Here is a 57,671-nt window from a genome sequence, read left to right on the forward strand (position 1 = left end):
TGAAGGACCACCGGAATCACCACCACCAATGTTTGCTTCAAACAAGCCGGTAGTTGTATCGCTGCCGAAGGCGTCGCCGCATACACCAAATACGATACAGAAATAATCCCAGTTAGTGCCGTCGGCTACACCGTCAAAGTCGGCATACCATACTTCAGCTTCGGAGCCGAATGCTACAGGGCAGGCAGCTGAAGATGAATAACCGCCTGAACGATCTGGAGCAGCCACACTGGCATCGTCACAGTCGAAAAACTCCGGGATATTGAAACCATAACGTTTGTTCGTCCAGTCAGGGCCAGCTGTGTAACCATCTAATCCGTTACCCGTGGTGCCATAACCAACCATAGTGAAAAGGTCACCATTGTCAATGTCGCCAGTGTAGAAATCATAAATTTCAACGCCCGCAGGAATATCCTCTTCCAGCGTTAAAATCGCGATGTCATCGTTAAGGCAGCCGCCAGAAAAACCAGCCCCTTCAGTAGCTGAGCAAACGCCAAAACCCAGGTAATCAGGGTGAGCGACTACGCTGGAGCTAGGGATGTAGTCAACAAAACTGCCGCCGTCAGAGAAAACTGCACTCACCGTGCCTGTAGACAGGTCCATAATTGAACCGTCATCACGTTCAATACAGTGTGCTGCAGTAATAATGTGTCGTGGCGAAATCGCACTACCGGTACAAATGTAGAAGCCACCGTCACGGAAGATTTCAATGCTCACTACGCCGGTAAATTCACCTGCTGCCGTGAAAGGAGCACCGCCATTGCCGTACAGGTTAGAGTCACCTGCTGCAATAGCAGGACTAACTGAATGGCCCTCTAACGTTACTGGTGATGCAGTAACCAGACCTGCCGTCAGGAGACTACAAAGTAGAGTCCCTGTTTGTAACATTTTGTTTTTTATTTTCATTTTGCTTTTCCACATGGTTTTTTTCGAAATTTTCTTATGCAAGTATCGAGCCTCTGTTGTGTTTTTCTTTAACTTGTTGAAAGTTAATGACTATATGTATATTTAACGGTGCACTTTCAGTGCGAGCAAACAATTCTGTTAAAAAAACTGACATTAAGGTGGTATGCTGAAAACTGGATATAATAAAAACACTCAGTAACGATTCTAACGATATGAACAAGTCTACCTCCACCCGAATTGCCGTGATTTCTGCTGTGCTGCTAATGGTTGCAGGCTGTGGCCAGAAAACCACTGTTGAGCATATAAGTGAAGCAAAACAGCATTTAGAACAAGGCGATAATAAAGCCGCTATTATTGCGCTCAAGAATGCCATTCAACTGGATCCACAAGCAGCTCAGCCACGATTTGAACTGGGCAAAATTTATTTGCAGGAACAGGATTACGAGTCGGCGGAAAAAGAACTTTCCCGGGCATTCGACTATGGCTACAAACCGGCCGATGTGTTGCCATTATTATCCAAGGCTTTTCAGCAGACCCGCGCCGATGTGGCGATGACAGAATTGCCGCTGGAAAGCAGTGGTTTATCGAATGTTGATAAAGTAATTGTAGGTTATCGCAAAGCTTTATCACTGCTGACACTCAAGCAAAATAAGCAGGCCGTGTTACTGTCAGAAAATTTAACAGCGCTGAATGTGAACAGCGTTTATCACGACCTGATTCAGCTCATTCCATTACTGGCAGCCGAAAAATATGAGGAGGCGATGGCTAAGGCTGAACAAGCCAGAGATCGCTCGCCACTTAATAGTGATGCATTATTAATACTGGCGCGGCTGTATACGTCTACCGGTCGGGGAGCGAAAGCTGCTGAAACGTTTAAAGACTATCTTCGCGTTGAACCTACTGATATACGAGTGAAATTTATTCTTGCCAGTTTGCTGATTCAACAGCGGGATGCTAAGCAGGCAGAGCCTCTCGTGGATGAGCTATTGATGGTAAACAGTAAAAGCCCGTATTTAAATCAGCTCAAAAGCATTGCGCGGGCAGTAGACAACGATCACGAAGCGGCACTTAAATATGCTGAAATAGCAATAAATACCGGTCGACTGGACCCAACGTTAAGAGTGGTTGCTGGCTTTGCCGCTTACAAAACCGAGAATTACGATAAAGCCGTGGAGCATTTATCAACGGTTGCCAGCTTACTGCCAGACGATCACCGAGTGTTACGTTTGCTTGCTGCCAGTCAGGTAAACTCAAGTACCAGTGCTCAGGTAAAATCCGTAATTCAACGCCTCGATAACTTTCAATCCACGGATGTTCCCTTGTTATCCAAAGCGGCACTGGAAATGTTGAAAGCGGATGATGAGGCGGCAGCCAGCGAAATGATTGAACAAATGGAAGATTTGTCACAAAGCGCTGAGCAAATTGTGCAATTGAATTTGTTGCGGTTATCGGTAGACGATATTGACGGTTTGATAGGTGTTGATGAGATCGTCGAAGATCAGGAAGTCCCGGTCCAGGCTAAACAGATGATTGCTATGGCGCTTATCAAACATGGTAAGTATGACGAAGCAAAAGCCATTGCCAGAGAGTTAAATAGCAATGATAAGACAGCGTTCAGCAGTTTCATAATCAATGCTGAAGCTGCACTGGCGAAAGGTGATTTAGCTGGGGCTGAGGTGGCTGTTGAGAAGGCACTTAGCGAGCAACCAACTGCAGTACCTGCACAGGTTTTAAAAATGCGCGTGCTTGAACAGCAAGGGCAAGTTGATAATGCATTGACGCTGGCCAGAAAAATCGTTGCAGACAGCCCTAGCGCTTTTAGGGCATGGCAGTTTCTACTCTCACAGGACAAAGAGCAGGCGCAACAGGAGCTATCCTCACTCATTAATTCTCTCGAGTCGGGCCTGACGAATCCGCCACTAAGAATGCTGGCTGCCCAAAAGGCTCTGGAGTTCAACCAAAAGGAGCAGGCGCTTAAGCTAATCGAAGGTATTTCACTCTCTGCTGACAGCCCTCAAACGCTGTGGCAATTAAAAGGTAATGTATTAGTACAAACCAATCAGGTTATTGCTGCCGAAGAGCACTTCAGGCAATGGTCCGAATTTTTTCCAAATCAGGAAAACGCGGCTATAGGTGTCATTGCAGTGAATAATATCCGTGGCAATTATCCGGCGGCGCTGGCCGAAGCAAACCGCTTTTTACAATTGGAAGATAATCAGGAAATTCGCATCCTTCAGGCGTTGTTTAATGCAAGGCTGGGTAATCTTGAAGAAGCCAAAGCGGCCTGGCAGCAAATTGATGAACGACTATACGATGAACCAGAAGTACGGGGAATAAATGCCTATATCAGTTTGCTGGAAAGACGTCCTGCAGAAGCCCTTGATGATGCGCTGGCAGCTTATAAGGCGAATCGAAGCTTTGATTACCTCGCATTACTCACCCGAATATACGCGGCACAGGATAAGCGCAACGAGGCGTTAGCGTTGTTACAGAAACATAACGCTACGCCAGACAAGGACATTCGTTCGCTGATGTTGATGGCGGAGTTTCAGATGGTATTAGCCCCGGATGAGGCAGTAACGAGCTATAAAGAAGCCATCGCGGCAGATCCCTATAATTACGTAGCACTGAATAATCTCGCGTACCTTAAAATGAATCAGGACGAACTAGAAGAAGCGAGAAAGTTGATTGAGCAAGCCTACGAATTTATGCCGACCAACGACGGGGTTGTGGATACCTATGCCGAAATTTTAACCAAACAAGGGGAGGCAGATGAAGCCATCGTACTTTACGAAACGATCATTGAGCAGCCCGGCATTGCCGAACACATCCGCCTGAATTACGTTGAAACGCTGCTAAAACAAGGCAGCAAAGCGATAGCTCAGCGTAAACTTGAACGTATGCGGTTTTCGCAACCCGCTTCATTTGTGCGCCTGAATAGCCTGATTCAACAATATGAATTAAAGAATATTAGTCCTCGCTAAGTATCTATCAGTCTGCATCGTCAGTTTTTCTCAACTATAGTTAAGTCAAAACCGATTTCGAAAAAATAGTTGAATAACTCTGACGATACAGGCTGAAAGATAGAGAATGCTTAAAAGCATTACTGACCTAAGTGCGTTAGGTTTACACTTCGCACGGCATTGACCTTTGTGGCCGATTAAAAAAATAATAGTGAGCCCATATTATGCGACAAACAAACCCTTCCTATTTGTGCATTTACTTGCCCTCAGTTACCGGGCACCACCTTACGTATCTGGATAAAGTTCTGAGTGCACTAGATAAAGATGAAAAGGTGTTGATACTGACCCCGGCGACAAACGCTGTTTTCGAGGCGATCAGCAAGAAAGTTGATAAAGTGATTTTTTATCGGAAAACCTTTAAATCGAATAGTTTTATCCAGAGTTACTATGAGTGTAAGTCAATTGCAGAGTTGGCTCGCCAGACTCCAGTTAAGAAAATCATTGCTCCAACAGGAACTACAGCAGCATGGCTATGGCCCATTTTCAATTTTTCTGGACGATGGAAGTATCACTTTTTAATGCTAAGCCCCGGATTGTTGACTAACGCATCTTATGGCGAGAAGCTGATCAAACTCTTGTTATTGTGTCTGCATCCGAAAAATACCCTGAGCACCATCGATAATGCTTCGTATGATCATCCTGGTTTGTTAGGCTATTTTATCCGTAGTCGATTCAAACTGATTCCTGACCCTATTGACAAACAAGAACCCATAACCAAACGAGCTGCTTATGAGCAGTTTGGGCTCAAGAAAGGCTTTTTTTACCTATTGGCATGCGGAGCGATGAATACACATCCGCGGAAAAACGCAATCATGCTTATTAAGTCTGTAGCTGCAATATCAGCAAAACATAAGGTTAAGCTTGTGTTGGCCGGCAAACTTTCGAAAGAGATTCAAACTTACATAGACAATCTCGGCGAAGAACAACGGGATAGGTTTCATGTCATTAATAGGTACCTAAGTGACCAGGAATTAATGGATATTACGAATTGCGCTGATTTGGTCTGTGCCCTTTATGCTCATCATTACAGCCCGTCAGGCATTGTAATGCGAGCTATAAAAACGAATACTCCGGTATTGGTTCCAAATTACCACTGGTTTAAATACATGGTTGAAAATTTCAATGTTGGTTATTTGTTAGATTCGTTAGATGAAAGGAGCGTGTCTGAGATGATATTGAACATAAAGGATGAACAGGCTGAACCATCATTTAACTGTTGTGAAAAATTGTTAGCTTATAGTTCTGCGCAAAATTTCCAGGCTCACTGGCGGGATAGGGTATATGAAACGAGAGAATCAATGGAATACGAGGAAGTGCGAACTAGTTGTGTTTGATTATTCAGGTTTTCAACTGTTTAAATCAAATTTCAATAGATAATTATTTACATATATTCTAAATATATTTCTTTACCCGCAGAGTGATTAACGATAAAACTTGCCCGAAGCACATCCTCTGCAGGGTAAATTATGGAAGCCTTTATCGCTGAGCTGAAGAAAGCCTTTTTGGTTGCTCAGGACGCCATTCTCAGTCCAACATTTTTGTACCAGGCTATCGTTATTGTCTCGATTTATGCCGTTGCCTGGCTGGTATCCTCGAGTTTGCGTCGGCAATTTAGCTGGACGAGAGAAGCGCCAGCTGGCGGTACGCATATTCTCCGACTCAAAATGTACCGCCTTGGCGGTACGCTGTTCCCGGTTATTACTATTACCCTGCTAAAGCTTACCTCCATACTGGGCAAGCAGTATCAGTTAGACGCCTGGCTGTTGGAAGTCGCGGTAGTGCTGGCGATTATGATTTTCCTCAACTCTTTTATTCGTGCCTTTGTTGAAAGACGTGGAATAGCGAATTTTCTGCGCTGGGTGGGTTTGCCCATTGTCTTTCTGCACATGATTGATGTGCTGCCGTCTGTCATTGCCGCCTTAGAGTCAATCTCAATAAATATTGGCAACGTCAGCGTCTCTGCCTACGGCATCGCCAGAGTGACTATATTCGGGGTTTTACTGTTCTGGCTTGGCCGGGCATCCAGCGTCGTGGGTAAAGACATTATCCGTAATCATGAAAAGCTTGATGTGACCACCAAAGAGGTGTTTTCCAAGCTCTTTGAGGTGGTACTGTTCTGCGTTATTTTTCTGCTCTTGCTGAATATCATGGGGATCAATCTTACGGCGCTTGCGGTATTTGGTGGTGCGCTGGGTGTGGGACTGGGCCTGGGGTTACAGTCGATTGCCTCAAACTTTATATCGGGCATTATTATTCTGCTGGATCGCTCATTAACCGTGGGCGATTTCGTTGAACTTGATGACGGCAGCAAGGGGTTTGTGCGCGAATTTAAAATGCGTTATGCGGTGCTAGAAACCTATGACGGTAAAGATATCCTCGTCCCAAATGAGAAGTTTATCAGTTCGCTGTTAATTAACTGGACACATAAAGATCCTAAACAACGTTACCGCATCGACTTTTCCGTAGCTTATAAAACCGACATCCGCGCCATGGTCGAAATTATCAAAGAGGCCGTAAGCGAACATCCCCAGGTAATAGGCGGCCCGGATATTCCGTTTGAAGAACGCCCTGATTGTGAGATCGACAGCTTTGGCGACTCCGGCGTTAATATGTTTGTGGAGTTTTGGATGGAAGGTGTGGATGACGGTAAAAACCGGGTCGGCGGCGATTTGCTGCTGATTGTGTTTGAAACACTGCGGGCACACGATATTGAAATCCCGTTCCCGCAACGCGAAGTGCGTGTCATTAACGAAGACGCCATTTCACTTAAAAATACTACGCCCTGATTAAAAGGGGGTTTGTGCCCCCTGGGTTTTAGTTGGTTGGAACAGGCGTAGTCTGATAGGCGCCTGTACCCCACAATGGCACGGTCGATAAGCTGTGTTTAAAACTGCCCGAAGTTTCCTTGGTGGAGTAGGCCAGGTACATCAGCGTTTGGTTTTGGGGGTCGAAAATGCGGCGAATTTTCATATTTTTAAACAGTACGCTTTTCGATTTTTTAAAGACGACGTCACCTGATTTTGATTTATCGATAGCCGCTATCATGGCAGCCGTGATTTCGCCGGTCTGACGGCAGGCAATAGAGCTGTCGGAGGGATCGGCCAGGCTTAAATCCGCCTCAATGCTGGCCACATGGCAGGTTACCCCCGGGATCAATGGGTCGGTGAACATGTCTATTTTGATGTCCTTGGTGGTAAACAGCCCCAAAGAGACATCACCCACTTCGTTGCGGTCGCAGGCAGTTAGCAGTAAAACGCCCGTTAGTGCGATTATCAGCTTTTTCATAACATTCCTTTTAACAGTTGCCGGTTGGTTACAGGGTACACCCAACGGCGATGCTTCGGTATGTTTATCCCTGATAGTTGATGTACAATAGCCGGCGTTAAACTTATTTACGGTTGTGCGCGTACCAAAGGTCGCATTTCCGATATCAATCAAGGAATTTAATCATGCCATTACTCGACAGCTTCCGTGTTGATCACACCCGCATGCAAGCCCCGGCTGTACGCATTGCGAAAAAAATGACGACGCCTAAGGGCGATCCCATCACCGTTTACGATCTGCGCTTTACGGTACCAAATCAGGAAGCATTGTCTGAAAAAGGCATTCATACCCTTGAGCATTTGTTTGCGGGCTTTATGCGTGAGCATTTAAATGCGGACGACGTTGAAATCATCGATATTTCTCCGATGGGCTGCCGTACAGGTTTTTACATGAGCCTGATTGGTACACCAGACGAGGAGCGCGTAGCCAAAGCCTGGCTGGCAGCCATGAATGATGTGCTGAATGTTCAGACAGAATCCGATATTCCCGAGCTAAACGAGTACCAGTGTGGCACATACAAAATGCACTCACTGAAAGAAGCGCAAGACATTGCGCAACAAGTGTTGAATCGTAAAGTCGGTATCAATAGTAACGACGAGCTTTATCTAAGCGATGAGTTTTTAGAGCAATAAAACAGGCCTCTTCTGCTCTCGTACCGGGAGCAGAAGTTATTTACTTCTGCCGGTTTACCCCGACACCATCACCATTTTTCGGATTGTGCCATCGCCTCTGGTGAGAATATACAGCTCACCCGCACCGTCCACACCAAACCGCATCTGCGCATGATTAGCGCCATTTTGAATATCCGACAGCGTTTTTATCCTGGCATTGTGTTTTAACTTAAGCTCGCCGAATTGGGCCATCTGGCCATTCCTGAGAGCTGCAGCCTGAGTGTAAAAAATCCGTCCGCTGGCCATATCGCCGAAGATATACATACCATTCAGTTTAGTTAGCAGCGCTCCGTGGTATACATATCCGCCAGTTATTGCGCGCCCCAAATCATGCTCGTACTGTAAGGCCGGATAAGTATAGTTAAACTGCGAGTCGTTTGCCGGGAGAGGATGATAGGTTTTATTGTTTTTACGGTCGACATTCAGGAAGCCTTCACGCTGGCTCCAGCCATAGTTGCTTCCGGCGATACCGACATTAATTTCCTCAGCCAAAGCCTGACCTATATCGATGAGAATCATGCGATGGTCGCCAGCACTATCCCAGGTAAACCGCTGCGGATTGCGTAACCCATAAGCCCAGATCTCAGGTAAAAAAGGAGGGTTATTTACAAAAGGGTTATCCGGCGGCACTGTATAGGGTCGGGCACCTCGGGCAAGCGGATCAATCCGCAAAATTTTACCTAATGGGAGTTGTGGGTCCTGGGCGGTATGAAAAGCGTTTATTTCCTGTTTATAACCCACGGTATTACCGCCATCCCCAACGCCAATATAGAGCCTGGCATAATCAGGTTCACCTGGCATTGCTCTGTTGTTAAACGCGATCTGGCCGATGGTGTGATCGCGAAAAGGGTGTGAAATTCGCATTACCACCCTACTTGAAGAAGAATCTATGCGGTTATTGCTGACAGAAGACATCTGCCATTCCCGGATAACATCCAGATGCGATGGTGTTCTTCCTGTATTCACTTCCTTAAAGTCTGGCTTGCCGGAACCGTATCTTTCAGTGGTTGCCGTATAGATTTTGCCGAAACCGGGCAGTCCGGGCCGGGCGAAATTGGGGTGAAAAGCCATCGAGGTCAGCCCTTTTTCGGTATCATTTCGAACAAACACATCGCCGAGGGCAGCGTTCACGTCTAAAAAGGGTTCGTTAATGAGCTTTTCGTTATCGATGGTATACACATAACCATCCAAGTCCACCGAATAGAAGCGCTTTGAATCGTCCTTAACAGAGGCTAGGGTAGTTATTCTGGCGCCTGAACGTTTACCCGGACGTATCGGCAGGGTCGCGACATCACGAATAATAACCTGTATATCTTCATAATTAATAGGTTGGCTAATTTGGGCTGTAGTGACCGCAGTAGCTTGCATTGGTGAAGAGCTCTGAGTTACAGAAACCTGTTTATTGTCACTGCAGCCAAACAATACAGATAGAAGTAATCCCAGCAGAGAAATCTCCCTTATGCGAATAGCTGAGTTTTCCATAACCTGTACTTCCTTGATTCAAATTATCAAAGCCTTAGCGAGGCTTTTCTAAAAATAGTATTAATAATCAAACAGAATACTTTCGAACAACTGCTCGGGCAAGACACATTCACGTTCTTTCACGGCTGGATGAATATCAAAGCAAATTGCAAGAACTGTGGCCGTACATTATAGCGCGATAAAGCCGTAAGATCGGACGGCCGTTTTAATCCGGGTCGCTTTAACAAGATGATGGTTCGTTAGCTTTTGATTGCGGGTCTGTTAATCCTTAAGTAAACTGATTGCTAAATTAAAACAATCGTTCGGCCGCTACTGGTTTACCAATTCTCTAATAAAATCAGGCTAGTGTGGCAAATCTGCCGCGTAGAATATATTGTTTAAAAAACAATAATAACCATGGCGAAAAATAGCGCCGCCTTTTTTATCGGGTAGAGGACTACCCATGCAGTAGAGGACAAGGATGTGACAGACTCCCCCCGTACCCATCAGAAGGTAGCACCCTATCGTGCCGTGTGGCTGGAAGGTCTGCTGACCATCGTCACCATGGGTTGTTACCTGTTTATATGGTTTGCCCTTGCCGCCCGCGATTGTAAACGCATAACCGGTCGCTCATTTACGCCCATCCTGTGGTTTTTTGCGCCGGTAGTGTGTTTGCCGTTGCCTTTTGCCTCGCACATCCTGCTTAAAACGTTTAGTGATATTGAAGCCCAGCGGCAACTGCCGGGCTGGAGCAGAATGCAGAACATTGCCTGGAATGGCCTGTTCAGCGGTGCCTATATTGGTGCTTATGTTGTTGCCGAATTCATTGAGAGTCAGGCGCTGCAATTTGTCTTGTGGGCTGTGGCGTTTATTTTATTTTTGCTACTACATCATCGTTTAAATCGCATCAGGCAAGCATTTGAGAGCGAACCAATGATGCACCGGTTCGCCGGATTCAACGCCCTGGAGTGGGTGGTAGGGTTACTGTTTTTAGCCCTGTGGGTTGGGTTGTTCTGGGCGCTGGGGCAGTTGAAACTGGTGAATGTAGAGACTACCCGTATTGAGTCCGGAACCGAAGTCGTGCTGCCTGAGGCAGGCGTGCGCTTTACGGTGAACCAGGAAGGCTGGGAAAATGTGCCGATTGGCACTGTCACCGATGGCACGGCTGAATACGAACTACGAGGGCCTGCCTCATTAAACAATATGTGGTACGCCGTATTTACTTATACCGAACATGACGACTTTAATGAAGTCGCGCAAAATCGCTACGCTACTTACCTTGAAGTGCTACCCGGTGCACAATGTACGGCTTCACGTTCACTGCAACAAGGAACCGATCTGCTGCGTTCGGTAGTAAGCTGCGAAAATACCGAGGCTGGTGATAAGCAGCTCTATATTTCACACCTTATCGAACGGGAGAAAGGCCTGGTTGAGCTGGTGGGATACATGTGGGTGGCACCGCGTAAATATACGCAATACAAGCCGCAATTTGTCAGGGACGTAAAAGGGCTGATCGCAGATGAGAAGTAAGCTACTCCTATTATTCAGTTTGCTGTTAACGCTGCCGGTATCGGCTGAATTTCTGCAGGGGGATGGGTTGATTGCGCGGGCCAAACAGCTTGCCAGTGAACTGGAACCTGATGCCCACAGTGCGTTAACCGGCCTGGAGCGTACCTACAAAGTTGCAGTGAAAGACAACAAAGTAACCGTTTACGGTCATAAAATCTGGTTTTATCCCACCACAGCATCCGTGCAGAACAATGCTTACGAAAGCATTTATTTTAATCAGTTAAATGAAAAGCTCACGGTGCTGACGGCAGCGAGTATTTCGCCAGAAGGCAAGGTGAGTTACGTCAATGAGTCTCATCAGAAAGTCATTGCAGAAGATACCTACAATACCTTCACGGAAACCGAAAAGATGATTGTGTCTTTTCCGGCGGTGGAAGTGGGCGGCATCACGCTGATTGCATATAAAATTGAGGAAACTCTCACAACGGAGCGACCCTTCTGGAGTATTCGCTCCTACCCTCAGCAAACTGCTGATATGCTGAATTACAGTTTTGAGGCGCAGTGGGACGACAGCGCCCGGTTGTATTTTGATAATACCAGTGAGCTTGTAAGTTGTGAGCAGCAGCCCGCGCGGGTGTACTGTCACGCCGTTAATCTCGTGGCGGCAGAGTCTGACAGCGTGGTGAACTGGGGCGATAAGTTAGGCCAGATCACGCTTTCTACAGAGCCAGATTGGCAGGCGGTTAAAGCGCAAGTGCGCCCTGGCTTTGTCAACGCTATCAAAAATAACCAGGGCGTACAGCCGCTGGTTGATGAGTTTGCTGGTAGTGCTGATGGCAAGCAGGCACTGATCCAGCGTATTTTCGAGTTTGTTGCCCGCGATATTCGTTATGTTTCTCGCTCTGAAGCCGGCTACGACATAGTGCCGCATAACGTGGACGAAACCATCGACAACCGCTTTGGTGACTGTAAAGACAAATCGGCCTTGCTGATAGCCATGCTCCGCGCCATTAACATTGATGCTGAGCCGGTATTGGTGGCAACCAAACGAGAGCGGCCGGGCATGGCGGGCGCTGCTGCCGTCGGTTTATTTGATCACGTAGTGGTTTGTTTTAATTTTGAAGGCCAGCAATATTGCCTCGATCCAACCGACCCCTACACGCAATGGCAGAGCACGTCAGACTGGATCCAGGGGCGGGTTGCACTGAACCTTTCTAACGATGCGTCGTTAACTACCATTCCACGCCCGCAATATCGCTGGCAGCTTAAAGCGCTGTCAGATATTACCATTACGCCAGAGGGGGGCCAGCAAGAGCTCGTTACCCTCACTTTTCTGAATGAGTATGCATCGTTAATGCGTCAGAACATGGCTGGTCTGTCGCAGCCAAAACGCCTTGAATACATGGTGGATGTTTATCATGATGTGGCCAATGAAGATGCTGAGCCGGTGTTTGAGATCTCCGGCGTTGATACTATGTCGAGTAGGTTAACTACCCACGCTGAAACCACCTACGAGCCTTATTTTAATCCTCAGCAGGGCATTTCTCTGGCTGAGAATGACTCGTGGTTACGCGGAGAACTCTCATCATCATGGCTCAACAACGAAGTTTATGGTCAGTTTTACCCCGGCTTCTTAGTCGAGTCTGAGTATAAAATTCAGGTACCGCATGACTGGGCACTCAACCGCTATCCGCCGGACCTGAACCTGGAGCATCAGTATGGCAGGCTCACCCGCTCTTATCGGTTTGAGCCCGGCGATGAGCTGGATACTTTGTACGTGACTACCACATTATCAATGCCTTCGCGCTATCTAGCAGTAGAAGAGATAAAAGTCTTCAATGATCTATTAAATGTCTTCTATATGCAGGCACCGATTACCTTTGGGCATGATAGTTAAGCCCGCTAAGTGGTTGCGTTAGTCTGATTGCTGAATGCTGATAAAAGCGCAGGCAATCACACAGCAAAGGCTTAAGGTTGTGGTTGTTAGTATGAAGGCGTGAGCGGGTGGCTGATTTATTATAGCTACCAGGTATGCGCCGACGGATGCGCCGGTGAGGTGGAAAAAGCCAGTTAAAGCGGCCAGCAGGCCCGCCGAGGTGTCAGAAAAGCCGAGCATTAAAAGCACGCTGCAGGGCATGGCAATACCGGCCAGGAAGAAAATGAGGTAACTAAAGCTCATAATGAGCCATAGGCTGTCAGCCCCCATTATTGAGATCCACAACAGGGCGGTACAAGACAACCCCAGTATCACCCACCCGGACAGTGTGAATTTATGCAGCGCAGAAACGCCCGATAATTTAATATTTACCACGCTACCCAGCACAAAACACATGGTAGCCAGCAGCGAAAACAACGAAAATGCCCCTTTGCTGTAACCGTGCTCATTGATAATCAGAGACGGGCTGATAGTCACAAAGCCGAAAACGATGCCATAAAGTAATCCGCTGGCAGTTCCGGTTAACAGAATCGGGCTCACACTGCTTTTTAGCAGCGTTAAGGTGTCCCGCATTACATGCGGAGAGTTGGAAATAGGCCGCAATTTCAGCGCGGGAGTGACCGCAAAAAGTAATCCGAAAGCCAGCAGCGCAATTACCAGCACCACGAGGAATATGGCCCTGAGTCCCAGCCACTCACCGGTGAATGTGCCTATCATTGGCGCTATTGCCGGGGCGATGGCAAAGGCCATATTGGTGAGAGAAAGAGATACATTCAGTTGCTGTGGGTTAAATATCTGTTTCGATAAGGCTCGCGTTACCGAAACGCCAACCCCACCGCCCAGCCCTTGAATTACCCGCCCGGTTAAAAAGAGCAGCGGACTATTGGCATAGGCAACCATCAACGTGCCCACTATAAATAACAGTAACCCTGACTGCAGCAGACGAGGCTTATTCAGGTAGTCGCAGGCGATGCCGGATAACAGCTGCGATAGCGCAAACGCGATGAGAAAAATGGCTACGCTTTTTTCAATCAGAGCGATATTTGCGCCATGCAGCTGGGCTAATTCATTAAAGAATGGCGTATAAATGCCCGTTGAAAGTTGACCGAGGACAGCGAGGAGAATAAAAGTGACGGTCATCCCGTAAAATAAACGTCTGGAAATCGCTGAGGTCATCGAAAGACTTTCCCGCTATGATTAGTAAGTTATCATTCTATTTTGTTGTTATGACAAACGTTTGAAACGGCAAGCTCGGATGCTTAATACAGATTTTTAATATTTTCTTTTGCAGGATAATGAGTTACACACTTAACTTTAAGAAAGTGAGCAGAAAACTTGCGTAATCTTCTTAATCGTTTAAGATTCAGTTTGCGAAGTTAATTTTTTGTGTGTTTTATGTTGCGCAGAAAGGCTGCGAATAGTCGCGCACAACATCAAACCTTGCACTAATATCAGCGTGTTACATGTTTATGTTTCGAGTTTGTGTGAATCAGGAGCATGTTTGTTACGCTAACATTTACTACAAACAGAGATCTTGCTATGAAAGATTCACTAAAACCGAACTTAAGCTTTTGGCAGATATGGAACATGTGCTTTGGCTTTTTTGGCATCCAATACGGCTTTGGTTTGCAACAGGCTAACCTGAGTCCGATTTTCCGCTATCACGGTGCGGCAGAGCACGAACTGCCTATTCTGTGGCTGGCTGGCCCGGTAACTGGCTTGCTCATCCAACCGCTGATAGGGGCTATCAGTGATGGTACCTGGACTCGCTTTGGTCGGCGTAAACCGTTTTTTATGATTGGTGCACTGGTTGGCTCAATTGCTGTGATGTTTATGCCTTATGTGCCTGAATTATGGATGGTAGTGGGATTATTCTGGATCCTTGATGCAGCTATGAATACCGCCATGGAACCGTACCGTGCGCTGGTAGGTGATAAGCTCAATCATCAGCAACGTCCTACTGGTTATGCCTTACAGTCTTTTATGATTGCTGCCGGTCAGATACTGGCAGGTCTGATGCCATTGATAATGATCTCTGTGGGCGTTTCAGCCGAAACCGACGGTAAGCAAATTCCTGAAATAGTGAAATATTCTTTCGCCTTCGGTGTGGTGGTGATCCTGGTTTCCATGGCCTGGTCATTTATAAAAACAGAGGAATATCCGCCAGAAAATATGGAGGCTTTTCACGCTAAACGGGAGCATAAAAGCATTAGCCATGTGTTTACTGAGTTGTGGAGTGCGGTGGTCGACATGCCTAAGTCATTGCGCGCCGTGTGGTGGGTGAAGCTGGTGACCTGGTTTGGTTTGCCTATGATGTGGCAGTACCTCGCGTTGTCGATTGCCCGTCACGTATACGATGCCCCTAATCCGGATAGCCCCGGCTTTGTAGAAGGGACAGCGCAGGTAGGGATGGCGTTTACCATTATGAACGTGACCACCCTGCTCATGGCGCTGGTTATCGCGAAGGTAGTTACCAAAATTGGTGATGCTAAAACTTATGCACTGTTTTTGCTGATTGGCGGGCTGGGTTACCTGTCGATGCAACTAACCACTGATTTGTACCTCACTTTTGCCTGTATGGCGCTGGTAGGTATTGGCTGGTCGGCTGTCATCACCGTGCCCTTTATCATTGCTGCCGACGTAACACCTGCCGCCAGAGTAGGGGTTTACATGGGGCTGCTGAACGCCATGATTTGCCTGCCGCAGATCATGGAAATGCTGTCTGTGGGTTATTTCTATGACTCTTTACTGGGCGGAGATCCGCGTAACGCGTTGGCTCTGGCCGGTATTTTGTTTGTGGTCGGTGCCGGTCTGGCATTGCGCATTAACACCAAACCTGATCATCTGGCTAATCAGGAGAAGCAATCATGCAACTAACACAGATGAACCGCCAATGGTGGAAAGAGGGCGTGGTTTATCAGATTTATCCCCGCAGCTTTCAAGACTCCAACGGTGACGGTGTGGGCGATCTCCAGGGCATTATTAGTCGCCTCGATTACATCGCTTCGCTGGGGGTAGACATTGTCTGGTTAAACCCGGTTTATAAATCGCCTAACAACGATAATGGCTACGATATTTCTGATTATCGTGACATTATGGATGAGTTTGGCACCATGGCCGACTTTGAGGAGTTGCTGGCCGGTTTTCATGCCCGTGGCATCAAGGTGGTGATGGATTTGGTGGTAAACCACTCCAGCAGCGAGCATGAATGGTTTAAACAGGCCTGTTCGTCCCGCGATAACCCCTATCGCGATTTTTATCACTGGTGGCCGGCCGAAAAGGGCACACCGCCGGAGCGCTGGTCGTTCTTTGACGAAGAAGGCAGTGCCTGGGCTTATCATCAGCCCACCGACGCTTACTATTTGCATTACTTTGATAAAACCCAGCCAGACTTAAACTGGGAAAACCCCAAGGTGCGCGAAGAAATCTTCGACATGATGCATTTCTGGTTTAAAAAGGGCATCGATGGTTTCCGGATGGACGTGATCACCTTTATTTCCAAGCATGATGACTATCCGGTATTCGAGGGCGTGCATGGCGATGCCATGATCGATGTTTATGCCCAGGGTCCCCGTTTACATCAGTATTTGCACGAAATGAACCGTGAGGTGCTGCAGCACTACGATATTATGACCGTAGCTGAAGGGCCGGGCACCAACCTGGATAATATCCATGACCTGGTGGACGAAGACCGTCAGGAACTGAACATGAATTACCACTTTGAGCATGTGGAACTAGGCGTTGATCAACGTAAGATCGTCAACGCTGATTTCCAGAACCTGGTGAAGTACAAAGAGATCATGAGCGCCTGGGCAACCACTTTTGATGAAAAAGGCTGGGGTACCCAATGGCATACCAACCATGACTTTCCGCGCCAGGTGACCTGGTTTGGTGACGACTCGCCAGCTTACCGTGTGCAGTCGTCCAAGTTACTGAGCACCTTTTTGCTTACCATGCGCGGTACACCCTATTATTACATGGGTGATGAAATTGGCATGACCAATGCCAAATTCGACAGCATTGATGACTACAACGATCTCATGACCATCAATTGGTATAACCTCACCAAAAATGAGGGCGGTGATGCCGAAATGCTGCTCGAGTCACATAAGTTAAGTGGTCGCGACAATGCCCGTACGCCTATCCAGTGGGACGATTCGGCCAACGCTGGTTTTACTACCGGTAAACCCTGGTTAAAGGTGACCGGTAATTATCCCGAGATCAACGTGGCTGCCCAGGAAGAAGACCCGGACTCGCCACTGAATTACTTCCGCCAGCTTACCCGCCTGCGCAAGGAAAATCTGACGCTGGTTTACGGCGCTTATGAATTGCTGCTACCGGATGATGAGCATATTTATGCGTTCACCCGTAAACTTGATGATGAGGTGATTCTTGTATTGCTTAACTATTCGAGCCATCAACATTATTGTGTACTGGAGCCGGCACTGATTGGCGACAATGTCATGATCAATAACTATGCATCGCTGCAGTCAGATGATTCTGGTTATACCCTTGAGCCCTGGCAGGCTGTGGTGATCCGGCTAGCGTAAAAATCGTCGCTGTTTTAAGCCAAAAAGCCGCTCATATGAGCGGCTTTGTTGTTTTTGCCGGGATAAAAGGCTGGTTTGCGATTTAGCGTTTAATTCTGCGCCGGAACACGATGGTAGTTACGGCAATAACTAATAACGCCAGCGGATGCATTGCACCGCCGGAGGAGCCGCCACCTGAAGGTGGTGTGGGTTCACTGCCATTGTGTACGCCCAGCATGGGCATGAACTAATGAGGTGAAAGTCCTCTGTAGGAAGGTCACCATCCTTAGCGATTTATATTGCTATTAGATGATAACTACTAGCGAATGGCAAGGGCAAATCCGCGAGGATTTGTCTGGAGGAAGCCGCTAGCAAATCTGCGAGCTGATGAACAAGAATATCATATGAGGCGTAGGCTGAAGGTGAGTCGGCACAAGACGACGAAACCATGTGATCTAACGGCCACCGTAAATGATGCAGCAGTGCAGAGACAGTTCATGTCCTTATCTGGGGAGATCTGCTTAACAAGCGGTCGGTAACTAACCAGTCAGGCTCTGGTATACAAGTGCCTTGGCTTTTCAGCTCCATCAACTGGAAAGAGCGAATACGATGAAAACCGACAGCGTCAATAGAGGCAACTTTGTTGATGATTAAGCAGAAGTCAGCAGACGGCATAGTAGCCAAACACCCATCGTAATGGATGGGACACGGTGAAGGCCTGAACCTAAAGGTCAGTGAGGAGCCTGTGCAGCTCAACGTCTTCATGCCCGACCGGGCTTAGGAGCGTTGGCGCAAAAGCAGAAACCAGCATTGGGATAAGTTGGAGCTAATCGGCCAGCCTATTTTGAAAACTTTTGGGAAACGCCCTGTGCGGAGCCGCATGCAGGGTGTTGTGGGGGCTGGAGGCTAGATACCTCCGGCTACCCGATTGATCAGGGTGTTGGGAACAGGGGTTAAGTCCGGATTGGTCACCGTAGCTGCGTCTGTAATCACAATATCGGTAATTAACACAAAGTTATCGCCGTCCGGTTCACGGCCGTTGGTGGCATCGTCGTTGGTGTAATCCTGGAGCGGGATAGAGTTTGCTGCCCCGCCTAGATTAAAGCGAGGAAGCTCGCTAATTGCGTCTGCGACATCCATGCCGTTATCAATCACCTGGCCAAATACGGTAAAGCCACCATTCTGCACATCCAGGTTCTGGCTGTTATCAGATAAATTAATAAACCATTGTGATGTAGCACTGTTCGGATCGCCGGCTTGTTTGGCCATGGCAATAGTGCCACGTACATTCGAAAGCAACGGTTCATTAACCACTGCTACACCGGTAGCAACGTTGTCGAGTGGCAGGGTATTGTTGTAGGTGAAGCCGCCAGCCTGGACGACAAAGTCAGGTTCAGAACGATGTACTACGTTATTGGCATAAGCCCCTGAGTTAACGTACTCAAGAAAGTTTTCAACGGTCTCCGGGGTGTCTTCATCAAAAAGGTTAACGCTGATGTTGCCCATATTGGTACGGATTTCCACCACCGTCGCCGCAGCCTGCAGGCTGAAAAGAGCGGCTGTGCTTAGTGCAAGAATTGGTTTTATCATGCCGGTCATCTGCTCGTTGTTATTCAAATGCAGGCCAATAGTACGCAAAGTCCGGATGGCCGGAAACCTTTTCTCTGTATCATTTTGTAATCGTGTTTCTGACTGGTATAAACATTCGGTATGCCTTTATATGGCGATGGTTGTGAGGAGGGCGGCGAAGATTGGCAATTATTGTACTGGGTGACTACTATAAACAGTAATGTTTGTTGCTGATAAGCGGGCTACTGCCTCAGGTGCGTCGCTGTCAGCCAACAAGCTGGTTGTAAATGACAACAAAAGAGGAAGAATAACTTGGATATGAATAACACAGAGACAAGGCTCCTCACCAAATACCGCCTGCTGGATGAAGGTCATCAACAGATAGTTGAGAAATTTATCGATAAAATTCTCGCTCAGGATAAAGACAGCTATGATGCCAATCTCTCCAATGCAGAATTGGTAGAGTATGCCATAGAGCTTGAAAGACAAAGCGACGCCTAGTCAATCACTTCGGCTTAGCTCGTAATCGTGATAACAGCACCCGGTCCGTTTTAGCTTAAAGCGGACTTGAAACCAATCCTGCGCCTGCAATAAATCCCATTTCAGTCTTAAATACAGTAAACTTGCGCACAACGTAGCGATAACAGGACGAACGTAGTGGCCTTACAATGGTTTCCGGGGCATATGCACAAAGCCCTCAAAGAAATAAAAGAATCGATAAGTCAGGTTGATATCCTGATAGAAGTACTCGATGCGCGGATCCCGTATTCCAGCGAAAACCCGGAAATCGCTAAAATCAGAGGGGATAAACCCGTTCTTAAAATCCTCAATAAATATGATTTAGCAGACCCGGAGCTGACCGCCCGGTGGCAGGCTTATCTGGAAAGTGAGCGCGGGGTAAAAACTATCACCACCACTACCGACAACCCGGCTAACAGCAAGCAGATCATAAAATTAGTTCAGACGATCTGTGCCCAGAAACACGCGTCAGTGAAATCAATCAACGCCATGATCACCGGGATCCCCAATGTGGGCAAATCGACCCTGATTAACATTCTGGCTGACCGGGTGATTGCCAAAACGGGTAACGAGCCCGCGGTAACTAAGTCTCAGCAACGGATTAATTTGGGTGGTGGGATTGTGCTTTATGACACACCGGGGGTGCTGTGGCCAAAGCTGGAAAACCCCAATTCTATCTACCGGCTGGCGTCATCCGGCGCGGTAAAAAACACCGCAATGGAATACGATGATGTGGGCTTTTATGCCGCAGACTATTTAATTAAAGCTTATCCAGAGGCAATGAAAGAGCGCTACAAGCTGGAAGAGTTGCCCGATACTGAGCTTGAGTTTCTGGAAGCCGCGGCCAAAAGCCGTGGCGCTATAATGGCTGGTGGCCGGGTTAATCTGCATAAGATCTGCGAAATCCTGTTAACCGAATTGCAGGCCGGTAAGTTGGGACGGCTGACTCTGGAAACGCCTGAAATGATTGAGCAGGAAAAAATAGAAATGGCCGCCGCTGCCGAGAAAAAAGCGGCCGACAAAGCCAGGCGCAAACAGAAATTCAAGGAAGGTTCGCTAACCCCGGATAAAGTGGCGCGTAAAGAAAAACGCGAAGAAAAGCGGCAGGAGCAGAGCCGCCGGATGAAGAAAAACCGGCGCTAGCAGCGCCTCTTGCGCAACTAGTCAGCCTACTTGCCGTAGCCGCAGTTACTTTGCGGCTTGCGCTAGCTGAAAGGCGCAGATTCCCACAGCACTGGCCAGATTCAATGATTCGATGTTGCCGTTGCCGGCAATGGTAAACGCGTCGGCGTTTGTATCTGATAGTGCCTGGGCAGGTACGCCCCGCGCTTCATTGCCAAACAGATAGCACGAGTAGTTCCCAAACTGTTTATCTGTTATTGGAGCACCGTTAAGGTCGAGGTAGGCGAACTTTGCAAAGCGGGCCTGGAGTTGGCTTAGCGAAACGTCCAGCTCGACCGGCAGATGAAAGATGGCGCCCATACTGGCGCGAACTGCCTTGGAGTTAAACGGGTCGACGCTGTTAGGGCTTAGTAACAATCGAAAGCCACCAAACCAAGCCAGCGAGCGTAAAATGGTGCCCAGATTGCCAGGATCCTGAATTTCATGCAGGTAAATACAGCGCTCGTTGGCGTTTTTTGGCGCATTATTATCGCTGGCCGGTAGCGGCACTCTGGCTATAACACCTTGCGGCGTTTTAGTATCGCTGAGGGATGCCATCTGGCGCTCGGTCACCGATACCACCTCAAAGCGAGCGTCCAGGGTTACGCCCTTTGATTGCCAGACATCGGTAACGTATACCGTAATAGGCAACGCCATCAGCGGCGATCGCTGCAGCTCCTGAATCAGGTGCTCACCTTCCACCAGATAATAGCCAAACTGCGAGCGGTACTTCTTTTGATGCAGTTTTTTTACGTCGTCTAATTTCATGATGCAGGCCGTTCCGGATCGATAAGGGGCAATAGGCGCTCTCATAGGCGCGTGCTAAGATAGAGCGCATTGTAGCCTGTAATAACCATGAAGTCAGGCGGCCCGGCAAAGTTTGTTGGCGCAGCCGGATTTGCAAATGGCTTGGGCATGATTACAATAAACGCCGATTTCCCACCAGTCACAGCAGAGTAGATATGGCCCGCTCAAAAACCAGTAAAAAATGGATGGAAGAACACGTTAACGACCCTTATGTGAAAAAGGCGCAAGCTGATGGGTATCGTTCCCGGGCCAGTTACAAGCTGATTGAAATCAACGAAAAAGACAAGCTGTTTGGCCCCGGCAGCGTAGTAATGGACCTCGGCTCTGCGCCGGGCGGCTGGTCGCAGATCGTCGCGCCGGTAGTGGGTGAAAACGGGCGGGTGATAGCATCAGACATTCTGCCTATGGATAGCATTATCGGCGTAGACTTTATTCAGGGCGACTTCACCGACGAAGCGGTATACGACCAAATTCTTAAGGTGCTTGGCGATGATCAGGTGGACGTGGTGGTTTCGGATATGGCGCCTAACCAAAGTGGTGTAAAAACTACCGATCAGTATGCCTCGATGTACCTGGTTGAACTGGCGCTCGACATGGCCAGAAACGTGCTACAACCCAGCGGCAGCTTTTGTGCGAAAGTGTTTCAGGGCGTGGGTTACGATGAGTATGTTAAAGACGTTCGTTCATCCTTTAACAAGGTGGTAGTCAGAAAGCCCGCAGCATCACGCCCCCGTTCCCGGGAAGTCTATTTAGTCGCCACCGGCTTTAAGGGCTGATAGCCAGCTCCGCTGGCGTTTAGCGTTCCAGTAACGGTAGTTTTTCTGGCACGCCATTCCAGCAGTCTGCATCCTCAGGCGGCGCAATCACTTCCGTAATATTTGGCCACTGCTGACTAAGCTCGGCATTAATGGCCAGATAGGGTTTTTGCGCTTCGGTTAACTCGGTATCCTGAATAATGGCCTCGGCCGGACATTCCGGTACGCACAGCGCGCAATCAATGCAGATGGCCGGGTCGATAGCCAGAAAGTTAGGCCCCTCAAAAAAGGCGTCTACCGGGCACACGGCCACACAGTCGGTATATTTGCATTTTACGCAGTTGTCGGTCACTACAAAGGTCATGATTAGTTGGCGCGTGAGTCAATGTGTTGGCAATTATAAGGGTTCTGCAATCTGATCTAAAGACAAATGGCCACAATGGCTACCGGATTGCCGGCAACTGCATTAAACTATAGCCGCTCTGACAGACAGGCTGTCCGGCGAACCAGGATCCTCCCTCATGTTACGTTTAACCGATATAAAACTTCCCCTCGATCACGACGACTCTGCACTGGCTGCCGCGATTGTCAGTAAACTGGCGATTGCCGCCGATGACCTGTTAAGCATTAACGTGTTTAAACGGGGTTACGATGCGCGCAATAACCGGGATATTCAGCTGATCTACACGGTGGACGCAGAGGTAAACGGCGAGGCGGATTTGCTGGCCAGGTTTGCCAAAGATACCCAGGTTCGCGTCACCCCAGACATGACCTACAAATTTGTTGCCGAGGCCCCGGAAAATCTGATTCACCGCCCGGTAGTGGTGGGGCTTGGCCCGTGTGGGATCTTTGCCGCGTTGATCCTGGCGCAAATGGGCTTTAAACCGATTGTGCTGGAGCGTGGTAAAGCCGTGCGCGAGCGCACCAAAGATACCTTTGGCTTTTGGCGAAAGCAGCCGCTGAACCCGGAATCCAACGTGCAGTTTGGTGAAGGCGGCGCCGGTACGTTTTCAGACGGCAAGCTGTACAGTCAGGTGAAAGACCGCAAGCATTACGGTCGCAAAGTCCTACATGAGTTTGTTGAAGCCGGTGCTCCGGAAGAAATATTATATGTCAGTAAGCCGCATATCGGCACGTTTAAGCTGGTGAGCATGGTAGAGAAAATGCGCCAGCAGATTATCGATCTCGGCGGCGAAATTCGCTTCTCTACCCGGGTGGAAAAACTGGATCTGGACGAACAAGACGGCCAGTACAGCGTGAAAGGACTACATTTATCCGACGGCGATTATCTGGCGTGTAAACAGGTTATTCTGGCTCTCGGGCACAGCGCTCGGGATACTTTTCAGAACCTCTATGAGCAGGGCGTTTACATTGAAGCCAAGCCATTTTCCATAGGCTTTCGCATTGAACACGAGCAGAGCATGATTGATCGCTGCCGGTTTGGTGATAATGCCGGTAATCCTATCCTGGGCGCCGCAGATTACAAACTGGTGCATCACTGCAAAAATGGCCGTACCGTTTACAGCTTCTGTATGTGCCCGGGCGGTACTGTGGTAGCAGCGGCGTCTGAACCCGGCCGCGTGGTCACTAATGGCATGAGTCAGTACTCCCGACATGAGCGTAACGCGAACAGCGCCATTGTAGTGGGGATTACGCCGGAACAGGACTACCCTGGTCACCCGCTGGCAGGCATTGAATTACAGCGCCGTCTTGAGGAACTGGCGTTTAAAGCCGGCGGAGAGAATTACAACGCCCCCGGACAGCTAATTGGTGATTTTCTGGCTGGCAAACCCAGCGCGGAGCTGGGCGAGGTTACCCCATCCTATACACCAGGTGTTACCTTAACCGACCTGAGTAAAGTGGTACCGGATTATGTTACCCAGGCTATTCGCGAGGCGATCCCGGCGTTCGACCGCCAGATTAAAGGCTTCGCGAAAGCCGATGGCACACTCACAGGTGTGGAAACCCGCACCTCCTCACCAGTATGTATTAAACGGGATAAAGACTATCAAAGCGTTAACGTTAAGGGCTTGTATCCGGCCGGTGAGGGTGCAGGTTACGCCGGTGGTATCTGGTCGGCAGGTATCGACGGAATCCGCGTTGCCGAAGCCCTGGCCCTGGCGTTTGAGAACCAGCAATAAAAATTAACTCTGACCCCATTATTTTAGTATTCACAGGCCACTCAGATGGATAATAACAATAAACCGGACTCTATTGACGACGCAAATTCCGTTGGTGCGCTTGCGCAGGTACGCCGTCACCGGTTATTACAAATATGTGGCGTTAGTGCATTGGGGTTATTGGTATCAGTACTGATAGCCAGAGGGATTGCAGTCAGTATTTTTCTGACCGGGTTAATTTCTCTGGTGGCCGCGTTTTTGCTGGCTTATAAGCATAAAATCCAGGCTTCATCGTTTGTCTTGTTAAGCGCAATGTCGGCCATGTTATTTGCTCTGGCGCTGGTGGGAGCGGGCCTGTTTTACATTGCTATCATCGGCTATCCCTGTTTGCTGATATTCGCGGCGCTACTGGGCGGAGTGGGGCTTTTTAGTGCGCTGATAACGCTCACGCTGGTGACCACCGCCGCCAACGAACATGACCTGAATCAGATGAAGAACCTGTTGCATGGCGATGAGGAATTCATCTCTGCCGATGCTGGATATCAAGGCGCAGAGAAGCGTGAAGAACTTAAAGAAAAGGATGTGGAATGGCTGATTGCTGAGCGTCCTGGAAAAGTTCGGGCACTGAAAAAGCATCCCCGCAAAAACAAAACGGCCATCAACATCGAATATTTAAAAGCCAGCATCCGAGCAAAAGTTGAGCACCCGTTTCGCATCATCAAATGCCAATTTGGTTTTATCAAAGCTCGCTATAAGGGACTGGTGAAAAACGACAGTCAATTGGCTATGTTATTCACTCTGGCGAACGTGTTTAAAGTTGACCAGATGTTGCGACGACAGCCAAGATCTGTCTAGAATCCGGGAATAGCCCGAAATAAGGCCAAAATCCTGCCTAAAACGGCGGCATATTGGCCTAAACTGCAAAATTAGAGTTTAAAAATTAGGCAGGTGATGCTGCGGCTTAACTAAGCGTTAAACTGCAGGACCTATTCGCAGTTTCCCTAACTGGCTGGGGACCGATTACCATTGGCTGCTGCGGATGCAGATTATCTAAGAATTTAAAAGTGGAATGAGATGACAACTGTCGTAAAAGATGAGGCCACTTCCAAACCTGGTAAGCCCCCGGTTATACAATCGAAATATCAAAGAGGGTGCTTGCCTGATAACTGATATCGCCTTTGTCAGAATATTAAGTCGGTTCGTATTCACATCTAAAAATGGTACCAGAGGCCGGGTTTGATTGGATTGATACTCGGTCGGCGCAGAATTAGTCACCTGCGGATTTCGAAAAGTGAGTGTTTATATTGAGCTTTTAATTCAGATGCTTATAGTTCTGTATAGGCGTTGTGCAAATTCTTTGTTCGCGGTTCCGGTGTAATAAAAATCTGGTTGAATGGACAGTTGTGATTAATGATGTCTTACGACAATCTAAATATGTCAGAGTGCATAGTATAAATACTGACTAATTGATATCCAATTGACTGAAAAGAAAGGTATACCTATGAAAGAACTTACAGTAAGTGAATTAGAGCTAGTTAATGGCGGCATAGAATATTCAGAGGGCTCCGGATGGGTAGTGGCTACGGCCTTGTATGCTGCAGCAGTTGTGGCTACCGGAGGGGGAGCAATAGCTATAACCGGCGCACTATTGGCATTTGCACAAGCGTCAGCAGCGTTAGAGTAGTTATGAGAAAAGAAGTGATATATTTCATAGTCTTTATCGCTTTTCAGGTTATTTATGCAATACGTACTTCACCATTTGATTTTACTAGTGGTCTGTTGCTTTCCCTGGGTCTGATTTTCTCATTGGTGTATGTAAAATATGAACTCTTGTCAAATAACCGAAAGACAGATGAGTAAAGCCTCTTATTGGCGAACCAATGCAATTAGCATGTATCAGGTATAGTAAAATTCAGGCAGACAGTCCGATGATTGTTTGCCTTTTATATGAGAGATAAAAAAGGATGGGATAATAAATAAAACGAGATGAGTGCTGCTCCCCCGTTTATGGGGTAAAGCCTAGAGCCGAGCCTGCACACCTAAGAAGTGTTTGGTACCAGAGGCCGGACTTGAACCGGCACAGAGTCACCCCCGGCGGATTTTGAAAAATTAGTGTTTAGAATAATTACTTTAAATCAACTGGTTGAAGCTGCAAGAAGTGACTTTGCAAATTCTTTGCATGGTATAAGTTTTCTTACTGAGCGATCACTCACTACTTTTCTAGATTAATGAATGCTCTGTCGAAGCTAATTATAGATTGGTAAAGTGAATATATTATGCGCATAATATGAATGTAACGTGTGGAGGTGTTTATGAATATTACTCTCGGCTCAGAGTTTGAAAAACGTATCAATGAGAAAGTGGCCTCAGGTCTTTATACCTCAGCGAGCGAAGTTATCAGAGATGGCCTTAGATTCTGAGCTATCCCCACGAATAGTAAAATAAAGTCAAAGAGTTAGGGAACATTCATGGCATTTGGTGATCAGATCTTTCGCCAAAAAAAACCAACACAGAAAACACCATGAATGCACGCTCTATATTGAACAATCTTGTCTCTTTTGTCAGCCATAAAATGCATAAAACCCGCAAACAGGCCGTTGTCGCCTGTGTGCGAAGCTTGATTGAGAGCGGTTCGGCCACTGTGACCAGTATGGGGCGCGGTATCCGTTCCAATGCCTATGAGAAACACCGTATTAAGCGGGCTGACCGGCTGTTATCTAATGGTCACCTCCAGCGTGAAGTACCGTTTATCTATGCAATGATTTGCCGGTTATTTTGTACCTGTAAACATCCTGTCATTGCCGTTGACTGGTCAGATTTGGATAAGTGCAAAAAGCACTTTTTACTTCGCGCCGCAATTGTCGTTAAAGGGCGGCCTATTACCCTTTATCAGGAAGTGCATGATAGAAAAGCCAGTGCAAAAGCGACTACACATAGAGACTTTTTAGAGATATTGCACACGCTCTTACCGGATACCTGCCAGCCCATTATTGTCACTGATGCGGGCTACAAATCGCCGTGGTTTCGTGAAGTGCAGGCATTGAGATGGCATATTGTCGGACGTGTGCGAAAGCCACATTCATATTCGCTGGATGGCGGTAATGAATGGCAATCTATCGCTGAGCTTTATCTAAAGGCTACAACACGGCCCAAGCGATTTGATAACGCGCTTATCGTCAAGTCACGACCTTTTGCCTGTACCTTGGTGTTGGTTAAAGAGAAAGCGAAAGGTCGACGAGCGTTTAATGCCAATGGCTCGCGCCAACGGGATACCAATTCATTGAAATATGCTGATGGCGCAAGAGATCCGTGGCTACTGGCGACGTCATTGCCCTACCATCGTCACTTATCTAAACAAGTCATCGATATTTATCGCCAGCGCATGCAAATAGAAGAAGGCTTTCGGGATATGAAAAGCACGCGCTTTGGTCTGGGGTATGAAAATAATCGCAGCACAACCAAGACACGCATTACTGTTCTGGTCTTGCTTACCACACTGGCTTCGTTAGTGGCTGTACTGTTGGGCATGCTATTAGTTGTCAGTAACAAGCATCGACGCTTTCAGGCAAATACCGAAACAAAATCCGTACTATCCTTTCACTTTCTTGGCTTGAGAGCTTTTAACACCTCAATGCGATTTACCCTGCATCAGTGGAAAAAGACGATCCGCTGGCTTGATGAACTCACCGCTGAAGCTTGCATGAGCAAGATTACATGCTAAATTCGTGGGGATCCCTCAGCCTTAGATTGCTTTTCGAAAAAGACGTACTAAAGCAGCAACAATTGGACATCTTACGAGAAGAGGTAGGGAAAGGTTTCCAGCAATTATCTGAAGGTAAAAGCTCAGATAAATCAGCATTGGACATCTTTGCTGAAGTAAGTGGCCAAGTCGATGGCAAGTTATAAGCTCTCCGAACTTGCAGAAGATGATCTGAGACTAATAGCCATCAAAACCATTGAAGCTTGGGGACATAGTCAGGCTGAAGCGTATATCTTATTGCTGCATGAGGCCTTAATTAAGATTGCCAATGCGCCAGATATCGGAAAGAGAAGACCAGAGCTTTCTGATAATGCGCGAAGTTTCCCAATTCAAAAACATATGGTTTATTGCGTATTCTGATGTTCTCGATCGCTGATTCTGGCTAGCCCGATCAACTCTATTCCGGTCATTCGATCACAGACTTTTTCTTCACCACCCGATCAGTCTTTTATGCTTGTTAACTTCTTTTAATTTTAAAGAGGAAACAAGTATGTCAAAACCTACTGACATAGAACGCGTTAAAGCGGTTCTCTATCTTAAGCTTGATGAAAACCTCAGTAACCGGGACATCGCCAGGAGACTGAATGTGGGGGCTGCCACTATATCTGATATTCTCGGTAAATTCAGAACCCTGGATTGTGGCTGGCCGTTACCTGAGCATGCCTCCGATCAATGGCTACATCAGTCACTTTATCCTGACAGGAAAGCGGGCCGTATTAAACCTGATTATGGCCTGATGGATATTGAACTGCGGCGTAAAGGTGTAACTAAACTGCTGCTCTGGGAGGAATATCAGGCTAATTACCCTGATGCTTGCTATAGCTACAGCCAGTTTTGCGACAATTATCGTGAATGGAAATCCCAGCAAAAGCGCTCGATGCGATTTACGCATAAAGCAGGCGAGAAGCTATTTATCGACTTCTGTGGGCCGACATTACCGATTGTAAATCCCGGCACCGGAGAAGTGCGTAATGCCCAGGTCTTTGTTGCGGTACTGGGCGCGTCAAACTACACCTTTGCGATTGCCACAGAAAACCAGAAGCTCGAAAGCTGGCTGGAGGCGCATGTGGCTATGTTTGCCTTCTTCGGCGGCGTGCCGCAATTGCTGGTACCGGACAATCTCAAGTCAGCGGTCACCAGAGCCTGTCGATTTGAACCTCAGTTGAATACAGCTTACCAGTCATTAGCGAATCATTATGGCTGCGCCGTGATGCCTGCAAGACCTCTGAAGCCAAAAGATAAAGCGAAAGCAGAAAATGCCGTACTCATTGTGGAACGATGGATAATGGCAAAATTGCGGCATCAGGTCTTCCATACCTTATCAGGCCTTAATGTTGCTATTCGGGCGTTACTGCATGAACTGAATCAGAAACCATTCCAGCGATTACCGGGAAACCGACAAACCTTGTTTGAATCGCTGGATAAACCAGAGCTGGCCCGGTTACCCACAACACCATGGGAATACACTGAAATCCATATTGCCAGAGTCGGTATTGATTACCATGTCTTGTACAAAGACCATTTCTACTCAGTTCCTCACCTCTTTGTCGGCAAGTCAGTTGAAATACAGGCTTCTAAGCGGCTTATTCGGATTTACTACCAACGCGAGTGCATTGCACAACACATGCGTAGTGACCGAAAAGGTGGCTTTACCTGTGTTGATGAGCATATGCCTGCCAATCATCAGCATCAGAAATGGTCACCCGGAAGACTCAAGAACTGGGCAAAGCAGATCGGCCCTTCCACACTTGAAGTCACCGACGCCATTCTGCAAAGCAAACCACATCCAGAGCAAGGTTATCGGGCCTGCCTTGGGCTACTTAACCTTGCAAAGAAATACGGCGAAAGTCGCCTGGAACAAGCCTGTCGCCGGGCTATTGATATAGGTAATCCCTGTCGAGCCAGCGTGAAATCGCTGTTGCACACCCACCTTGATAATGCCCCGAAAGTGGATGACGTTGAAACGCCCAATCTCACTCATCACAACATCCGCGGCCCTAAATATTACAAATAAGGAACTCAAATGAACGATCTACTCATCCAACAATTACAGCAACTGCGCATGACAGGGATTGCGGATATGTTAAAACAGCAACGCGCTCAACCCAACACCTACTGTGAATTAGCCTTCGAGGAACGGTTGTCCCTGCTGGTTGACCATGAAATGAACCAAAGACGGACAAACCGCATCAACCGACTTCGTAAACAGGCACGACTCAGGTTAAATGCAACACCGGAAGAACTGTCATACGACAATGGCCGCGGATTACAAAAGCCAAGAATGGCCGATTTATTAAATGGCGGATATCTTAGTCATCATCAGAATATCATTGTTACCGGAGCCACAGGTGGCGGTAAAACCTATGTAGCTTGTGCGCTTGGTGAACAAGCGTGTCGCCAGGGAATACGTGTTGGTTACTGGCGATTACCACGATTAAACGAGCACTTACACATCGGTCACGCTGATGGCAGTTACACCAAGCAGCTAGCAACGATAGCGAAACAACAGCTACTGATCCTGGATGACTGGGGACTGGAAAAACTCACCGTCAAACAGGCAACAGACTTACTGGAGGTGGTAGAAGACAGGCACGGCGTAAGTAGCACCATCATCTGTAGTCAGCTACCTGTAGAGCAATGGCATTCAATGATAAGTAACGGCACGGTTGCCGATGCGCTACTAGATCGCCTCATCCACAATGCTCACCGGATAACCCTCACTGGGGAGTCAATGAGAAAGCAACAAACCATGAGGTAAATACCTGTGGCAGACTGCGGTCTGCCACAACTACTGATCGGGCAAGCCATAATACCAGTGATCGGGTGTATCAGAATTGGGGTGATCGAGAGGCCGGAATTAGTGATCGGGAAATGCCTAATACGCAGTTTATTACTGGCCCTCAGCACAGGGCATCGAAATCGCCAGAATACTACATCAACGAATGGTGTTGATTGGCACCAATATGGAGCCAGTTCATTTGCACTTAATGGAGCCACTATATTGGCAGCTAATGGAGCCACCCTATTTGCACCGTAATCGATCCACCTGATTAGCGGCGTAATGGATCCACGTTGACCTGATTTTCCCCTCAAACTTCTGTTTAACTCGCGTATCGTTGACTGTTTTTCAGTCAGGAGAATACGCCTGGCAAACCGGAGGTTTGAAATGTACCAATACCGACAGATCCTCGTTCGAATGCGAATGGGGGAATCCAATCGTGCTATCGCCAATAGTGGACTGATGGGACGCAAAAAAGCACAAGCGTTGAGAGAAAAGGCAATTCTGCATGGCTGGCTGGATCCCGATGCTGTTTTGCCTGATAACGATACGCTTGCAACTGTTCTTGAAGAAAATTCTCAAGTCCTGATTAAAGGCTCTTCTGTGGCTCCTTATGCAGATAAGATCACAAAGTGGTATGAGCAAGGGATCCAGGGCACAACCATCCATCAGGCATTGGTGGATAAATATGGCTTCACAGGAAGCTACTGGTCGGTGATCCGCTATTTAAAAGTCCTCTCTGAGAAGACGCCGGCCCCGACAACCGTCATGGAGTTTACGCCTGGCGATGCTGCACAAGTAGACTTCGGTGCAGGGCCACTGATTGTGGATACCCGGACCGGCGAGTTACGCAAAAGCTGGATCTTTGTGATGACGCTAGCCTGGAGTCGGCATATCTACGCCGAATTCATTCGCGATCAAAGCACCGCCACCTGGCTGGCCTGCCACCGTCGTGCATTTGAATGGTTTAACGGTGTGCCTAAACGGGTCGTTATAGACAATCCTAAATGTGCCATTACCAAGGCCTGCTATCACGATCCTGAGGTTCAGCGCGCTTATGGTGAATGTGCTGAAGGCTATGGTTTTTTGATTGCACCATGCCCTGTACGTGACCCGCAGAAGAAAGGGCGTGTCGAGTCTAATGTTAAGTACATCAAAAATGGCTTCGTACCGCTAAAAGAATTTCGCAGCTTAAGCGACGCCAATGCACAGCTTAAACGTTGGTTGCTGTCAGTCGCCGGTAATCGTAAACACGGCACCACGAAATGTCAGCCACTTGAACGTTTTACTGAGATTGAGCAGGCATTGCTTAGTCCGTTACCGGAAGTGCCGCCAGAGCAAGCCGTCTGGGCTAAAGTAAAGGTACACGGTGATGGGCACGTACAGTTTGAACACTGTCGTTACTCAGTACCTTACACTCTGATCCGAGAAACACTGTGGCTGAAAGCCAGCGATACCATGGTGCGTATCTATCAAAAGCATGAGCTGAAAGCCAGGCATGCCCGAATGCATCATCAGGGTGGCCGCGCTACGGTGCCTGAACATCAACCGCCCGCCGCGCAAGCCTACAACATGCAGGATCCGCAGTATTGTTTAACACAGGCGCAGCGGATTGGCGACTCATGCCATGTGTTTATCAAGCGTTTGTTTGCCAGTCGCGTACTGGACAACCTACGTGCTGCACAAGGTGTTGTGGGCCTTGCCAAACGCTACGGTGACAAACGAGTTGAAGCCGCCTGCTTACGCGCACTGACCTTCGATAATGTCCGTTACAGCGCCGTTAAACAGATCCTTGAAAAAGGTCTGGACCAGCAACGAGATGAATCGAGCACCTTCGATACGTTAAGCGATGCTTATACTGGCGGTGGCCGCTTCCACCGAGATCCCAACAAACTTCTCCCTCACTAAAGCAAGGAAAAACAGATGATCAACCCGATCCCCGAACTCACGCCATTACTGAAACAACTACGCCTCTCTGGTATGACGGACTCATTAGCGATGCGCAATCGTGAGGCCATTGAACATCAACTCAGTTATCCCGACTTCCTGGCTTTACTGGTACAGGATGAAGTGGCAAGGCGTGATCAGAAAAAGTATGCCACACGTCTGCGTCGTGCCGGCTTCAGAGGTAATAAAACACTGGAAAGCTTCGATCTGAACGCTAACCCCAACCTGAACCGCGCTTATATCAATGAACTGGCTGATTGCCGGTTTATAGATGAACATGTGGCGGTACTGATCGCAGGCCCGTGCGGCACGGGCAAAAGTCATCTGGCACAAGCCATTGGGCATTGTGCTGTGCAGCAAGGCATAGATGTACTGTTCTTCACGCAGGCGAAACTGCTTGCGAACTTGCATGCAGCCAGAGCCACGAACACCTATGAGAAACGCTTCCAGACATTAGCCAAAGTAGACCTGCTCATCATTGATGACTTCGGTTTAAAGCCTCTCAAATCCCCTCAGGATGAAGACTTACACGACTTAATCGATGAACGATATGAACAAAAATCAACGATCATCACCAGCAACCTGGACTTCAGCGAATGGGGTCAGGCCTTCCCGAATAAACTGCTTGGCGCTGCCACGCTTGATCGGCTCAGACACAATGCTTATCGACTGATTCTGGAGGGGGAAAGCTATCGAAAATTACGTGAGCACAATGATCAGACTGGACGGGGAGGAAAAAGCGAGAAATAATCACCTTGTTTGAGGGGTAAAATGACAGTTTAAAGTGGCTCCATTAGCCCGCAAATGGGTGGCGCCATTAGGGTGCCAATCGACAAATGGATGATATATCTGCGTTTGAATAGAAAATAAGACACAAAAAAACCGACTCACGTCGGTTTATTGATGCACACCTAAGAAGTGTTTGGTACCAGAGGCCGGACTTGAACCGGCACAGAGTTACCTCCGGCGGATTTTGAAAAGTTGGTGTTTGAAATGTAAGCGATCAATATAGACCCGGATCACCCCATTTTATCTAAGTCGCTCGTTAATTTTTTGTCCGCGAATCTCTCTTTCCAGACTCTTGGCGTCAGGTCGAGTACGTCTTTGGCCGGATGCAGTGCTACACGCTGCAATACATCCACGAGGTAATGGTAGGGATTGACGCCTTGCAGGCGGCAAGTCACCATCAGGCTTTGTAGTATACCCAGTTGCTCAGCCCCAAGTTCAGACCAGCAGAACAAATAGTTTTTTCTGCCCATGGGAATAACCCGCAGTGCCCGTTCCAGATGATTGGTATCCAGGGGTAACGCCGGGTTACTCAGGAACACCTTGAGTTGGCTCTCCCGCTCATGCGCATAGTGAAGCGCCTTGGCGAAGGGGGATTTGGGCAGTAAATCGGTGCGCTGGCGTTGTTGGTAGACCCACCGGAAGAACTCAGTGACTAAGGGTTCGCTGTGTTGTTGCCGGTAGGTATGGATATCAGCCAGGTCTGATTGCTTATCCCGGATGTGTTTTTCATGCCGGTAGAGCGTGGCGATGATATCCAGTGCCTGTTGCGCTGTTTGCGGCTCACTGTCGAGGGCTTTTTCAAAGCCTCTGCGCATGTGTACCCAACAGGCAGCGTGCACTATCTTTTGTTCGTGTTGATTTAATTGTTCAACCGTTTTGGTGTAAGCGGCATAGCCATCTGTGAGCAAGGTACCGGTAAAGTCCTGTAACTGTGCTTTGGCGTGCAACATGCCCCGGCTGTGACTCCAGGTAAACGCCACCTCATCACTGTCACCGTACATCGGCCAGAAGTAGGTTTGTTTCATTTGCCCCGGTTTTCGGCCAGCCCCTTTGGTACGCCCGGCTTTGATGGGCACTTCATCCATCATCAGGATTTTGCTTTGCAGAATGTGCTGCCACTGGGCCTTGGCGATGGGCCGAAGCAGCTCAATGCCTTGTTGTATCCAGTTGATTAGGGTAGCCCGACTAAGGGTAATGCCGCTATCGAGCATCCGTTGATGTTGCCGGTGAAGCGGTAAGTGATATACCGCTTTATCCACCATCAGCCCAGCGAGTAGTGAGACATCGCAGTAACAGCCTTCCAGTACATTGGTAGGAGCCGGGGTATCCTTAAGGGTTTGCGTGGTTTTATGACGCACGACCTGACGACGATACACCAGTACCACATAACTGCCGGGCTGTTGTGCTAAGCGACGGGTTTCTTTGATATCCACGACATCATACTGGTCGGCATCCGCCCCCTGTAACTCAGGCGCAGGCACATCAATAATCAGCTGAGGCACCGTCTCATCAAAGCGTAGGCCGTCATCATTCACATCCGAGTCGCGACGTTGCTTTTGTGAGGAACGGGTATGGGCCTTCACCGGTTTGGTGTCTGCCGGTAAGGCGTGTGTCTCACCCTCATCAAACAAACTGCTCTGCGCCGGATTATCCACTAACACCTTTTCAGACTTACGCCCGAACAACTGGCGTTTAAGCCAGTCCAGTTGATGCTTGAGTTGCGCAATCTCCTCAGCTTGATGAGCAAAGGCAGCCTCAATTTCAGACGGTGAAAGGTGACTAATAGAATGTGTTTTCATGGCGTAAATTATAACAAAATCAGTCAATTAAATCGCCTGTTTTGTTTGTCTTTTTGCCAGTAAATGCCATCAATCAAACACTGTAACTGAGCACTGTTTAATGGTGTTTTTGCTGTACCGTCAGTGACTTTGGCGAAGGTGCCTTTTTCTAACCGTTTACTCCACAAACAATAACCGCCCTGGTAGTAATACAACACCTTGAGCTGGGTACGGCGCTTATTGATAAACACAAACCAGTCACCACAATGCGCTTGCATCCCCAGTTTGCCCTGTACCAGTGCCGCCAGCCCATCAAACTGTTTGCGCATATCGGTATTACCGGTATACAGCCAAATACGCCCATTGGATAAGGGTAACATCAGGCAGCCCGGTTCATCCGCAGCACCACACCACCGGGTAATGCCAGTTCAATCTCCCAGACAGAGCCTGCGCTCTGGTTCGCACTTGCTGGCATATCAAAGGCAAGCCAGTTATCTTGCTGCGCAAGCGATTGGCTATCATCGCTCAGTTTTTTACGCCACAGATAGAAGTTTGATACTGTTAACGCATGCTGTGCACAAAATTCACTGACCGACAGTTCGCTTGCTGCTTGCTTATCAACCAATACCTGCCATTGCTCGCGTGTACGTCTTTTTGTTGCCATCGATTAAGTCTCCGTGAGTAAAATCTACGGGGACCATTTTACGGGGTAGCTCCGCCGGGAAAAGACGGTCTAAATTGATCGCTTACTTTGAAATAATCATTTAAAATCAGCAAGTTAAACTGTAAAAATGACGCTTTGCAAATTCTTTGCATGACTAACAGCTTTTTGCATAGAAAATGCTTAGTGCCACTTTACCCGATTCTCCCTCCCCCTGTACATGAAGCCCCAAACAAAGGTGATGAGGTTTAGGTGGAATCCCTTTCTATCAGATTCAAATAAACGGTGTGTTTTGATCTGAAATTCCATGCCATAACAAATAAATTGATGTTTATTGAAGACGCTATGATTACTGATGCCGCACGCATTCGATTAGAGTAAATGACGTTTTTTATCACCGGATTCATATGTGCCAAGAAATCAGTTCGGTAAACAGAGGCGTAGCTATGATTTCTTTGGAAAATCCATTTGTATTTTCATCGGTGCTTTCACGTTTTTCAATTAGTCCTACTTGCCATGCAAAGTCGAACCAGAAATGAAAAATATACTGGGAGGGAAATTCTATCTTTGAAAGCTCTGACAACGGATCTGCTTGATCTGGGAAAGCCTGCTCAAAAAGTACCTGGTATTCTCGGTAATGTCGCCATTCAGTGCCAAGATGACGAAGCATATACAATGAGTAACCTATACTGAACTGATAGAATGCACAATCGCTCTCATTACCACTAATATACGCCCAGTTGTACTCAGTAGCATACGTTTTAAACAGTATTTGATAAAGTTCAGTCGCAGCTGTGCTATCACCTTGCTGTATGCGCTCATAAAGTTGCCATGTTGATTTCAAAGGCTTCCAGCGCCCACCGTGTTTACGAATTAATTTGGCAATCAACAAGATGCTGCGAACTACATGTAGGTTAATGAAATCGTCTTCTCTATTTATTTTGGAAACGATAAAGCTAGGAGCAAACTCTTTCATATAACTATCGAATAGCGACCGGCATAAATTGCGGGGCAAATTTCCATTGGCGGTGCACTTAACTCCATCAGCCCCTAAAGCTCCTATTAAATTTACAGCTAACCAATAAACAGGGGCTGATGTAAATTGGGTAACATTCGAAAATTGCCAGCTAAGTAAATCACTGGATTCGAAAGGCTCAGTAAGTAGCTTGTGAGTTTGGCTTGGTGTGAGGTTAAGCATATCAGTATTCGGTGAACTGTTATGCTCATTCATATAGTTCTCAACAAATGCTTGGGCATCCTCAATTGAGTCAAATTGCTCGTTGGCCATGGCTTGTGATATTGCCTGATTGAGTTCAGTGGCAGGATTTGAGGTTTTCTCTTTTTCTGCATAGAAATCGGTAATACCAAATCCTGGAAGCTCTTCTATCTCTCCGTCTTCAAGCGCTTTTAATAATATCAGGTTATTTTCAGCTAACAGGTAATCCGGATCAATTGCCAACGCTCGATGAAACGCACGTTTTGCAGACAAGTGATCGCCTAAATACATCTGACAAATTCCCAAATTGCCGCAGCTTTGTACATGCTCAGGCTGGCTTTTTAACAGTAGAGTAAAGCAGTTTGCCGCTTCACTGAACTTATGACTTTCTAACAATACAACACCTTCTTCAAAAATTTCGGCGTCTATAAGGTACTGTTCTAAAGTGAGGTGTTCGGGAAGTTGTTCTCTTATCGCCTGGAGATGGAGTCTGGCAGGTTCATATTGATGAAGTTCTTCCGGTGACGCACTGTCCAGCGCATTTTGAAAAGCCGCTAAAGATTCAGCAATTGAGCCAGATTTTTCGGCACAGAGTCCAAAATTAAAGTATACAAAAGCAGGTGCGTAGCCACTGTTTATTGCTTGCTTAAAAAACAAATAACCATCGGTATGATCGTTATCGATAAATACAGCTGCTAGCCCTTGAAGCGCAAAGCAAACAGGATGTCGGGGGAATTTCCTGACCGCTTTTTTTACAATGAGTCGGGCAAGTTTATAATCTTCGTCATCAATGGCATCAAAAAATGCGTCAAGCCGCATCTCTAATTTCGGGAAATCTTTATCAAACTTTGTCAAGTAAGTAGTTTTGAATCACTGAATTAATATAAGAAGCATAACATGCAGAGTTTCCAATCTTGAAGCCGAATTGATTAAATAAATGTTCCGGTATAGGCAAATCGTGAAAATATGGCGATTCACTCGGAAAACTAACCGTTTCGTTTTTCGTCTATCGGTCTATAATAGGTCTATATTTAGACCAATAGAGATTGTCATGAAAACTCAAACTGTATCTTACATGAAGGAACATGCGAATCATCTGGAATTGGATAATCCCATTTTGGTCACGCAAAATGGCAAGCCAAAGTATGTTATTCAGGATGCGAAAGACTACGAAGAACAGCAGCAAACTATAGCATTATTAAAACTCATTAATTTGTCAGAACGCAGTGCGCGACAGAATGGGCTATTTGATCTGGATGAAGCATTTGACGACGATTGAATACAGCATAAAAGTGACACCGGTTTTTAAACTTTGTTTGAAAAAACTGAATGCATTTTTAACTAGAAAATTTAATCAGAATGTTGCTAGCGAGACCAAGCAAGCTATTAAATCAAAAGTTAAGTCTCAACTCTCTGGAAATCCGTATTCTGCGCCTCATAGTGACAGGCTCCTGGAACTAGGATTAACTGAATACAGACAACTTCTTGTCGATAGTCATAATGTGGTGTTTTATCGAGTCGATGAGTCTACAAAGACGATCATCCTTCTTCTGGTTATTGATTCTAGACAAGATCTGAAAAAGCTTTTGTTTGAAGTTAACTTGCTCGTCTGATTTATTCTAAATTAATAGAACAGGATGAATACTGATCCCTCGTTTACAGGGTAGAGCAGAGCTACAGAAAGACGCTGATTTCAGGCACAAAAAAACCGACTCTCGTCGGTTTGTGTTCACATCTAAAAGTGGTACCAGAGGCCGGACTTGAACCGGCACAGAGTTACCCCCGGCGGATTTTGAAAAATTTGTGTCTTTGTTAGTTTAATTAAACCAACAGGTTATAAATGCGAAAAGAGACTTTGCAAATTCTTTGCACATCTAAAATTCCATTTTCCGCTTTACTGCTCTGCATGATGATGACTAACAGTCTCATGTGCAAATGCATTTGTCCTTAATTTTATAATCCAATAAATCATTGTGCCGAGCACAAAAACCACGGGTGCCAGTAAATATCCAATGTTCTGTAATGCCTCAGGAAGATGTCGTGCCTGGCCTAGGAAAAAAGCGGCAGTGGACATTAATAAAGGGAAAAACATACGCCACAAATGTCTGACTAATCGACTCTTTCCATTTAGTCCACCACGCTTCAAATAGCGAGCATCACCAATACAACAAAAAAGCATGACGCTGCCGAAAACCAGATAAGCTTGAATACCAAATCCGCCCAACTGCCCTCCTTCTACCTCACTTGCCTGATAGGCAAACCAAGCAAACCCCGACGTTATCAGAAGAACAAAGGCAAATAGTATTTTATCCCAAACATTGGTGTTTCTTGGAGGTTGCCACATGAGATTTAGGGCGGACAACACGAAGTAACAAAGTACCAATCCATTTAGAATTGATAGAGGTACTTCTCTCGAAACTGCGATGAATGTACCGGTCAAACCAAGTGCAAGCATTGCGATCACATAGCTCCTGCCTAGGTATTTGTGAGCGGTTCCTCCTTTCTTAGTTACAATCACTGAATACCCAGCTAAAAGCGCTACGGCACCCGAAAAAATATGAAATATGAGTAGCGAGGAAAACATAAATTGAGACCTCTCGTCCTAGCTAAATTGTTCGATATTGTTTCTGCTACTTACTTGAATACTTCGAAATCCGAAAAGGATTAAGTAAATAGGAACAATAAGCTGAGTAAGCGCAAGGGGAGCCTGAATAATATTGGGAATCGATAAGGCAAAGAAAGTGTGGCCTACCGCAACAAGCTGCAACACTACTGCCATCAAAGCAAAGCCGGCCAAAAGAGATGGAAGCATTTTGGCTCTCAGCATCAAGCCATAGAAAAAAATCAAACTGAAGCTAGACATAAATATGGAAATGAAGTGCGCTTCATTTCGCCCCGTGGCAAGCACTTCTTTTAAGGGCGTTAACGTCGAATCATTTGATGCGTCATTGATAAAATCGGTAGATGTTAAGAAGGTGACATATTCTGCGAGCCTGGCGTACTCAACGGCACAAAGTGCAATCCCAGCGGTAGCAAAAACAATGATAGGGACAAAGATCTCAGTATGTTCAATCACCCTCTCTTTTGGCAACAACAGAGCGAAAATCAAATTAAGTGAGCTTATAAGTAAAGCTACTAACGTCGCACAACCCAAAATGAAAGTGAGTTCTTCAGAAGTAGCTGAACCGTCAAAACGCAATATTGGTTTAAGAAAATGAAAGTTCAAAATCAGGCCCATGGCCATTTGAATCAGCATTAGGCTGGCTAATATTTTTGCTGCGCGACTATCTGAAAAGAGGTTTGTAGTTGACATAGAAAGCTCCAATCAATTAATTTCAAATTGATCATACTTTCTTCTCCTACCTTGTTGGGTAACATAGTGTAACAATCAGCCGTAATGGTTTGTTTTTACTTTTTTGATGATGGAGTATTACATCTAGCAAATGGATTAATCGTTTTGTATGACTAAGATATTTATGATTGATGACGACGAAGAACTGACAGCCAACTTACGCGTGTTTTTCAAAAATCATCATTTCGAACTTTGTTTTGCCAATGATCCTCTTGAAGGTCTTGCGCAGTTAGAAAAGGAGGAGCCTCGACTCCTGCTGCTGGACGTCATGATGCCAAAAGTAGATGGCTTTTCTTTATGCAAACAAATCAGAGAAAAATACGCTTTGCCCATCATTATGCTTACTGCAAGAGGTAGGTTGGAAGACAAAGTCCACGGCTTTGAAATAGGAGTAGACGACTATTTACCAAAGCCATTTGAGCCGTTGGAATTATTAGCGAGAGTTCAGGCCTTACTGCGCCGAACCGAGAGTGAAGAAAAGGCAGAATCTAATGTAAATGAACACATTCAGTTTTCTGGCTTGGACATTTATCCAGCACAGCAGTTAGTGAAAGTAGATGGTGCCGAGATATCACTTTCTGGAATGGAATTTCTTTTGCTTCATACTCTGGCAACAAATCCAGGAAAAGTATTTAATCGAGAACAAATTACGGGCGCTCTCAAAGGTGTGGAGGTAGATCTTTTCGGACGTGCCGTCGACATCTTACTTAGTCGACTCAGGCAGAAGCTAGAAGACTCCGCAGCATCCCCTAGATTTATTAAGACCATCAGGGGTATTGGATACACCTTTATAGCGACTCCCATATGACCCTACCCAACCTAAACCTGTACTCCAGATTTTTCTTACTATTCACTTTCACAACTATTTTGTTGGTCATGTTGGTGGTGCTTGGTAGCTTTGCCGTATCTGAAGAAGAAGCACAAAAAATTGTTGAAGATCGCAATGAAACGCTGCACGAAATGATGGCAAAACTGGTCTCTGGTCCAATTGATATCGAGCACCTCAAAACAGAAGCAAAAAGTAATCGCGTTGCCATACAAATACATCGCGGAAATGAGGTCTGGAAAACAGGCGAGTCTCTTCCGGAGCCATCTGAATTGATGGAAAACGCCATACCTCTGGGTAAATTGTTTTTTTCAAAAGTAGGCTCGAAATACTTTATATTTACATCATCAAACGAAACAACCATTGCCGTAACTTCACAGATAGCGAATTTAATTATCTATCCCAACTGGCTGGTATTCTGGCCCTGGTTAGCAGTCCTGTGCGTGCTGGTGGTCAGCTACAAGATGTTGAATGCTCAATTGAGTCCAATTAAAAGTGCCATCGACAGTGCGACACACATCAGTCGCGGTAATCTCAAGTATCGTATTGTTCGTCATCCTCGAAATGATTTAGGTAAACTGACGCACGGCTTAAATGGAATGGCGGAAAATCTAGAGGAGCTGTTTGCTTCCAAGAATGAATTATTGCTCTCTGTAAGCCATGAATTGAGATCACCTATGGCCAGAATGAAAGTGTTGCTTGCATTACTGAGCAAAGATGAGACTGTTTCAAAGCTCAATCGTGAAATTAATAAAATGGATGACATTGTAGAGCAATTACTTGAGAGTGAACGCCTGCGAGACCCCCAAAAACTTCTAAATCTGGAAACCTACTTCTTTCCCAATGTCTTAATGGACATCATTGGGAGCTTTGATAACGCCGAGAACATTAGTTTGGAAGGTTCTCTCCCTGAAATAACCATAGATATTGACATTGGTCGTTTTAAGTTTTTGGTCCGGAATTTGATTGAAAATGCGCTCAAACATTCAGACTCTGCAAGTCCGGTATTAATTAAGTGTAGACGAGAACAGGCCAAACTTTTCATTGTCGTACGAGACTTTGGTTGCGGGATCGATGCCAACTTTTTGTCAAAGATCTTCGAGCCTTTTTCTCAGTCAGATGATATCAATAACAGAGGAAACCAAGGTATTGGTTTGGGGTTGTTCTTATGCAAGCGGATCGCACTGGCTCATAACGGGGATCTAACGGTAAAAAGCGAATCAGGTAAAGGCAGTGAGTTCACCTTTTGGTTGCCAGTGACCAGCTTAGATTGAAAAACACATGCGTATTATAACGATGTGAATACTGATTTCTCATTCAAGGGGTAGAGCCATTATGCTATGTTTCAGACACAAAAAAACCGACTTTCGTTGGCTCAGTTTGCATAGTGGTACCAGAGGGTCAATTCCTTGTGAAGATTGATTAACTTCACAAGGAATTGACGGGGAGTGTAGTGGCAAACCGGCACTGACAGTTTTTGCGTGTCCAAAATCTGATTTATTAGCTCTATCAATACGTCAGTATTTGCAAGAGAGTGCAGGTAGTTTGTCACCACCTGCACATGTGTAAACACAGTATTACGGGATCAATTGTTGGGCATAATCCTGCCACTGAGCTATGGTGAACTCTGTTTCTTGTGACACATCTTTTGCTAATACGCCTACCAGTAATTCTTCACCTTCGTTGACTTCCAATGGCTCTAAGTTGAGCGTTAACGTTATCCCTCTTGGGGTTTTCACCTTCAAGACATGGGTGTTGCCAATAAAGCCTGGTGCTTGATAGCTAATAAGCTCATAACCTCGATCATCGAGTCGACAGACAAACAACCCTAATGTACTGGCCCCTTTGCCATCCAATAACCCGACATCCAAGTCGTCCATGTCTATTTGAACGCCAGCAATAGCCTGATAGCAACGCTGTTTAGTCAGTGCAATTTGCATAGATTCTGCCTGTGCCAAAGCGACCTTTCTGTACTGTTCAATGTTGGCCGGCAATGGTTGCTGAGAAAACAGGCTTTGTACCGCGCGATTAATAGTCGTCAGGCTTTTCTTATTGACGGCATAACTCGCCAGCTCCTGTTCAAACTCCTTCAGTGATGCTGTAGCTAGCTCATCCAGCTTGGTTTTATAGGCTTTGTCAAAGCGATAATTTCCCATGGCTTTGGCCTGACGCAGGGCCAATGTGACACGTTGCTGGAACTTGATTAACGATCGCAACCCTTCAAGAGTAGAGTCAAAACCTTCCAATTGATTTACTGCATCTGAAATAGCGGCCTCTGACAAACCTTGTAGTTTGGCGTGAATAGCCATCTCCAATTCTCTGGATTGACTGCCTCTCATACGCTCCCGCGTGCGTCTATTAGGTTTTCTGTCCTGTAAAAAGGCCTCTAAACCCGCTAGAGAATCTTCATAGCTGTCAAATGCAGCGATTTGCTGTTGCTCCAGCTGCTTTTTAAGACCTGCGTTAATACTGGTTATTTCATCAAGAAATGCACTTTTGTGCTCTTCACTTAAAAAAACCAAATAGGGTGCAACTTTCATCTGAGCCAATGACAACAAGCTATCTGAATTGGCGGCAAGGCTTCGGGCTTTGCTCAGTGCACGTTCAGCATCGGCAATAGCCGCTTTTCTTTTCACTAAATTACCTTGCTGATTCAACATAGTATTAATGAAGTTTGACGGAAGGTTTTGAGTTAACTTTGAACGCAGTACGCTGGCGATAAATTGATTCGCCATTACATACACCTGCCCCGTTGCTCGGTCTCCTGCTTTTGACGCTTTATGTGCCAGCTCACGACCGGCTTTATGACAAGTATTGAGATGGGTTTGCAAGGCACCCAGGTCACTCTCACTAAATTCAGTTAAGGATTTATGGAATACCGGAATAAAGTACTCATCTTCCAATGCCTTAATTATTCGATTGCCTTGATGAAAGCCCCCTCTTTCATTTCTAACCCATTCATAGCCTTTTTCTGCCCAGGGGTAAACCTGAATACAATCCGCTTCATTTGCCAGCGCGTGGTTGGATAGTGACAAAGAGAAAAAAATAACAGCTAGCTTTGATACATGGTTTTTCACTATGCCGTTTTTGATGATGCAGCTTTTCATTTAACGTTCCTTTTTTTAATTTGTGGAATTGAACGTGAACCATCTTTGCCTTAGGCTTAAAACCATGCATCCGCAGCTAAACGCAGATAAGCGGATTTATACGGATTTAACGTCTTCAGGAGCAGGCAACCAGTGCCAAGTAGCAGCAATACAAGGAATAACAAAAAAAGAACGCGGCAAAGAGGCGTACGTGCATCTAGGGCGAAATTAGAACAGGCTTTGCGTCAATCAGGGTTTAAAACCCAAGCTGCATTGGCAGAAAAGATTGCTTCTATTGAAGGTATTGATTCAGCACCTAGAGATTTAGTCAGTAAAGCGTTTAGAGGAATACTCATTGAGCCTCAATCGTTGGAACGAATAGCTGCTGCGCTCAATGTAAAAGCCTACACCTTGTATCAGAGTTCAGAAGACAAGGAGCGCTCCACCTCCTTGCCTGACGAGCCAACCTCAGAAAGCAAGCCCAAGACTCGCGTGCCTTTGTACATTGGTTTGGGGTTATTGATCGTTTTTTTAGCGGGTATCGGATTTCTGAGCCAAGGCCCCTCTTCCTCCTCAACTTTCAGTTTGCCGGGCATGAAAAAGAGCTTATTGATTTACCCGCAGGATAAACGGCTTTACCTCATTGCAGAAAAGTTAAGCACTCTTTATAGCGAGCAGTTTCAAGTGACTGTCGTCCCGCTTGCTCTAAACAGCTTTCAAGAGAGTCCCTCTGATCTCATTAAGTCGTTCCAGAGTGATTGGGTTTTAATGGTAGAATCGATTTCTGTTGGCCGCTACAATGGTATCAGGCTGTACCTATCTGATGGCACTTTTGATCAAGTATTGTCGGTGGAAAATATCAGCCAGCAAGACCAGTTAGACACCTTGTATTCCACCCCTTATGTGCAAGAAAGATTAAAACAAGACACCTACCTTCTTGTTCGTACCAAAAAACCGATTGAGAGCAAAGCGATGCTGAGCCTAGGCCAGCAACGCAATTATTTAAAAGCCAGAGAGTTGATTGAAGACTATCAGTCATTTGAAGCACTAAACGAGGCACAGCACTTAATTGAGCAATTACTGCGTGACCACCCGTTTTATGGACCGGCGCATGGATTATTGTGCGAGATATCCATCCATGAGAGTTGGAGAGAAAACGAAAAAGCGCTACTGGAGCAAGCCACGAAGCAATGTCATCAAGCAAACTCCCTTTCTCCAAATAACCTTTATGTTCAGACGGTTCTTGGCTTTTTACATGATAAAACTGGCCAGCGAGACCTCGCTAGGTCGCAGTTTGAAACCCTACTTCAAGAGCACCCCAGTAATGTTGAAGCACTAATGGGTTTGGCCACCGTATATTTCAACTTGTATCGCAGTTCTGGTGATAAAGATGAGCTAAATCAAGCCTTGGGTTTTGCCCGTCAAGCTGCATTGGTACTTGAAGATTACTGGCGTCCTTTTCAACTGCTAGCAATTATGGAGTTTTATAGTGGCAACAAAGACAACGCAATAAAGGCTTGGGAATCCCAGGTTGCGATAAAGCCCAATGAATTAATTCTATCTAATCTGGGGTTTATGTACCTTTGCAAGTCTGAGTTAGACGTCGCCCAAGAAAAGTTTGAGACTGCCCGTCAATTGGCACCTCAGTCATATATGCCCTTAGAAGGGCTGTCTGCTATTCACTATTATCAAGGCGACTATCAGCGGGCGTTAGATTTAAGACTTGAAGTACAAGAGCTCATTGGTAACCAAGACGCTGGAATACATCAACAATGGGGAGATTTAGCCGAAGCATATAGACAACTCAATCGTCTAGAAGAGGCCAAAGAAGCCTCTAGAACAGCGTTAAAGATTCTTGAGCGGGACCACCTAAGAGACAACACCTCTTTGGATGACCAAGTGTATCGCCTGTATTATCAAATTCAGTTAATAGCAGACGCTCAAAATCACGAACAGTGGCTTAGCGAGCTTAAGAAGCTTAGCAATACTGAGCTCTCCCCCCCTGCTTATTTAAGAAAAGCATTGGCATTTAAACTGTTGGACGAAACGACTCAGGCAAACGTATTGCTCGAAGAAGCTGCAGAACATTGTCCTGTGTACCGGCTTTCTCCAGATTTCAGGTAATATTATTTTTGCGCCAGATACGCCTTCATTTTAATCCCCAATTCAGTGCTATTACCTGCAACTCGCGACTGCACAGCGCCAGGATAAATACAAAAACATCATGCAACGTTCAGTGCAATCTCCTCGATTACTCATTGTTGATGAAGTAGGTTATCAGCCATTCAGTGCACATGAATCAAAATTACAGTTCGATGTGATAGCGAAACGCTATGAAAAAGGCTCTATTGTCCTAACCAGCAATTTACCCTTTGGGCAAGATAAAAGGATAAAAGGGGTCAGAATCTGAGGTATCCCCACAAAATTATTAGCTGAAACAAAAAGATAAAATCGAAAGGAACATTCATGGCGTTCGGTGATCAGATCTATCGCCAAACAAATCTTTCGAGGATACGCCATGAATGCTCTGCAAATCCTAACCCGTTTCATCAAACTCGTCACGCCTAATATGCACTCTCAACGTCGAAAGGCACTGGGATCCTGTGTTAAAAGTGCGATGTATCAAAGCAAGCTAACAGTCACTCAGCTAGGCCGTGGGATAAGTAGCAAAGCCTATGAAAAACATAGGATTAAGCGCGCTGATAGGCTGTGTTCTAATAAGCATTTATATGGTGAGCTTCCGATGATTTATGCGGAATTAGTGAAACTTGTCGTCGCATCACAGCCTCGTCCTATCATCCTAGTAGATTGGTCAGATTTAGATGCCTGTCGACGTCACTTTTTACTACGAGCATCATTAGCTTTTGAGGGACGTTCGATTACGCTGTATGAACAGGTGCATCCACTTTGTCACAAAGAGAAGTCCACTGTACATTTGAGGTTTCTCAAACAGCTTAAAAGTATGTTGCCAGTAGGTTGTAAGCCTATCATCGTCACCGATGCAGGTTTTCGGGTGCCTTGGTTTCGACATGTGCTGAGTTTGAATTGGGACTATGTTGGTCGAATCCGAAACCGTACCCTATATACCTTAGACAATGGCAATAACTGGATGTCTTGCAAAGAAATTTATGCTCAAGCTCAGAGTAAACCACAGTGGTGGCAAAACATCATGTTTACCAAAACCAACCCATTGGTAGCCAATTGGGTCTTGATAAAAATACCACCTAAAAACAGAAAGCTTCTGAATCGCTTCGGCCAATCAAGGCGTGATAAGCCTAGTAGAGATGCGGCCGCGGCCTCGCGTGAGCCATGGTTACTGGCAACCTCTCTACCAACAGATTCTGACGTCCAAGCGCAAGCTATAGTAAAATGCTATGCATCCCGTATGCAGATTGAAGAAGGATTCCGTGACCAAAAAAGCGCTCGGTTTGGTTTAGGAATGTCACTGCATGAATCACGCAGTCCTCAACGATTAGCGGTGCTCGCTCTAATTGGCACATTAGCATTGTTCCTCATGAATTTTATTGGTGTTGCGGCAGAGTTCGCGGGCTTGGCAAAGCACTTTCAAGCTAACACTATCAAGCACAGACGAGTACTGAGCTACTGTTACATGGCAGCCAGGTTAATTCACCAAAGTGAACTGCGAATAACCATAAAACATTGGTTATCCGCTATTCTCTATTTCAAAAAGACAACGCAGGAGTATGCTTTGTGCTGGAATTAAAATTCGTGGGGATCCCTCAGGTTTAAGTAGCATAACTATTCATAATGGTTAGCTGAGCAATGGAAAATAAATAATTTAAAGGGTGAGTGATTTTTACATTTAACACTATGTTAATAAAATTTTATATTGAAAAAAACAAAATGGCACCCGAAAGTGCCATAACGAAATAACTTAATATTTAAATTTATGCTTTTTTTGAACGAAAGCGTATTAAGCCTAGAAGACTCAAGCTCATAATGGCTATAGAAGATGGTTCGGGAACAGAAATTGATGCACCACTATCTCTAATCAGCATAGTACTGGTACGTTCTTGTGCTATATCAAAAAGGGCAGTACCGTTACCTATACCTATTCTAGCCGAATCTCTCGATGATCCGCGTGAGTAATCCTGGTCATTCAGACTTAAATAACCATAACTATTTGTATCAGAAACTGCAAAAAGACCAAACGAATCAAACACAGGTAAAAATGGAGCACCATAAGTATAGCTCAAACGATTATATCCCATCATAGAAAATATTGAATCTAAGACGGTATTGTCACGTGAGTCGTTATCGCTAACTTCATTTCTCCCATCCAAATTTCCAGCGTTCCTTTCAGAATCAGCACCTAAACCTGTAAATGCATTTGTCCATAACGTATATACTTCATCTTGAGATGCAACTCTCCATCCTTCATAAGTGCCACCTGAGCCTAGTTGAGAAATAACCGTGTTATAAGAATCACCATTATTAACGCCAAAATCCATCCATTCAAACCCTGTGGTTTGATCAATAAAACTTGAGTTAGATGTATCGGTGATTATTCCTGCCGAAGCAGTTTGAGAAAGCACTAACAGGCTAAGCGCAGGTATTATCTTTTTTATCATTTTCAGTCCTTTTTTGTAAAACAGAATTAAATCGGCGAAACAAAAGCAATATATGCACCAGGACTGCAAGCCTCTGTTTTAATTGAGAATTTAAGGGAGGGTATTATGGGGAATCATAACAGTGTAAAAAAACGTGACATTACGTGTTGGTTTTTTATACAGAAAATAAATTCAGAAAAGTTTGGTTTATTAGTATTGATAATACTGATACTAAAAAATAATATTTTACAAAATGTTGGTAGCTAGGAAGGGACTTGAACCCTTATGCCCGAAGGCGCGGCATTTTGAATGCCGTGTGTATACCAATTCCACCACCTAGCCATTTTTGGAGTGCTCTCTACTTAGAATGAGTAGAGGTGTAGATTTTATACTTATCTACAAAGTTAAATTAAGTATAGAAGAAACCTTACAAATACTATACAGCACTATACAACACTATACAACACTTGTACAGGATGCAAAGTCAATCTAAGCTAATGATATTACTTGGTAATAACAATAAACTAAAGTGTATTTTGAATCCGCTGCGTCTACCAATTCCGCCACTCTGGCTTTGGTATCCATGCCTTGCAAAGCATAATTACTTCTAATTTTCTTTGCAAATCTTTGCAAGCAATTTTTAGCTTGTTAAAGTCAAAAGGTGCTATACCTTTCAATGACTTGCCACATCGTAATTGTTAGACGCGTTTAGTTTTGAATCCGCTGCGTCTACCAATTCCGCCACTCTGGCACTGATAGATGTGCTGTGACTGCGCAACAGTCAGGCTGAGAATTATAACGATGTCATAGAGGCTGACAAGCGTTTTTTAGTGATTCTTCAATAAGCGACTAAATATTATGCTGTTTAGGGTCTGATTGTTAGAAAGAGTAATGAAACCTGTGTAAGCTTATTGGTTATCAACGTTTTTTATTTATACAGCCTGAACTCCCGTGGAATCGCTCAAGGAGAGAGTGTTAAAAAATATTTTTAAAAAGTTTAAAAAATAACCTGACACAGCCAGATAAGGGTGCTAGAATCCACTTGCCTTTGAAAGGTTCTATTATATTTGAATATTGCTCGTTCCGTTGATCCATTGTAAGTCCCTTGCGCGATTCACATTAGATACGATTACTGAATCAAGCCTGCCGCAAAACAGATAGCCCTTCAATGCAACACCGGTTGTTACAACCACTTAAATTTATTACTTTTTGGAGTTATCTATGTCTACTTCTACAGGCACAGTAAAATGGTTCGACGAAGCTAAAGGTTTCGGTTTTATTTCTCAGGCTGACGGCGGCAAAGATGTATTCGTACACTTTCGTGCGATCAAATCTGACGGTTTCCGTACCTTAACTGAAGGTCAAAACGTTCAGTTCACTATCGAACAAGGTAACAAAGGCCCACAGGCTGCTGACGTAGTAGTACTGTAAGACAGTTGTTCTTATAAACAGGCACCTTCGGGTGCCTGTTTTGTTTCTGGCGCCAGATAATCTTTCTTTCGCTTTCCGCATCCCGTCCTTTCGCTAACCGTCTACTTTTGCTCTGAACTGTGGCACACTTGCGCCCATCGCTGTCAGACACACTGCAAGCCATGGTTAAAAAAGTAAAAAACACCAAAACAAAACAAACCAATCAGTCATCGCAACAGGCTGAGCAAACTGCCCGTGCTGGATTTTTGCGACGTCTGGCTGCCATGATTTACGATGCCTTGGTAGCTACGGCAGTAGGCATGTGTGCGGCCATGGTGTTGATTGTGGTGCTGGTGGTCTCACTGAAGAACGGCTGGCTTGATTTACAGGGTTACAGTGAACCCAATGAATTGCTTGGCGAGTCTGTGATGTATAAAACGCTGATCCAGGTATGGGTTGGTTTGTGGGTCGCCGGTTTTTTCTTATGGTTTTGGAAACGCGGCGGTCAAACGCTGGGGATGCGCGCCTGGCGGTTACGCATATACAGCACTACCGACGAGCCGGTAGGGTGGGGCCGACTTGTGCTGCGATTAATCGCCTCTCTTGGCGGACTGGGTACTTTGTTAGTTCTGTTAGACGTAAAGAACAAGCAATCGTTGCAAGACCGGCTGGCACAAACCGAAGTGCTTAAACTGACTAAAGAACAGAATAATCACAAGAGCTGGTAATTAAAATCAAGGGGTCAATCAAGGGGTCAGAGTACATGAATGAACTTCATTCATGTACTCTGACCCCTTGATTTCTTGATTTATCTGGAGAGTAGTGCTGCAGCAACGGCTGCAAATAGAATACTCGGTAGCAGCGCGCCAAGTACCGGCGGAATGTTGTAAACCAGGCTCAGTGGGCCAAATACTTCATTGGTGATGAAAAAGCCAAAGCCGGTTAATACGCCCATGATAATTCGCGCACCCATAGTCACACTTCGCAGTGGTCCGAATATGAACGACAGCGCCATTAATAGCATTACACTTACGGTAACCGGTTGCAGCACTTTACGCCATAAAGCCAGCTCGTAGCGGCTGGTATCCTGCTTGTTATTGGCCCGGTAGGTTATATATTCCTGCAAACCCTGAATTGATAACGCCTCGGGCTTTACGGTTACGATACCCAGTTTGTCTGGCGTCAGAGATGAGTCCCAGCGCCAGGTTGGCTGAACATCGGCGGTAATGGCGTCTGCGCCAAAGTAGGTGTGTGTCACCTGCGTCAGTGTCCAGCCGTTTTGTTCGTAAAAGCCACCACTGGCATTGGTGATGCTGTCCAGTTGTAAGCCATCGTTGAACCGGTAGATGGTGACTTCCTGCAATGAATCGCGGCTCATTACCTGGCCAATACTCACGAAATGATCGCCGTCTTTGGCCCACACATATTTATCGGATGAGAACAACGAGCCGCCGGTTATGGCTTCGGTACGCAGTTCTTTAGCGCGGGATTCACTCACCGGCGTTACCCATTCGCCCACTGCCATTACCACAATAATCATCACTACAGCCGATTTCATGGCTGAGGTAATTAAGTTCCAGCGGCTGAGGCCTGCCGCCTGCATAACCACCAGTTCACTGTTGCTGGCCAGCACGCCCATGCCGATGAGTCCGCCAAGCAATACTGCCATCGGGAAGAACTGTTCCAGGTCCCGGGGTAAACTAAGCAGCACGTACACCAGTGCGGCCAGCATGTCGTAGTTGCCTTCGCCAACCTTACGCAACTGCTCAACAAATTTGATCAGGGCACTCAGGCCAATCAATACCGAAAGGGTTACCGTCACTGTACCCAGCAAGGTTCTGGCGATATACCAGTCGAGAATGCGGATCATGACTTTCTCCGCTTCAGCATGGCTTTAATCTCGGTGCCGAACTTACGGTCCCGGGCGAGCAGGGTAAAGCCAATGATTAGCATAATGCCGTGTACCCACCACAAGCCGAGCTGGATAGGTATTTTACCGTCTTCCAGCACGCGCCGGCTGGCCAGTAGCAGCATAAAGTAACCGAGATACAACAGAATCGCCGGGAACATCTTACCAAAGCGCCCCTGGCGTGGATCTACCGCACTGAGCGGCACCGCAATAAGCACCAGAAAAGGAATCGATAGCGGAATAGCCAGCCGCCATTGCAGCTCTGCCAGCGCTTCGGTGGAGCCATCTTCAAGCAGTTCCATGGTAGGGATCACCGACACCTTCTTACGTTTTTGCTGCTGTTCCGGGTCGTCTATCTGGATTTGATATTCATCGAAAGCTACCACCCGAAAATCCAGACGGCGCTGTTCACCTTCGTACTGATTACCGTTATTCAGAATGAGCTGACGGGTGCCGTCCGGCTCTTTGTTAACCGTACCCTGTTCGGCATAAACGACCCGAACCTGCTCATCACCTTCGTTTTTTTGCTGGGCCAGAAAGACTTTTTGAAGTGAGTCGTCACTACCAATATCATGTACGAATATTACGGCTTCCTGGTTGCCGGTTTGTTGGAATCGGCCAGGGATGATGGCACTGAAACCGGCTTCTGCCTTGGCTTGCTCACGCAGGTTATATTCGCTCTCTGCGGCCAGCGGTGCCAGGTATAGGGTAACAACGCCAGTCACCAACATAATGATGAACGATAAAAATAACATTACGCGGGTGACATACCATTCACTGATCCCGCAGGCGCGCATTACGGTCATTTCGCTGTCTACATACAGCCTGCCGTAAGCCATCATAATCCCCAAAAAAGCGCTGATAGGAATAACCAGCGAAGCGAGTACCGGAGCATATAAAGACAGGAAGCCGAGCACCAGACTGGCCGGGATGTCACCCTCTGAGGCGTCTCCCAAAACACGGACAAATCGCAGGGTAATGAAAATTGCCATCAATATTAAAAATATGGCAATTTGCGATTTAAGCGTTTCCTTAAGCAGATAGCGGAATATCAGCATATCTGGCCTGTGCAAAAAGTCGGAATTTTAGTGAAAGCGGCTATAATTTTGAGTAAACTTACCATTTTTACAAGTTTTGCCAGTAATAACTAACCGTTGGTGCCGGAAGGCGCGTTTGCCTGAGCCGTGAATTATCACGTTGACGCGCCCTACGCAGGATTGAATTCGTGCGTATTAAACCATAAAGCAAGGCAAAACGGCATGTAAAATTGTTCCGGGCCAATCAGACAGAACAAAAAGAGGTGATACAGTGGAGTTTAACGTAAAGAGCGGCAGTCCAGAGAAACAACGCAGTGCATGTATTGTGGTGGGTGTTTATGAGCCGCGACGTTTGTCCGGCGTTGCCGAACAACTGGACGCAATCAGTGAAGGATACATCAGCAATCTGCTGCGCCGCGGCGACCTCGAAGGTAAAGCCGGTCAGATGTTGCTGCTCCACCACGTACCCAATGTATTAAGCGAGCGGGTGCTGCTGGTCGGTTGTGGAAAAGAGCGCGAGCTGGATGAGCGTCAGTACAAACAGATCATTGCTAAAACCATTCAAACCCTCAACGAAACCGGTTCAATGGAAGCCGTGTGCTTCCTAACCGAGCTGCACGTGAAAGGCCGTGATACCTACTGGAAAGTACGCCAGGCGGTCGAAACCTCACAGGATACTCTGTACACCTTCCTGCAACTGAAAACCAAGAAAGGCGAACCGCGTCGTCCACTGCGTAAAATCGTTTTCAATGTGCCAACCCGTCGCGAACTCACCGTGGGTGAAAAAGCGGTTGAGCACGGCCTGGCCATTGCCAAGGGCGTTAAGGTGACTAAAGACGTGGCCAACATGCCACCAAACATCTGCAACCCGGCGTATCTGTGGGAGCAGGCGCAGCAAATGGCTGAAGAATATGGCAGCGTTAGCGTGGAAGTCGTTAACGAAGCCAACATGAAAGACCTGGGGATGAACTCATACCTGGCCGTGGGCCGTGGTTCTGAAAATGAATCGCTGATGAGTATTATTCATCATAAAGGCGGCGCTGATGATCAGGCACCACTGGTGCTGGTGGGTAAAGGCCTTACCTTTGACTCAGGCGGTATTTCATTGAAGCCCGGCGATGGTATGGACGAAATGAAGTACGACATGGGCGGTGCAGCATCCGTTCTGGGTGTTATGCATACGGTGGCGGCACTCAATCTGCCAATCAACGTTATTGGCGTTCTGGCCGGTTGTGAAAACATGCCGGATGCTAACGCTTATCGCCCGGGCGATATCCTAACCACCATGTCGGGCCAGACGGTTGAAGTGTTAAACACCGATGCGGAAGGCCGTTTGGTTCTGTGTGATGCACTTACCTATGTTGAGCGCTTTGATCCGGAAACCGTGGTTGATGTAGCCACCTTAACCGGTGCTTGTATCATTGCGCTGGGTAAGCATGCTACCGGCCTGATGAGTACGCATAACCCGCTGGCTCACGAGTTATTAAATGCCTCTGAGCAGGCATCAGACCGTGCCTGGCGTTTACCGCTGTGGGATGACTATCAGGAGCAACTTGAAAGCCCGTTTGCCGATATGGCTAACATTGGCGGTCGTCCGGCGGGTTCAATTACTGCTGGCTGCTTCCTGTCGCGCTTTACCAAGAAATACAACTGGGCGCACCTGGATATCGCCGGTACTGCGTGGAACAGTGGTAAGAATAAAGGCGCAACCGGTCGTCCGGTGCCTATGCTGGCGCAGTTCCTGATGAACCGTGCTGGTTTAGGCGCAGAGGATTAAAGGTTAATGCCTGCCGTTCGATTTTACGCACTGGCTGAGGCGTCGGTTTCTCCCGCAGGGCACGAGAGTGTACCTGCGGTGTGCGCCAAAGCCTGCGAACTCACCGCCGAACTCTATTCGCAGAAGAAAAAGAGTGTGGTACTGTGCGCAGACCAGGCTCAGGCCGAAGCTGTCGATCAGCTTTTATGGCAATTGCCAGCGGCGCGATTTGTGCCGCACAACCTTGCCGGTGAGGGCCCCAATGGCGGCGCACCGGTAGAAATCGTCTGGCAGCCTCAGTCGCTGCCACGCAAACAATGTCTGATTAACGTTAGCGGAAAAATGGTGGATAACTTCAACCAGTTTCAGCAAATTATTGATTTTGTGCCGGTAGAAGAAACGGCCAAACAGCAAGCCCGCGAGCGTTACAAACAATTTCAACAAGCCGGTTGCCAGATGCAATTCCTGCCGGCCTAAAAAGAGACTTTTCGAGACACTCCATGGACAAAACCTACGAACCCCAATCGATCGAAAAACAGTGTTATCAGCGCTGGGAAAGCGAAGGCTTATTCAAAGCCAAGGGCGATGAAGCGCCAACGGGGAACCCTTACTGTATTTTACTGCCGCCTCCTAATGTTACCGGCAGCCTGCATATGGGCCACGGCTTCCAGCAAACCATTATGGACGTGCTGACCCGTTATCACCGTATGAAAGGCGATAATACGCTGTGGCAGGTGGGAACCGACCACGCGGGTATTGCCACCCAAATGGTGGTTGAGCGTCAGTTAAATGCTGAGGGCAAAACCCGTCACGATCTGGGTCGCGAAGCGTTTATCGACAAAATCTGGGAGTGGAAAGAACACTCAGGTGGCACCATCACCAGTCAGATGCGCCGTTTAGGCACCTCGCCAGACTGGGACCGTGAAGTGTTTACTATGGACGATAACCTGTCCAAAGCGGTCACCGAAGTCTTTGTACGATTACACGACGATGGCCTGATCTATCGCGGCAAGCGTCTGGTTAACTGGGATCCGGTACTGCACACCGCGGTATCCGATCTGGAAGTACTTAACGAAGAAGAAGCCGGCCACATGTGGCACATGCGCTATCCGCTGGCCGACGGCAGCGGCAGCATTGTAGTAGCCACTACGCGCCCTGAAACCATGCTGGGTGATACGGCTGTGGCGGTACACCCGGAAGATGAGCGTTATCAGGACTACATCGGTAAAGAGATCCGCCTGCCAATCACTGGCCGTTTAATCCCGATTATTGCAGATGATTATGTGGATCCGGAATTTGGTACCGGCTGCGTTAAGATTACGCCGGCGCATGATTTTAACGATTACGACATGGGCAAGCGTCACGGCCTGCCAATGATCAATATCTTCACGCCAGATGCCAAGGTTAACGATGAAGCACCAGTGGCCTATCAGGGGCTGGACCGCTTTGATGCGCGTAAGGCTATTGTAGCGCAGCTCGAAGAAGACGGTGTACTGGTTAAAGTGGACGATCATAAACTAAAAGTACCCCGCGGCGATCGCACGGGGGCGGTTATCGAACCTTACCTTACCGATCAGTGGTATGTGGCAATCGAAGAGCTGGCTAAGCCAGCTATCGAAGCAGTGGAAAGTGGCGAGATCCGTTTTGTGCCGGAAAACTGGAATAAAACCTACTACCAGTGGATGAACAATATTCAGGACTGGTGTATTTCCCGTCAGCTGTGGTGGGGTCACCGCATCCCGGCCTGGTACGACAACGAGGGTAACGTTTACGTTGGTCGCACGGAAGAAGAGGTACGCAACAAGTACCACCTTGAAGCGGGCGTCCAGCTGAACCAGGACGAAGACGTGCTGGATACCTGGTTCTCCTCGGCATTGTGGCCGTTTGCTACCATGGGCTGGCCGGAAGAAACTCCGGAGCTGGAAACTTTTGTGCCATCTTCGGTACTGGTTACCGGTTTTGACATTATCTTCTTCTGGGTAGCGCGTATGATCATGATGACCAAGCGCTTTACCGGCAAAATCCCGTTTAAGGATATCTACATTACCGGCCTTATCCGCGACGAAAGCGGCGACAAAATGTCGAAGTCAAAAGGTAACGTGCTGGATCCTATCGACCTGATTGATGGTATCGACCTGGAATCACTGGTGGCCAAACGCACCACTGGCATGATGCAGCCACAGCTGGCGGCGAAAATTGAAAAACGCACCCGCAAGCAGTTCCCGGAAGGTATTCATGCCTACGGTACCGACGCGCTGCGCTTTACGTTTGCCGCCATGGCATCGACCAGTCGTGATATCAACTTTGATATGGGCCGGGTAGAGGGCTACCGTAACTTCTGTAATAAAATCTGGAATGCCTCGCGCTTTGTGCTGATGAACACCGAAACCGAAGATACCGGTCGTGACGGTGGCGAGTTAGTACTGAGCCTGGCCGACAAGTGGATTTGGGCGCAGTTCCAGCAAACCCTGGTGGAATTTGAAAAAGCGCTTGCTGATTATCGC

General features: G+C 46.8%; 49 protein-coding genes, 1 tRNA gene and 2 pseudogenes (2 of these 52 running past the window's edge). 33 read left to right on the plus strand and 19 right to left on the minus strand.

Features of this window, described 5'->3' with window-relative positions; translation table 11 throughout:
* Nucleotides 1-906, minus strand: the 5' portion of a protein-coding gene (locus AC566Q_RS04715; protein ID WP_499614218.1) for a trypsin-like serine protease. Its footprint begins 231 nt before the window's first position; 906 of the gene's 1,137 nt are visible here — the first part of the coding sequence; it begins with the start codon at nucleotides 904-906; its stop codon lies off the left edge, out of view.
* 212 nt (nucleotides 907-1,118) lie between these two features.
* Here AC566Q_RS04715 and prsT point away from each other — a divergent pair, with 212 nt between their 5' ends.
* The 3 genes from prsT to AC566Q_RS04730 all read left to right on the plus strand — a co-directional run bounded on the left by prsT (nucleotide 1,119) and on the right by AC566Q_RS04730 (nucleotide 6,715).
* Nucleotides 1,119-3,890, plus strand: a complete 2,772-nt coding sequence (gene prsT, locus AC566Q_RS04720) for an XrtA/PEP-CTERM system TPR-repeat protein PrsT (protein ID WP_499614221.1) — start codon at nucleotides 1,119-1,121, stop codon at nucleotides 3,888-3,890.
* A 203-nt stretch (nucleotides 3,891-4,093) separates the two neighbouring features.
* Entirely contained in the window at nucleotides 4,094-5,263 is a 1,170-nt protein-coding gene (locus tag AC566Q_RS04725; protein ID WP_105934807.1) for a glycosyltransferase, read from the plus strand.
* Nucleotides 5,264-5,395: 132 nt separating this feature from the next.
* Nucleotides 5,396-6,715, plus strand: a complete 1,320-nt coding sequence (locus AC566Q_RS04730) for a mechanosensitive ion channel family protein (RefSeq protein ID WP_499614224.1) — start codon at nucleotides 5,396-5,398, stop codon at nucleotides 6,713-6,715.
* A gap of 28 nt (nucleotides 6,716-6,743) precedes the next feature.
* Here AC566Q_RS04730 and AC566Q_RS04735 read toward each other — a convergent pair whose 3' ends face one another.
* Nucleotides 6,744-7,214: a CreA family protein gene (locus tag AC566Q_RS04735; protein WP_499614227.1), complete on the minus strand. Its 471-nt coding sequence runs from the start codon at nucleotides 7,212-7,214 to the stop codon at nucleotides 6,744-6,746.
* A 164-nt stretch (nucleotides 7,215-7,378) separates the two neighbouring features.
* On the opposite strand from AC566Q_RS04735, the gene luxS reads away from it, so the two are divergent.
* A complete protein-coding gene (gene luxS, locus AC566Q_RS04740; protein WP_499614231.1) occupies nucleotides 7,379-7,885 on the plus strand; it encodes an S-ribosylhomocysteine lyase in 507 nt (168 codons plus the stop codon).
* Between the two features lie 54 nt (nucleotides 7,886-7,939).
* Here the strand turns inward: luxS and AC566Q_RS04745 are convergent, their stop codons facing one another.
* Nucleotides 7,940-9,406, minus strand: a complete 1,467-nt coding sequence (locus AC566Q_RS04745; RefSeq protein WP_499614236.1) for a PQQ-dependent sugar dehydrogenase — start codon at nucleotides 9,404-9,406, stop codon at nucleotides 7,940-7,942.
* 462 nt (nucleotides 9,407-9,868) lie between these two features.
* Here AC566Q_RS04745 and AC566Q_RS04750 point away from each other — a divergent pair, with 462 nt between their 5' ends.
* Both AC566Q_RS04750 and AC566Q_RS04755 read left to right on the plus strand, forming a co-directional pair.
* Nucleotides 9,869-10,915 (plus strand): DUF4234 domain-containing protein, encoded by a 1,047-nt coding sequence (locus AC566Q_RS04750; RefSeq protein ID WP_146129560.1) that lies wholly within the window; start codon nucleotides 9,869-9,871, stop codon nucleotides 10,913-10,915.
* On the plus strand, nucleotides 10,905-12,791 hold the full coding sequence (locus AC566Q_RS04755) for a DUF3857 domain-containing protein (RefSeq protein ID WP_499614241.1): 1,887 nt from the start codon (nucleotides 10,905-10,907) through the stop codon (nucleotides 12,789-12,791). Before AC566Q_RS04750 ends, AC566Q_RS04755 begins: the two co-directional genes overlap by 11 nt.
* 18 nt (nucleotides 12,792-12,809) lie before the next feature.
* Here AC566Q_RS04755 and AC566Q_RS04760 read toward each other — a convergent pair whose 3' ends face one another.
* Nucleotides 12,810-14,006, minus strand: a complete 1,197-nt coding sequence (locus tag AC566Q_RS04760) for an MFS transporter (RefSeq protein ID WP_499614245.1) — start codon at nucleotides 14,004-14,006, stop codon at nucleotides 12,810-12,812.
* A gap of 363 nt (nucleotides 14,007-14,369) precedes the next feature.
* On the opposite strand from AC566Q_RS04760, the gene AC566Q_RS04765 reads away from it, so the two are divergent.
* Nucleotides 14,370-15,707, plus strand: a complete 1,338-nt coding sequence (locus tag AC566Q_RS04765; protein WP_499614249.1) for an MFS transporter — start codon at nucleotides 14,370-14,372, stop codon at nucleotides 15,705-15,707.
* Nucleotides 15,698-17,380: a glycoside hydrolase family 13 protein gene (locus tag AC566Q_RS04770; protein WP_499614251.1), complete on the plus strand. Its 1,683-nt coding sequence runs from the start codon at nucleotides 15,698-15,700 to the stop codon at nucleotides 17,378-17,380. The genes AC566Q_RS04765 and AC566Q_RS04770 overlap by 10 nt, the downstream gene beginning before the upstream one ends.
* 82 nt (nucleotides 17,381-17,462) lie before the next feature.
* Here AC566Q_RS04770 and AC566Q_RS04775 read toward each other — a convergent pair whose 3' ends face one another.
* Both AC566Q_RS04775 and AC566Q_RS04780 read right to left on the minus strand, forming a co-directional pair.
* Nucleotides 17,463-17,597, minus strand: a complete 135-nt coding sequence (locus AC566Q_RS04775; protein WP_499614258.1) for a hypothetical protein — start codon at nucleotides 17,595-17,597, stop codon at nucleotides 17,463-17,465.
* A gap of 668 nt (nucleotides 17,598-18,265) precedes the next feature.
* On the minus strand, nucleotides 18,266-18,949 hold the full coding sequence (locus AC566Q_RS04780; protein ID WP_499614261.1) for a peptidylprolyl isomerase: 684 nt from the start codon (nucleotides 18,947-18,949) through the stop codon (nucleotides 18,266-18,268).
* A 297-nt stretch (nucleotides 18,950-19,246) separates the two neighbouring features.
* On the opposite strand from AC566Q_RS04780, the gene AC566Q_RS04785 reads away from it, so the two are divergent.
* On the plus strand, nucleotides 19,247-19,429 hold the full coding sequence (locus tag AC566Q_RS04785) for a hypothetical protein (protein WP_499614269.1): 183 nt from the start codon (nucleotides 19,247-19,249) through the stop codon (nucleotides 19,427-19,429).
* 156 nt (nucleotides 19,430-19,585) lie between these two features.
* Nucleotides 19,586-20,590, plus strand: coding sequence for a ribosome biogenesis GTPase YlqF (gene ylqF / locus AC566Q_RS04790; protein WP_499614277.1), 1,005 nt, complete (start codon nucleotides 19,586-19,588; stop codon nucleotides 20,588-20,590).
* 45 nt (nucleotides 20,591-20,635) lie between these two features.
* Here ylqF and AC566Q_RS04795 read toward each other — a convergent pair whose 3' ends face one another.
* Nucleotides 20,636-21,376 (minus strand): TrmH family RNA methyltransferase, encoded by a 741-nt coding sequence (locus tag AC566Q_RS04795; protein ID WP_499614281.1) that lies wholly within the window; start codon nucleotides 21,374-21,376, stop codon nucleotides 20,636-20,638.
* 194 nt (nucleotides 21,377-21,570) lie between these two features.
* Between AC566Q_RS04795 and rlmE the strand changes: the two genes are divergently transcribed.
* Complete coding sequence (rlmE, locus tag AC566Q_RS04800; protein WP_499614286.1) at nucleotides 21,571-22,191, plus strand: 23S rRNA (uridine(2552)-2'-O)-methyltransferase RlmE; 621 nt, start codon at nucleotides 21,571-21,573, stop codon at nucleotides 22,189-22,191.
* A 19-nt stretch (nucleotides 22,192-22,210) separates the two neighbouring features.
* Here rlmE and fdxA read toward each other — a convergent pair whose 3' ends face one another.
* Nucleotides 22,211-22,534, minus strand: a complete 324-nt coding sequence (fdxA, locus tag AC566Q_RS04805; protein ID WP_499614289.1) for a ferredoxin FdxA — start codon at nucleotides 22,532-22,534, stop codon at nucleotides 22,211-22,213.
* Nucleotides 22,535-22,691: 157 nt separating this feature from the next.
* Here fdxA and AC566Q_RS04810 point away from each other — a divergent pair, with 157 nt between their 5' ends.
* From AC566Q_RS04810 to istB (AC566Q_RS04855), 10 genes and pseudogenes are all read left to right on the plus strand, one after another.
* Nucleotides 22,692-24,311 (plus strand): NAD(P)/FAD-dependent oxidoreductase, encoded by a 1,620-nt coding sequence (locus tag AC566Q_RS04810; RefSeq protein ID WP_499614292.1) that lies wholly within the window; start codon nucleotides 22,692-22,694, stop codon nucleotides 24,309-24,311.
* Nucleotides 24,312-24,728: 417 nt separating this feature from the next.
* Nucleotides 24,729-25,145: pseudogene (locus AC566Q_RS04815) on the plus strand (transposase); the annotation flags it as partial.
* A gap of 646 nt (nucleotides 25,146-25,791) precedes the next feature.
* The gene (locus AC566Q_RS04820) at nucleotides 25,792-25,974 is read left to right on the plus strand and encodes a hypothetical protein (RefSeq protein ID WP_499614295.1); all 183 of its coding nucleotides are present in this window, start codon (nucleotides 25,792-25,794) and stop codon (nucleotides 25,972-25,974) included.
* A 628-nt stretch (nucleotides 25,975-26,602) separates the two neighbouring features.
* A complete protein-coding gene (locus AC566Q_RS04825; protein WP_499614298.1) occupies nucleotides 26,603-26,710 on the plus strand; it encodes a type II toxin-antitoxin system ParD family antitoxin in 108 nt (35 codons plus the stop codon).
* A 101-nt stretch (nucleotides 26,711-26,811) separates the two neighbouring features.
* Complete coding sequence (locus AC566Q_RS04830; protein WP_348681020.1) at nucleotides 26,812-28,011, plus strand: IS4 family transposase; 1,200 nt, start codon at nucleotides 26,812-26,814, stop codon at nucleotides 28,009-28,011.
* Nucleotides 28,012-28,182: 171 nt separating this feature from the next.
* A complete protein-coding gene (locus tag AC566Q_RS04835; RefSeq protein WP_105933342.1) occupies nucleotides 28,183-28,410 on the plus strand; it encodes a type II toxin-antitoxin system RelE/ParE family toxin in 228 nt (75 codons plus the stop codon).
* 130 nt (nucleotides 28,411-28,540) lie between these two features.
* The gene (gene istA, locus AC566Q_RS04840; protein ID WP_499614302.1) at nucleotides 28,541-30,064 is read left to right on the plus strand and encodes an IS21 family transposase; all 1,524 of its coding nucleotides are present in this window, start codon (nucleotides 28,541-28,543) and stop codon (nucleotides 30,062-30,064) included.
* Nucleotides 30,065-30,073: 9 nt separating this feature from the next.
* Entirely contained in the window at nucleotides 30,074-30,808 is a 735-nt protein-coding gene (gene istB, locus AC566Q_RS04845) for an IS21-like element helper ATPase IstB (protein WP_071979584.1), read from the plus strand.
* Between the two features lie 408 nt (nucleotides 30,809-31,216).
* A complete protein-coding gene (gene istA, locus AC566Q_RS04850; protein ID WP_499614305.1) occupies nucleotides 31,217-32,737 on the plus strand; it encodes an IS21 family transposase in 1,521 nt (506 codons plus the stop codon).
* 15 nt (nucleotides 32,738-32,752) lie between these two features.
* Nucleotides 32,753-33,526: an IS21-like element helper ATPase IstB gene (gene istB, locus AC566Q_RS04855; RefSeq protein ID WP_276309517.1), complete on the plus strand. Its 774-nt coding sequence runs from the start codon at nucleotides 32,753-32,755 to the stop codon at nucleotides 33,524-33,526.
* 269 nt (nucleotides 33,527-33,795) lie between these two features.
* On the opposite strand, the gene tnpC is transcribed toward istB (AC566Q_RS04855), so the two are convergent.
* From tnpC to AC566Q_RS04875, 4 genes are all read right to left on the minus strand, one after another.
* On the minus strand, nucleotides 33,796-35,364 hold the full coding sequence (gene tnpC / locus AC566Q_RS04860; protein WP_499617367.1) for an IS66 family transposase: 1,569 nt from the start codon (nucleotides 35,362-35,364) through the stop codon (nucleotides 33,796-33,798).
* Nucleotides 35,365-35,387: 23 nt separating this feature from the next.
* Entirely contained in the window at nucleotides 35,388-35,723 is a 336-nt protein-coding gene (tnpB, locus tag AC566Q_RS04865) for an IS66 family insertion sequence element accessory protein TnpB (protein ID WP_126874057.1), read from the minus strand.
* Nucleotides 35,723-36,007 carry an IS66 family insertion sequence element accessory protein TnpA gene (gene tnpA, locus AC566Q_RS04870; protein WP_499614310.1) on the minus strand — a complete coding sequence of 95 codons (285 nt, stop codon included), beginning with the start codon at nucleotides 36,005-36,007 and terminating at the stop codon, nucleotides 35,723-35,725. The genes tnpB and tnpA overlap by 1 nt, the downstream gene beginning before the upstream one ends.
* Nucleotides 36,008-36,407: 400 nt before the next feature.
* Entirely contained in the window at nucleotides 36,408-38,075 is a 1,668-nt protein-coding gene (locus AC566Q_RS04875; protein ID WP_123325866.1) for a tetratricopeptide repeat protein, read from the minus strand.
* A 196-nt stretch (nucleotides 38,076-38,271) separates the two neighbouring features.
* Between AC566Q_RS04875 and AC566Q_RS04880 the strand changes: the two genes are divergently transcribed.
* Nucleotides 38,272-38,499: a type II toxin-antitoxin system Phd/YefM family antitoxin gene (locus AC566Q_RS04880; protein ID WP_105934879.1), complete on the plus strand. Its 228-nt coding sequence runs from the start codon at nucleotides 38,272-38,274 to the stop codon at nucleotides 38,497-38,499.
* Nucleotides 38,477-38,833, plus strand: a complete 357-nt coding sequence (locus AC566Q_RS04885) for a type II toxin-antitoxin system RelE/ParE family toxin (protein WP_241155728.1) — start codon at nucleotides 38,477-38,479, stop codon at nucleotides 38,831-38,833. The genes AC566Q_RS04880 and AC566Q_RS04885 overlap by 23 nt, the downstream gene beginning before the upstream one ends.
* A 281-nt stretch (nucleotides 38,834-39,114) precedes the next feature.
* Here the strand turns inward: AC566Q_RS04885 and AC566Q_RS04890 are convergent, their stop codons facing one another.
* Together AC566Q_RS04890 and AC566Q_RS04895 are read right to left on the minus strand one after the other, a co-directional pair.
* A complete protein-coding gene (locus AC566Q_RS04890; RefSeq protein ID WP_499614315.1) occupies nucleotides 39,115-39,804 on the minus strand; it encodes a DUF2306 domain-containing protein in 690 nt (229 codons plus the stop codon).
* A gap of 18 nt (nucleotides 39,805-39,822) precedes the next feature.
* Nucleotides 39,823-40,533 carry a hypothetical protein gene (locus AC566Q_RS04895; RefSeq protein ID WP_499614318.1) on the minus strand — a complete coding sequence of 237 codons (711 nt, stop codon included), beginning with the start codon at nucleotides 40,531-40,533 and terminating at the stop codon, nucleotides 39,823-39,825.
* 148 nt (nucleotides 40,534-40,681) lie between these two features.
* On the opposite strand from AC566Q_RS04895, the gene AC566Q_RS04900 reads away from it, so the two are divergent.
* On the plus strand, nucleotides 40,682-41,380 hold the full coding sequence (locus tag AC566Q_RS04900; protein WP_499614321.1) for a response regulator transcription factor: 699 nt from the start codon (nucleotides 40,682-40,684) through the stop codon (nucleotides 41,378-41,380).
* Nucleotides 41,377-42,672: a HAMP domain-containing sensor histidine kinase gene (locus AC566Q_RS04905; protein WP_499614323.1), complete on the plus strand. Its 1,296-nt coding sequence runs from the start codon at nucleotides 41,377-41,379 to the stop codon at nucleotides 42,670-42,672. Before AC566Q_RS04900 ends, AC566Q_RS04905 begins: the two co-directional genes overlap by 4 nt.
* 303 nt (nucleotides 42,673-42,975) lie before the next feature.
* Here AC566Q_RS04905 and AC566Q_RS04910 read toward each other — a convergent pair whose 3' ends face one another.
* Nucleotides 42,976-44,505, minus strand: a complete 1,530-nt coding sequence (locus AC566Q_RS04910; RefSeq protein WP_499614326.1) for a hypothetical protein — start codon at nucleotides 44,503-44,505, stop codon at nucleotides 42,976-42,978.
* Nucleotides 44,506-44,637: 132 nt separating this feature from the next.
* On the opposite strand from AC566Q_RS04910, the gene AC566Q_RS04915 reads away from it, so the two are divergent.
* From AC566Q_RS04915 to AC566Q_RS04925, 3 genes and pseudogenes are all read left to right on the plus strand, one after another.
* Entirely contained in the window at nucleotides 44,638-46,608 is a 1,971-nt protein-coding gene (locus AC566Q_RS04915; RefSeq protein ID WP_499614329.1) for a tetratricopeptide repeat protein, read from the plus strand.
* Nucleotides 46,609-46,663: 55 nt separating this feature from the next.
* Nucleotides 46,664-46,864: pseudogene (locus tag AC566Q_RS04920) on the plus strand (ATP-binding protein); the annotation flags it as partial.
* 138 nt (nucleotides 46,865-47,002) lie between these two features.
* Nucleotides 47,003-48,208 carry an IS4 family transposase gene (locus AC566Q_RS04925; protein WP_499614330.1) on the plus strand — a complete coding sequence of 402 codons (1,206 nt, stop codon included), beginning with the start codon at nucleotides 47,003-47,005 and terminating at the stop codon, nucleotides 48,206-48,208.
* Nucleotides 48,209-48,392: 184 nt separating this feature from the next.
* On the opposite strand, the gene AC566Q_RS04930 is transcribed toward AC566Q_RS04925, so the two are convergent.
* Together AC566Q_RS04930 and AC566Q_RS04935 are read right to left on the minus strand one after the other, a co-directional pair.
* Nucleotides 48,393-49,076, minus strand: coding sequence for a PEP-CTERM sorting domain-containing protein (locus tag AC566Q_RS04930; RefSeq protein WP_499614333.1), 684 nt, complete (start codon nucleotides 49,074-49,076; stop codon nucleotides 48,393-48,395).
* Nucleotides 49,077-49,312: 236 nt separating this feature from the next.
* A tRNA-Leu gene (locus AC566Q_RS04935) sits at nucleotides 49,313-49,397 on the minus strand.
* An 879-nt stretch (nucleotides 49,398-50,276) separates the two neighbouring features.
* Here AC566Q_RS04935 and cspE point away from each other — a divergent pair.
* Both cspE and AC566Q_RS04945 read left to right on the plus strand, forming a co-directional pair.
* Nucleotides 50,277-50,486 carry a transcription antiterminator/RNA stability regulator CspE gene (cspE, locus tag AC566Q_RS04940; protein WP_070178316.1) on the plus strand — a complete coding sequence of 70 codons (210 nt, stop codon included), beginning with the start codon at nucleotides 50,277-50,279 and terminating at the stop codon, nucleotides 50,484-50,486.
* A 263-nt stretch (nucleotides 50,487-50,749) separates the two neighbouring features.
* The gene (locus AC566Q_RS04945; protein WP_499617370.1) at nucleotides 50,750-51,193 is read left to right on the plus strand and encodes an RDD family protein; all 444 of its coding nucleotides are present in this window, start codon (nucleotides 50,750-50,752) and stop codon (nucleotides 51,191-51,193) included.
* An 80-nt stretch (nucleotides 51,194-51,273) separates the two neighbouring features.
* Here the strand turns inward: AC566Q_RS04945 and lptG are convergent, their stop codons facing one another.
* Both lptG and lptF read right to left on the minus strand, forming a co-directional pair.
* A complete protein-coding gene (lptG, locus tag AC566Q_RS04950; RefSeq protein ID WP_499614339.1) occupies nucleotides 51,274-52,335 on the minus strand; it encodes an LPS export ABC transporter permease LptG in 1,062 nt (353 codons plus the stop codon).
* Nucleotides 52,332-53,432, minus strand: a complete 1,101-nt coding sequence (gene lptF, locus AC566Q_RS04955; protein WP_499614342.1) for an LPS export ABC transporter permease LptF — start codon at nucleotides 53,430-53,432, stop codon at nucleotides 52,332-52,334. The genes lptG and lptF overlap by 4 nt, the downstream gene beginning before the upstream one ends.
* Before the next feature lie 250 nt (nucleotides 53,433-53,682).
* On the opposite strand from lptF, the gene pepA reads away from it, so the two are divergent.
* The 3 genes in view from pepA to AC566Q_RS04970 are tightly spaced (at most 23 nt apart) and all read left to right on the plus strand, a layout consistent with a single transcriptional unit that may run on beyond the window.
* A complete protein-coding gene (gene pepA / locus AC566Q_RS04960; protein ID WP_279319847.1) occupies nucleotides 53,683-55,188 on the plus strand; it encodes a leucyl aminopeptidase in 1,506 nt (501 codons plus the stop codon).
* Nucleotides 55,189-55,194: 6 nt separating this feature from the next.
* The gene (locus AC566Q_RS04965; protein WP_279319848.1) at nucleotides 55,195-55,644 is read left to right on the plus strand and encodes a DNA polymerase III subunit chi; all 450 of its coding nucleotides are present in this window, start codon (nucleotides 55,195-55,197) and stop codon (nucleotides 55,642-55,644) included.
* A 23-nt stretch (nucleotides 55,645-55,667) separates the two neighbouring features.
* Nucleotides 55,668-57,671, plus strand: the 5' portion of a protein-coding gene (locus tag AC566Q_RS04970; RefSeq protein WP_499614347.1) for a valine--tRNA ligase. 783 nt of this gene lie beyond the right edge of the window; the window shows 2,004 of its 2,787 coding nt (coding positions 1-2,004); it begins with the start codon at nucleotides 55,668-55,670; the stop codon falls past the right edge of the window.

The sequence above is a fragment of the Alteromonas sp. H02 genome (genome assembly GCF_059682525.1).

What these genes read in the sequence shown, in the direction of transcription:
- tnpB (WP_126874057.1), bottom strand. Translation starts at nt 35,723, where the DNA reads ATGTTACCCTTATCCAATGGGCGTATTTGGCTGTATACCGGTAATACC.
- AC566Q_RS04810 (WP_499614292.1), top strand. Translation starts at nt 22,692, where the DNA reads ATGTTACGTTTAACCGATATAAAACTTCCCCTCGATCACGACGACTCT.
- AC566Q_RS04795 (WP_499614281.1), bottom strand. Translation starts at nt 21,376, where the DNA reads ATGAAATTAGACGACGTAAAAAAACTGCATCAAAAGAAGTACCGCTCG.
- AC566Q_RS04785 (WP_499614269.1), top strand. Translation starts at nt 19,247, where the DNA reads ATGAATAACACAGAGACAAGGCTCCTCACCAAATACCGCCTGCTGGAT.
- AC566Q_RS04825 (WP_499614298.1), top strand. Translation starts at nt 26,603, where the DNA reads ATGAATATTACTCTCGGCTCAGAGTTTGAAAAACGTATCAATGAGAAA.
- AC566Q_RS04760 (WP_499614245.1), bottom strand. Translation starts at nt 14,006, where the DNA reads ATGACCTCAGCGATTTCCAGACGTTTATTTTACGGGATGACCGTCACT.
- AC566Q_RS04820 (WP_499614295.1), top strand. Translation starts at nt 25,792, where the DNA reads ATGAAAGAACTTACAGTAAGTGAATTAGAGCTAGTTAATGGCGGCATA.
- AC566Q_RS04830 (WP_348681020.1), top strand. Translation starts at nt 26,812, where the DNA reads ATGAATGCACGCTCTATATTGAACAATCTTGTCTCTTTTGTCAGCCAT.
- AC566Q_RS04770 (WP_499614251.1), top strand. Translation starts at nt 15,698, where the DNA reads ATGCAACTAACACAGATGAACCGCCAATGGTGGAAAGAGGGCGTGGTT.
- istA (WP_499614302.1), top strand. Translation starts at nt 28,541, where the DNA reads ATGTCAAAACCTACTGACATAGAACGCGTTAAAGCGGTTCTCTATCTT.
- AC566Q_RS04745 (WP_499614236.1), bottom strand. Translation starts at nt 9,406, where the DNA reads ATGGAAAACTCAGCTATTCGCATAAGGGAGATTTCTCTGCTGGGATTA.
- fdxA (WP_499614289.1), bottom strand. Translation starts at nt 22,534, where the DNA reads ATGACCTTTGTAGTGACCGACAACTGCGTAAAATGCAAATATACCGAC.
- istA (WP_499614305.1), top strand. Translation starts at nt 31,217, where the DNA reads ATGTACCAATACCGACAGATCCTCGTTCGAATGCGAATGGGGGAATCC.
- AC566Q_RS04895 (WP_499614318.1), bottom strand. Translation starts at nt 40,533, where the DNA reads ATGTCAACTACAAACCTCTTTTCAGATAGTCGCGCAGCAAAAATATTA.
- AC566Q_RS04725 (WP_105934807.1), top strand. Translation starts at nt 4,094, where the DNA reads ATGCGACAAACAAACCCTTCCTATTTGTGCATTTACTTGCCCTCAGTT.
- AC566Q_RS04900 (WP_499614321.1), top strand. Translation starts at nt 40,682, where the DNA reads ATGACTAAGATATTTATGATTGATGACGACGAAGAACTGACAGCCAAC.
- AC566Q_RS04885 (WP_241155728.1), top strand. Translation starts at nt 38,477, where the DNA reads ATGAAGCATTTGACGACGATTGAATACAGCATAAAAGTGACACCGGTT.
- cspE (WP_070178316.1), top strand. Translation starts at nt 50,277, where the DNA reads ATGTCTACTTCTACAGGCACAGTAAAATGGTTCGACGAAGCTAAAGGT.
- AC566Q_RS04905 (WP_499614323.1), top strand. Translation starts at nt 41,377, where the DNA reads ATGACCCTACCCAACCTAAACCTGTACTCCAGATTTTTCTTACTATTC.
- AC566Q_RS04775 (WP_499614258.1), bottom strand. Translation starts at nt 17,597, where the DNA reads ATGCTGGGCGTACACAATGGCAGTGAACCCACACCACCTTCAGGTGGC.
- AC566Q_RS04730 (WP_499614224.1), top strand. Translation starts at nt 5,396, where the DNA reads ATGGAAGCCTTTATCGCTGAGCTGAAGAAAGCCTTTTTGGTTGCTCAG.
- AC566Q_RS04835 (WP_105933342.1), top strand. Translation starts at nt 28,183, where the DNA reads ATGGCAAGTTATAAGCTCTCCGAACTTGCAGAAGATGATCTGAGACTA.
- AC566Q_RS04930 (WP_499614333.1), bottom strand. Translation starts at nt 49,076, where the DNA reads ATGATAAAAAAGATAATACCTGCGCTTAGCCTGTTAGTGCTTTCTCAA.
- istB (WP_071979584.1), top strand. Translation starts at nt 30,074, where the DNA reads ATGAACGATCTACTCATCCAACAATTACAGCAACTGCGCATGACAGGG.
- AC566Q_RS04890 (WP_499614315.1), bottom strand. Translation starts at nt 39,804, where the DNA reads ATGTTTTCCTCGCTACTCATATTTCATATTTTTTCGGGTGCCGTAGCG.
- AC566Q_RS04965 (WP_279319848.1), top strand. Translation starts at nt 55,195, where the DNA reads ATGCCTGCCGTTCGATTTTACGCACTGGCTGAGGCGTCGGTTTCTCCC.
- AC566Q_RS04780 (WP_499614261.1), bottom strand. Translation starts at nt 18,949, where the DNA reads ATGATAAAACCAATTCTTGCACTAAGCACAGCCGCTCTTTTCAGCCTG.
- rlmE (WP_499614286.1), top strand. Translation starts at nt 21,571, where the DNA reads ATGGCCCGCTCAAAAACCAGTAAAAAATGGATGGAAGAACACGTTAAC.
- AC566Q_RS04735 (WP_499614227.1), bottom strand. Translation starts at nt 7,214, where the DNA reads ATGAAAAAGCTGATAATCGCACTAACGGGCGTTTTACTGCTAACTGCC.
- lptF (WP_499614342.1), bottom strand. Translation starts at nt 53,432, where the DNA reads ATGCTGATATTCCGCTATCTGCTTAAGGAAACGCTTAAATCGCAAATT.
- prsT (WP_499614221.1), top strand. Translation starts at nt 1,119, where the DNA reads ATGAACAAGTCTACCTCCACCCGAATTGCCGTGATTTCTGCTGTGCTG.
- AC566Q_RS04925 (WP_499614330.1), top strand. Translation starts at nt 47,003, where the DNA reads ATGAATGCTCTGCAAATCCTAACCCGTTTCATCAAACTCGTCACGCCT.
- AC566Q_RS04765 (WP_499614249.1), top strand. Translation starts at nt 14,370, where the DNA reads ATGAAAGATTCACTAAAACCGAACTTAAGCTTTTGGCAGATATGGAAC.
- tnpC (WP_499617367.1), bottom strand. Translation starts at nt 35,364, where the DNA reads ATGAAAACACATTCTATTAGTCACCTTTCACCGTCTGAAATTGAGGCT.
- tnpA (WP_499614310.1), bottom strand. Translation starts at nt 36,007, where the DNA reads ATGGCAACAAAAAGACGTACACGCGAGCAATGGCAGGTATTGGTTGAT.
- AC566Q_RS04945 (WP_499617370.1), top strand. Translation starts at nt 50,750, where the DNA reads ATGATTTACGATGCCTTGGTAGCTACGGCAGTAGGCATGTGTGCGGCC.
- lptG (WP_499614339.1), bottom strand. Translation starts at nt 52,335, where the DNA reads ATGATCCGCATTCTCGACTGGTATATCGCCAGAACCTTGCTGGGTACA.
- AC566Q_RS04880 (WP_105934879.1), top strand. Translation starts at nt 38,272, where the DNA reads ATGAAAACTCAAACTGTATCTTACATGAAGGAACATGCGAATCATCTG.
- AC566Q_RS04755 (WP_499614241.1), top strand. Translation starts at nt 10,905, where the DNA reads ATGAGAAGTAAGCTACTCCTATTATTCAGTTTGCTGTTAACGCTGCCG.
- istB (WP_276309517.1), top strand. Translation starts at nt 32,753, where the DNA reads ATGATCAACCCGATCCCCGAACTCACGCCATTACTGAAACAACTACGC.
- AC566Q_RS04910 (WP_499614326.1), bottom strand. Translation starts at nt 44,505, where the DNA reads ATGAAAAGCTGCATCATCAAAAACGGCATAGTGAAAAACCATGTATCA.
- luxS (WP_499614231.1), top strand. Translation starts at nt 7,379, where the DNA reads ATGCCATTACTCGACAGCTTCCGTGTTGATCACACCCGCATGCAAGCC.